Source organism: Pseudomonas sp. P39-UII1 (genome assembly GCF_039672635.1).
In the GTDB taxonomy this organism is placed as follows: Bacteria; Pseudomonadota; Gammaproteobacteria; order Pseudomonadales; family Pseudomonadaceae; genus Aquipseudomonas.
The window spans coordinates 1-42,651 of sequence record NZ_JBDFPP010000033.1; the positions used below are offsets into that span (position 1 = coordinate 1).

38 protein-coding genes and 1 pseudogene are annotated in these 42,651 nt (G+C 62.2%); 23 read left to right on the top strand and 16 right to left on the bottom strand.

Annotation, left to right across the window (positions count from 1 at the left end):
* Positions 1-349 precede the first annotated feature (349 nt).
* A complete protein-coding gene (locus ABEH27_RS24190; protein WP_346615987.1) occupies positions 350-1,270 on the bottom strand; it encodes a LysR substrate-binding domain-containing protein in 921 nt (306 codons plus the stop codon).
* A 187-nt stretch (positions 1,271-1,457) separates the two neighbouring features.
* On the opposite strand from ABEH27_RS24190, the gene ABEH27_RS24195 reads away from it, so the two are divergent.
* The 6 genes from ABEH27_RS24195 (at position 1,458) to ABEH27_RS24220 (ending at position 6,697) form a co-directional block, all read left to right on the top strand.
* A complete protein-coding gene (locus ABEH27_RS24195; protein WP_346615988.1) occupies positions 1,458-2,207 on the top strand; it encodes an SDR family NAD(P)-dependent oxidoreductase in 750 nt (249 codons plus the stop codon).
* Positions 2,208-2,282: 75 nt separating this feature from the next.
* Positions 2,283-3,581, top strand: coding sequence for an MFS transporter (locus tag ABEH27_RS24200; RefSeq protein ID WP_346615989.1), 1,299 nt, complete (start codon positions 2,283-2,285; stop codon positions 3,579-3,581).
* A gap of 46 nt (positions 3,582-3,627) precedes the next feature.
* Positions 3,628-4,476, top strand: coding sequence for a transketolase (locus tag ABEH27_RS24205; RefSeq protein ID WP_346615990.1), 849 nt, complete (start codon positions 3,628-3,630; stop codon positions 4,474-4,476).
* Positions 4,473-5,471 carry a transketolase family protein gene (locus ABEH27_RS24210; protein ID WP_346615991.1) on the top strand — a complete coding sequence of 333 codons (999 nt, stop codon included), beginning with the start codon at positions 4,473-4,475 and terminating at the stop codon, positions 5,469-5,471. Before ABEH27_RS24205 ends, ABEH27_RS24210 begins: the two co-directional genes overlap by 4 nt.
* Before the next feature lie 193 nt (positions 5,472-5,664).
* Positions 5,665-6,051, top strand: a complete 387-nt coding sequence (locus ABEH27_RS24215) for a VOC family protein (protein WP_346615992.1) — start codon at positions 5,665-5,667, stop codon at positions 6,049-6,051.
* Between the two features lie 76 nt (positions 6,052-6,127).
* Positions 6,128-6,697, top strand: a complete 570-nt coding sequence (locus ABEH27_RS24220) for a hypothetical protein (RefSeq protein WP_346615993.1) — start codon at positions 6,128-6,130, stop codon at positions 6,695-6,697.
* 130 nt (positions 6,698-6,827) lie between these two features.
* On the opposite strand, the gene ABEH27_RS24225 is transcribed toward ABEH27_RS24220, so the two are convergent.
* The 4 genes from ABEH27_RS24225 to ABEH27_RS24240 all read right to left on the bottom strand — a co-directional run bounded on the left by ABEH27_RS24225 (position 6,828) and on the right by ABEH27_RS24240 (position 12,801).
* On the bottom strand, positions 6,828-8,501 hold the full coding sequence (locus ABEH27_RS24225; protein ID WP_346615994.1) for an MFS transporter: 1,674 nt from the start codon (positions 8,499-8,501) through the stop codon (positions 6,828-6,830).
* A 242-nt stretch (positions 8,502-8,743) separates the two neighbouring features.
* Positions 8,744-9,163 (bottom strand): VOC family protein, encoded by a 420-nt coding sequence (locus tag ABEH27_RS24230; protein ID WP_346615995.1) that lies wholly within the window; start codon positions 9,161-9,163, stop codon positions 8,744-8,746.
* Positions 9,164-9,239: 76 nt separating this feature from the next.
* A complete protein-coding gene (locus ABEH27_RS24235) occupies positions 9,240-10,166 on the bottom strand; it encodes an alpha/beta fold hydrolase (RefSeq protein ID WP_346615996.1) in 927 nt (308 codons plus the stop codon).
* Positions 10,167-10,296: 130 nt separating this feature from the next.
* Entirely contained in the window at positions 10,297-12,801 is a 2,505-nt protein-coding gene (locus ABEH27_RS24240) for a UvrD-helicase domain-containing protein (protein WP_346615997.1), read from the bottom strand.
* Positions 12,802-12,987: 186 nt separating this feature from the next.
* Here ABEH27_RS24240 and ABEH27_RS24245 point away from each other — a divergent pair, with 186 nt between their 5' ends.
* Positions 12,988-13,686, top strand: a complete 699-nt coding sequence (locus ABEH27_RS24245) for a pirin family protein (protein WP_346615998.1) — start codon at positions 12,988-12,990, stop codon at positions 13,684-13,686.
* A gap of 139 nt (positions 13,687-13,825) precedes the next feature.
* Here the strand turns inward: ABEH27_RS24245 and pgm are convergent, their stop codons facing one another.
* From pgm to ABEH27_RS24285, 8 genes are all read right to left on the bottom strand, one after another.
* Positions 13,826-15,463, bottom strand: coding sequence for a phosphoglucomutase (alpha-D-glucose-1,6-bisphosphate-dependent) (gene pgm / locus ABEH27_RS24250; RefSeq protein WP_346615999.1), 1,638 nt, complete (start codon positions 15,461-15,463; stop codon positions 13,826-13,828).
* 86 nt (positions 15,464-15,549) lie between these two features.
* The gene (locus ABEH27_RS24255; RefSeq protein WP_346616000.1) at positions 15,550-17,811 is read right to left on the bottom strand and encodes an ATP-dependent DNA helicase; all 2,262 of its coding nucleotides are present in this window, start codon (positions 17,809-17,811) and stop codon (positions 15,550-15,552) included.
* The gene (locus ABEH27_RS24260; RefSeq protein ID WP_346616001.1) at positions 17,808-19,457 is read right to left on the bottom strand and encodes a VRR-NUC domain-containing protein; all 1,650 of its coding nucleotides are present in this window, start codon (positions 19,455-19,457) and stop codon (positions 17,808-17,810) included. Before ABEH27_RS24260 ends, ABEH27_RS24255 begins: the two co-directional genes overlap by 4 nt.
* Positions 19,458-19,568: 111 nt before the next feature.
* Positions 19,569-20,060, bottom strand: a complete 492-nt coding sequence (locus ABEH27_RS24265; RefSeq protein WP_346616002.1) for a GNAT family N-acetyltransferase — start codon at positions 20,058-20,060, stop codon at positions 19,569-19,571.
* Positions 20,061-20,123: 63 nt separating this feature from the next.
* Positions 20,124-21,470, bottom strand: a complete 1,347-nt coding sequence (locus ABEH27_RS24270; RefSeq protein WP_346616023.1) for a PLP-dependent aminotransferase family protein — start codon at positions 21,468-21,470, stop codon at positions 20,124-20,126.
* Positions 21,460-22,833 carry a hypothetical protein gene (locus ABEH27_RS24275; protein ID WP_346616003.1) on the bottom strand — a complete coding sequence of 458 codons (1,374 nt, stop codon included), beginning with the start codon at positions 22,831-22,833 and terminating at the stop codon, positions 21,460-21,462. The genes ABEH27_RS24270 and ABEH27_RS24275 overlap by 11 nt, the downstream gene beginning before the upstream one ends.
* Positions 22,834-22,882: 49 nt before the next feature.
* A complete protein-coding gene (locus ABEH27_RS24280) occupies positions 22,883-23,044 on the bottom strand; it encodes a hypothetical protein (protein ID WP_346616004.1) in 162 nt (53 codons plus the stop codon).
* A 279-nt stretch (positions 23,045-23,323) separates the two neighbouring features.
* A complete protein-coding gene (locus ABEH27_RS24285) occupies positions 23,324-24,346 on the bottom strand; it encodes a zinc-dependent alcohol dehydrogenase family protein (protein WP_346616005.1) in 1,023 nt (340 codons plus the stop codon).
* 206 nt (positions 24,347-24,552) lie between these two features.
* Here ABEH27_RS24285 and ABEH27_RS24290 point away from each other — a divergent pair, with 206 nt between their 5' ends.
* From ABEH27_RS24290 to ABEH27_RS24330, 9 genes and pseudogenes are all read left to right on the top strand, one after another.
* On the top strand, positions 24,553-25,467 hold the full coding sequence (locus ABEH27_RS24290) for a LysR family transcriptional regulator (RefSeq protein ID WP_346616006.1): 915 nt from the start codon (positions 24,553-24,555) through the stop codon (positions 25,465-25,467).
* 337 nt (positions 25,468-25,804) lie between these two features.
* The gene (gene hxsD, locus ABEH27_RS24295; protein WP_346616007.1) at positions 25,805-26,104 is read left to right on the top strand and encodes a His-Xaa-Ser system protein HxsD; all 300 of its coding nucleotides are present in this window, start codon (positions 25,805-25,807) and stop codon (positions 26,102-26,104) included.
* Positions 26,101-27,588 carry a His-Xaa-Ser system radical SAM maturase HxsB gene (hxsB, locus tag ABEH27_RS24300; protein WP_346616008.1) on the top strand — a complete coding sequence of 496 codons (1,488 nt, stop codon included), beginning with the start codon at positions 26,101-26,103 and terminating at the stop codon, positions 27,586-27,588. The genes hxsD and hxsB overlap by 4 nt, the downstream gene beginning before the upstream one ends.
* Positions 27,588-28,823 (top strand): His-Xaa-Ser system radical SAM maturase HxsC, encoded by a 1,236-nt coding sequence (gene hxsC, locus ABEH27_RS24305; RefSeq protein ID WP_346616009.1) that lies wholly within the window; start codon positions 27,588-27,590, stop codon positions 28,821-28,823. Before hxsB ends, hxsC begins: the two co-directional genes overlap by 1 nt.
* On the top strand, positions 28,820-29,428 hold the full coding sequence (gene hxsA, locus ABEH27_RS24310; RefSeq protein WP_346616010.1) for a His-Xaa-Ser repeat protein HxsA: 609 nt from the start codon (positions 28,820-28,822) through the stop codon (positions 29,426-29,428). Before hxsC ends, hxsA begins: the two co-directional genes overlap by 4 nt.
* Before the next feature lie 237 nt (positions 29,429-29,665).
* A complete protein-coding gene (locus ABEH27_RS24315) occupies positions 29,666-29,983 on the top strand; it encodes a type II toxin-antitoxin system PrlF family antitoxin (RefSeq protein WP_346616011.1) in 318 nt (105 codons plus the stop codon).
* Positions 29,983-30,321: pseudogene (locus ABEH27_RS24320) on the top strand (type II toxin-antitoxin system YhaV family toxin); the annotation flags it as partial. The gene ABEH27_RS24315 and the pseudogene ABEH27_RS24320, both read left to right, overlap by 1 nt.
* Positions 30,322-30,411: 90 nt before the next feature.
* Entirely contained in the window at positions 30,412-30,972 is a 561-nt protein-coding gene (locus ABEH27_RS24325) for a hypothetical protein (RefSeq protein WP_346616012.1), read from the top strand.
* A 126-nt stretch (positions 30,973-31,098) separates the two neighbouring features.
* Positions 31,099-32,886 (top strand): thiamine pyrophosphate-requiring protein, encoded by a 1,788-nt coding sequence (locus ABEH27_RS24330; RefSeq protein WP_346616013.1) that lies wholly within the window; start codon positions 31,099-31,101, stop codon positions 32,884-32,886.
* 34 nt (positions 32,887-32,920) lie between these two features.
* Here ABEH27_RS24330 and ABEH27_RS24335 read toward each other — a convergent pair whose 3' ends face one another.
* Complete coding sequence (locus tag ABEH27_RS24335; RefSeq protein ID WP_346616014.1) at positions 32,921-33,658, bottom strand: DUF72 domain-containing protein; 738 nt, start codon at positions 33,656-33,658, stop codon at positions 32,921-32,923.
* A 560-nt stretch (positions 33,659-34,218) separates the two neighbouring features.
* Here ABEH27_RS24335 and ABEH27_RS24340 point away from each other — a divergent pair.
* Both ABEH27_RS24340 and ABEH27_RS24345 read left to right on the top strand, forming a co-directional pair.
* Entirely contained in the window at positions 34,219-35,034 is an 816-nt protein-coding gene (locus ABEH27_RS24340) for an alpha/beta hydrolase (protein ID WP_346616015.1), read from the top strand.
* Positions 35,024-36,205 (top strand): ATP-binding protein, encoded by a 1,182-nt coding sequence (locus ABEH27_RS24345; protein WP_346616016.1) that lies wholly within the window; start codon positions 35,024-35,026, stop codon positions 36,203-36,205. The genes ABEH27_RS24340 and ABEH27_RS24345 overlap by 11 nt, the downstream gene beginning before the upstream one ends.
* Positions 36,206-36,251: 46 nt before the next feature.
* Here the strand turns inward: ABEH27_RS24345 and ABEH27_RS24350 are convergent, their stop codons facing one another.
* Positions 36,252-36,464 (bottom strand): hypothetical protein, encoded by a 213-nt coding sequence (locus ABEH27_RS24350; protein ID WP_346616024.1) that lies wholly within the window; start codon positions 36,462-36,464, stop codon positions 36,252-36,254.
* A gap of 171 nt (positions 36,465-36,635) precedes the next feature.
* On the opposite strand from ABEH27_RS24350, the gene ABEH27_RS24355 reads away from it, so the two are divergent.
* From ABEH27_RS24355 to ABEH27_RS24365, 3 genes are all read left to right on the top strand, one after another.
* Positions 36,636-37,838 carry a zinc-dependent alcohol dehydrogenase gene (locus ABEH27_RS24355; RefSeq protein WP_346616017.1) on the top strand — a complete coding sequence of 401 codons (1,203 nt, stop codon included), beginning with the start codon at positions 36,636-36,638 and terminating at the stop codon, positions 37,836-37,838.
* 47 nt (positions 37,839-37,885) lie between these two features.
* Positions 37,886-39,214, top strand: a complete 1,329-nt coding sequence (locus tag ABEH27_RS24360; protein ID WP_346616018.1) for an SDR family oxidoreductase — start codon at positions 37,886-37,888, stop codon at positions 39,212-39,214.
* A gap of 83 nt (positions 39,215-39,297) precedes the next feature.
* A complete protein-coding gene (locus ABEH27_RS24365; RefSeq protein ID WP_346616019.1) occupies positions 39,298-39,837 on the top strand; it encodes a type 1 glutamine amidotransferase domain-containing protein in 540 nt (179 codons plus the stop codon).
* Positions 39,838-39,894: 57 nt separating this feature from the next.
* Here ABEH27_RS24365 and ABEH27_RS24370 read toward each other — a convergent pair whose 3' ends face one another.
* The gene (locus tag ABEH27_RS24370; RefSeq protein ID WP_346616020.1) at positions 39,895-40,419 is read right to left on the bottom strand and encodes a hypothetical protein; all 525 of its coding nucleotides are present in this window, start codon (positions 40,417-40,419) and stop codon (positions 39,895-39,897) included.
* A gap of 196 nt (positions 40,420-40,615) precedes the next feature.
* On the opposite strand from ABEH27_RS24370, the gene ABEH27_RS24375 reads away from it, so the two are divergent.
* Positions 40,616-41,473, top strand: coding sequence for an SDR family oxidoreductase (locus ABEH27_RS24375; RefSeq protein WP_346616021.1), 858 nt, complete (start codon positions 40,616-40,618; stop codon positions 41,471-41,473).
* Positions 41,474-41,766: 293 nt separating this feature from the next.
* Positions 41,767-42,231: a hemerythrin domain-containing protein gene (locus tag ABEH27_RS24380; RefSeq protein ID WP_346616022.1), complete on the top strand. Its 465-nt coding sequence runs from the start codon at positions 41,767-41,769 to the stop codon at positions 42,229-42,231.
* Positions 42,232-42,651: the final 420 nt, after the last annotated feature.

The window sequence follows — 42,651 nt, forward strand, 5'->3', positions numbered from 1 at the left end:
CGATGCGCAAGCTGCTGCACCTGGTTTACGGGGTGGTGAAGTCGGGGATACCGTTTGATCCCAAAATCGCTCTTGCAGGGTGAGGGTCAAGACGGTATCTACATTTGTTGCAACGTGCCATGGCCTGATAAGCCATAGTTGTCAGCCTTAGTGGCTCGACGAGGTTTTTCGGCTGGCACTGCTGCCGCCTCACCTGTCTTTAGTCATGCGCCAAGGCGGACAACCATGGCCTGACTGGAATGGCACGTTGCAACAAATGTGGGAGCGGGCTTGTCCCGCGAAGCGCCGCGCGGGCGGCGCTCGATCTCAAGGGCCCTAAAAAATCATCGGCGAACTCCGCACCGCCACCTCAATAGCTGAAATCATGCCCCAACTGCCCCTGCATCCACGCCAGAAACCGCCGCACCCGCGGCAACTCCGCGTGCCCTCGCGGAAACACCAGGTGGTGCGCGCTCACCGGGCTGGCCTGCTCGGCGCCAAACACCGCCACCAACTGCCCACGCGCCACATAGTCCTGTGACAGCAACGAGCTTTCCAGGGCAAAGCCATACCCATGGCTCGCCGCCTCCAGGCTCATGTACGAGCGGTCGAAACTCAAGGCGAATGGCGCCTGCGGCAGCGATACACCCTGCTGGGCAAACCACTGCGGCCATTGCACCAGTGCCGACTCGGACAGAATCAGGTTTTGCCCCAGCAGGTCGGCGGGCTGCTGGATCGGCTGGCGCTCCAACAGGGCCGGTGAGGCCAATACCGTGGTGCGTTCGTGGCGGATGGTGCGCACTTCCAGGCTCGGCCAGTTGGGGTAACCGTGGCGGATGTCCACGTCGATCTGGTGGCGGCCGAAATGCAGCGCCTCGTAGGAACAGGACAGGTTGATCTGAATGTCCGGGTGGCTGGCGCGGAACTGCTCCAGCCGCGGCAGCAGCCAGAGCAGGCCAAAGCTCGGCGCCGAATGCAGGCGCAGGCAATCGAAGCCCACGGCACTGCCGGCGCGTTCCGTGGCCGTGGCCAGGCTCTGCAAAATGCCGGACACCTCACGCAAGTACTGGTCGCCCGCAGCCGTCAGGGTCACGCCCTTGGCTGTACGCAGAAAAAGCGGGCGGCCAATCAACGCCTCCAGGTTGGCAATCTGGTGACTGACCGCCGAAGGCGTCAGGTTCAGTTGTTCGGCGGCGCGAGCGACGTTGCCAAACCGCGCCGCCTGCTCGAAGGCCTGAATTGCTTTCAGCGGTGGGAGCTGAAGGGGCTTCTTGCCCGTGTCGTGATTCATCGAATTCCTTGGGTGAACTGGCTGAGGCGTTGCCAGCCTACGTGGCCGACAACCGCCCCGTGCTGAATTTTTTTCAGCATAGGCTGAACCGCACTGCGTTGCCCAGTGCCGGCGCGGGTACCAAGCTGTGCTCATCGGTTCTGCCTGGAACCGCTGCTCACAACAACAATCATCCGGAGCACTGCCCATGCTACTCGAAGGCAAGATTGCAATCGTCACCGGCGCCGCCTCTGCGCGCGGTATCGGCCGCGCCACTGCCCAGGCCTTTGCCGCCCAAGGCGCCAAGGTGGCCATCCTCGACCTCGACCTGAATGCCGCGCGGGATGCCGCCGCACTGCTCGGCGAGGGCCACCTGGGCCTGGCCGCCAACGTGGCTGACGAAGCGCAGGTGCGCGACGCGGTGGCCGAGGTGCTGGCCCACTTCGGCCGCATCGATGTGCTGGTCAACAACGCGGGCATTACCCAGCCCGTGAAAACCCTGGAAATCACCGGCAAGGACTACGACCGCATCCTCGACGTCAACCTGCGCGGCACCCTGCTGATGTCCCAGGCCGTGATCCCGACGATGCGCGCCCAGCGCTCGGGCAGCATCATCTGCATGTCGTCGGTCTCGGCGCAACGTGGCGGCGGTATCTTCGGCGGCCCGCACTACAGCGCCGCCAAAGCCGCTGTACTTGGCCTGGGCAAAGCCATGGCGCGTGAACTGGGGCCGGACAACGTGCGGGTCAACGCCATCACGCCCGGGCTGATCCACACCGACATCACCGGCGGCCTGATGCAGGACGAGCGCCGCCACGCCATCATCGAAGGCATCCCGCTGGGCCGCCTGGGCGAAGCCGGGGACGTGGCCAACGCCGCGCTGTTCCTGGCCAGCGACCTGTCCAGCTACCTGACCGGCATTACCCTGGACGTTAATGGGGGCATGCTGATCCACTAAGCGACACGGCATGATATTTCGCATCTGAGCCCCGCCACGGCGGGGCAATCGATAACAACAAGAGATCAGATCGACATGACTACACTCGTCCTCGATGCGGCGACCGCCGCGCGCAGCCATGCCTACCGCAAGACCGCCTGGCGGCTGATGCCGTTTCTCATGCTGTGCTACCTGTGTGCCTACCTCGACCGGGTCAACGTCGGTTTCGCCAAACTGCAGATGATGGACGACCTGGCGCTGTCCGAGGCGGTTTACGGCCTGGGCGCGGGCATGTTCTTCATTGGCTACTTCCTCTGCGAGGTGCCCAGCAACATCATCCTGCACAAGGTCGGCGCGCGGCGCTGGATCGCCCGCATCATGATCACCTGGGGCATCATCTCGGCGCTGTTCGCCTTCGTCGAGACAGCCTGGCAGTTCTACACCCTGCGCTTCTTCCTCGGGGTCGCCGAGGCCGGCCTGGCACCGGGCCTGCTGCTATACCTGACGTACTGGTTCCCTTCCTATCGGCGGGCCAAGATGACCGCCCTGTGGTTCATCGCCATCCCGCTCTCGGGCATGGTCGGCGGGCCGCTGTCCGGCTGGATCATGGAGCGCTTTGCCGGCGTGCATGGCTGGGCCGGCTGGCAATGGATGTTCCTGCTGGAGGCGATCCCCACGGTGCTGGTGGGCATCCTGGTGCTGAGCTACCTGAAAGATGGTGTCGAGCAGGCGCACTGGCTCAACGATGAAGAAAAGGCGCTGGTGCGCAAGGAGCTGGCCGAAGACGAGCAGCACAAGGTGCATCACGGCTCGGTGGGTGATTTCATCCGCGACCGGTGCCTGTGGTTACTGGCGGGCATCTACTTCTGTGTGGTCATGGGCCAGTACGCCATTACTTTCTGGCTCCCGTCGCTGGTGCGCAACGCGGGCGTCAGCGAGCCCTTGCACATCGGCCTGCTGACCAGCCTGCCATACCTCTGTGCAATCGGCGTCATGCTGCTGGCCGGCCGCAGCGGCGACCGCCACCGCGAACGCCGCTGGCACCTGGCGATCCCCATGCTTGCCGGGGCCCTGGGCCTGACCCTGGCCGCACTGTTCGCCAGCCACCTGAGCCTGTCGATCCTCAGTTTGTGCCTGGCCGCCGCCGGTATTCTGTCTGCCTCGTCGCTGTTCTGGATGTTGCCGACCACCCTGTTGGGCGGTGTTTCGGCAGCCGCAGGTATCGCGGCAGTCAACAGCTTCGCCAACCTGGCCGGGTTCTGCTCGCCCTTCCTGATCGGCTGGGTCACCAGCACCCTGGGCAGCAACGCCATCGGCATGTACCTGATCACCGCCGTGCTGATCTTCGGCGCCGGGCTGGTGTTCCGCATTCCGGCCAGCCTGGTCAACCGCTAACCCGTCTGCAACCAACTGTGTAATTTCCTCTGCAAGGAGTCTCCCCATGAACGCCGTACCCGCTACCCCGGGTGCGCTGCCTCTGGCTGCGCGCGCCCACAACATTCGTCGCCATGCCCTGCGCATGGGCCAGGTCCAGGGCCAGGGCTACATCGGCCAGGCGCTCGGCGCTGCCGACCTGCTGGCAGTGGCCTACTTTCATGCCCTGCGCATGGACCCGGCCGACCCCGAATGGGAGCACCGCGACCGCTTCTACCTGTCCATCGGCCATTACGCCATTGCCCTGTATGCGGCGCTGATCGAGGCCGGTGTCATCCCTGAAGACGAACTGGAAACCTACGGCAGCGACGACAGCCGCCTGCCGATGTCCGGGATGGCGGCCTACACCCCCGGCATGGAAATCACCGGCGGCTCGCTCGGCCATGGCCTTGGCATCGCCGTTGGCGCCTGCCTTGGGCTCAAGCGCAAAGGCTCGAGCAACTGGGTGTACAACCTGCTTTCCGACGGTGAACTGAACGAAGGCTCGACCTGGGAAGCGGTGATGTCCGCCAGCCACCGCAAGCTCGACAACCTGATCGCCATCGTCGACGTCAACAACCAGCAGGCCGACGGCCACTCCAGCGAGATTCTCGCCTTCGAGCCGATCGTCGAGCGCTGGCAGGCGTTCGGCTGGTATGCGCAACGGGTCGACGGCAACGACCTCGATGCCTTGGTCAAGGCCTTCGACCAAGCCCGTGCGCATAGCGCTGCGCAACCGCGGGTGATCATTTGCGACACGCGCATGGGCAAGGGGGTGCCCTTCCTCGAAAACCGCGACAAGACCCACTTCATCCGTGTCGACGAACACGAATGGGACCTCGCCCTGCAAGCACTGGACGCCGGGAGCCACGCATGAACAGCCAGACCGCACCGCAAAAACGCCTGACCACTTCGGCGATGATCGCCTCGATTGCCGCCGAGGGCCAGCCAACCCGGCCGGCGCCGTTCGGCCATGCCCTGGCAGCGCTGGCCGAGCAGCGCCAGGACATCGTCGGCTTGAGCGCCGACCTGTCCAAATACACCGACTTGCACATCTTCGCCAAGGCCCACCCAGACCGCTTCTACCAGATGGGCATGGCCGAACAATTGCTGATGAGCGCTGCCGCTGGCATGGCCCGCGAAGGCTTTACCCCCTTCGCCACCACCTACGCGGTGTTTGCTTCACGGCGGGCGTACGACTTCATCTGCATGGCCATTGCCGAAGAGAACCTCAACGTCAAGATCGTCTGCGCCCTGCCCGGCCTGACCACCGGCTACGGCCCCAGCCACCAGGCCACGGATGACCTGGCGATCATGCGCGCCATGCCCAACCTGATGATCGTCGACCCCTGCGATGCGCTGGAAATCGAGCAGGCGGTGCCGGCCATCGCTGCCCACCAAGGCCCCGTGTACATGCGCCTGCTGCGCGGTAATGTGCCGTTGGTGCTGGACCGGTACGACTACCAGTTCCAGCTGGGCAAGGCACAAGTGGTGCGCGGCGGGCGCGACGTGCTGGTGATTGCCAGTGGCCTGATGACCATGCGCGCGTTGGAGGCAGCCGAGCAGCTACACAAGGATGGCGTGGACGTGTCGGTGCTGCATGTGCCGACGATCAAGCCGCTGGATGAAGCAACGATATTGGCCGAGGCGCGCAAACCGGGGCGCCTGGTGGTGACGGCGGAAAACCACTCGGTCATTGGTGGCTTGGGTGAAGCAGTGGCCGGCGTGCTGTTGCGCAATGGCGTGACGCCGACCTTCCGCCAGATCGGGCTGCCTGATGCGTTCCTCGATGCGGGGGCGCTGCCGACCTTGCATGACCGGTACGGGATTTCCACCGAGGCTGTGGCGCAGCAGATCAAGGGCTGGCTGTGATCTGCTAGCGGCACTACCGGCCTCATCGCGGGCAAGCCCGCGCCTGCACAAAAGCACCGAATCCACGTGCGGTGCGGTAACTGCAGGCGCTGGCTTGCCGGCGATGAGGCCGGTACTGACAGCCAACCCGGCTGGAGAATCAGCCCAGACCGTCTTTACTGGAAGTTAAACAGCCGCAGGAAGGTGTGCGCCTATGAAGATCGTTGTCACCAGCATCCTCGTCGACGACCAGGCCAAGGCCTTGGCTTTCTACCATTACGTGCTCGGTTTCGAGCCCAAGGACGATATACCCCTGGGCCAGCATCGCTGGCTCACCCTGACCTCCCCCCACGAACCCAACGGCGTCCAGCTGGTGCTGGAACCCGATAGCCACCCTGCGGCCAAAACCTACAAGGCAGCGCTTCGACAGGATGGCATCCCGGCGACCTCCTTCGGCGTGCGCGACATCCAGGCCGAATACACACGCTTGTGCAAGGCCGGTGTCAAATTCACCCAGCCACCGACCGACCTGGGCCCGGTCACCGTCGCGGTGTTCGACGACACCTGTGGCAACCTGATTCAGATCGCCCAGAAGCATTGACGCCAGGCCATGGCAGGCCAACGTTGCATTCGCTACATTTGCTGCAGTTCCCGGTGCGCCACAACAAGGAAAACCAATGCGCCACGAATTCAGCGAAGTGCTCAACGACCTGGTCGATTACTTGCTGGTCGGCGACATCCAGTTGCTCGACCGCTTCAAGCATGAACATGGCCTGCCCGACGACCTGGCCAGCGAATTCACCCATAACGACAGCGGTGACCAGGCGGTGCGCGAGGGTGTCGTGCTGCCTTTGGCCGGGGTCGACAACCTGCCCTACCACATCATCTTCACCCTCGATGGCGCCACCCCGGCCCTGCTCGAACCGGGCAGCCGCCTGAAGCACCGGCGTAACGGCTATGTGCTGCAGGTCGAATACCGTGCGGTGATGGTGTACACCTGGCGCATCCTCCAGCATTTCACCAACAAGACCCTCGGCGACCTGCTGGCGCGCTATCAGGTGCCGGGGCGGCCGATCATCGAGCTGGAGAACGGCTGGTATGACGTCGAGGTGCTGGGGGGCGCGGTGGTGCGTGACGGTTTGTACGAGCCCGCGTTCGAGTTCGTCTTGACCAAGCGCTGGAGCCGGGGTGAAGCCAAGGACGTGGATATCGGCTACGCCTTCAGCTTGCGTGGGTATTTCGACTGACGGTGTTTTTCAATACCGGCCTCATCGCCGGCAAGCCGGCTCCCACAGGTACGCCACTGCTTCGAAGGCTGGTGGAGTACCTGGGGGAGCCGGCTTGCCGGCGATGAGGCCCGAAAGCCCTACACAAGGCTCAAGTAATTTCCCGGTCCTTGGTCTCCGGCAGGAAGAAGATCCCCAGCACCGCCGTCATTACCGCGATCACGATCGGGTACCACAGCCCGTAGTAGATGTCCCCGGTGGCCGCCACCATGGCAAACGCCACGGTCGGTAGAAAGCCGCCGAACCAGCCGTTGCCGATGTGGTAGGGCAGCGACATCGAGGTGTAGCGGATGCGCGCCGGGAACAGCTCCACCAGCCAGGCTGCGATCGGCCCGTAGACCATGGTCACGTAGATCACCAGGATGGTCAGCAGCAACAGCACCATCGGGTAGTGGATTTTCGCAGGGTCCGCCTTCTCGGGGTAGCCGGCCTCTTTCAAGGCCCCGGTCAAGGTTGCGGTAAAGGCGTCGCCCTGGGTCTTCAGCTCGGCTGCCGGCAGGCGGCTGCCGTCAAAGCTTGGGATCACCCGTTCGCCAATGCGGATCTGCGCCACACTGCCGGGCTCGGCCTTCACGTTCTGGTAAGGGATTGCACGCTTGGCCAGCAGGCTCTTGGCGATGTCGCAGGAGCTGGTGAATTTGGCCTTGCCCACCGGGTCGAACTGGAACGCGCACTGGTCAGGGTCGGCGACCACCACCACAGGGTTCTGCTCCTGGGCGACGAACACGTCCGGGTTGCCGTACTCGGTCAGCGCCTTGAAGATCGGGAAGTAGGTCAGCGCGGCGATGATGCAGCCTGCCATGATGATCTTCTTGCGCCCGATGCGGTCGGACAGGCTGCCGAAGAAGATGAAGAACGGCGTGCCGATCAGCAACGACCCCGCAATCAGCAAGTTGGCCGTCTGCGGGTCGATCTTCAGCGTCTGTAACAGGAAGAACAACGCATAGAACTGCCCGGTGTACCACACCACCGCCTGGCCGGCGGTGCCGCCGAGCAGCGCCATGATCACCACCTTGAGGTTCTCCCAGCGGGCAAACGACTCCGTCAGCGGCGCTTTCGACGCCTTGCCCTCGGCCTTCATCTTCAAGAACACCGGCGACTCGTTGAGCTGCAGGCGGATGTACACCGAGATCGCCAGCAGCAGGATCGACAGCAGGAACGGAATGCGCCAGCCCCAGGCTTCGAACGCCTCGGTGCCCATCGCTGTGCGGCAGGCCAGGATCACCAGCAACGACAGGAACAGCCCGAGGGTCGCAGTGGTCTGGATCCAGGCCGTGAAGAAGCCACGCCGGCCCTTGGGCGCATGCTCGGCGACATAGGTGGCCGCACCGCCATACTCGCCGCCCAATGCCAAGCCCTGCAGCAGCCGCAGGCTGATCAGGATCACCGGCGCGGCCACGCCGATCGTGGCATAACTGGGCAGCAGCCCGACTATCGCCGTCGACAGGCCCATGATCACGATAGTGATCAGGAACGTGTGCTTGCGCCCGATCATGTCGCCCAGCCGGCCGAACACGATGGCGCCGAACGGCCGCACGGCAAACCCCGCTGCAAAGGCCAGCAGGGCAAAGATGAACGAGGTGGTTTCGTTGACGCCGGCGAAGAAGTGCTTGGCGATGATCGCCGCCAGTGAGCCGTAAAGGTAGAAGTCGTACCATTCGAACACGGTACCCAGCGAGGAGGCGAAGATGACCTTGCGCTCCTCCTTGGTGATACCCCGTTGGGGCGCGCTACTGCCCGTGGATGCGCTGTCGAGAACCGCCATGGGTTGCCTCCGGATTGTGGTTATCGCAGGCCGGAGTACCTCACACCCATTTCACCGTCGCACCCAGGCCCTAGGGCTTGCTTTGGTTGCGCGAAGCACGACGAGGCGGGCCGCCTCGGATCGCAGCAAGGTATTTGAAGCATAATCGGCTTTGCCGGGATGTCCACTTGCCAGCACCTGCGAATGCCATTACCCCGGAAACTGCCGCCACCTCAGCCAACGGGCGCATCACCTGAGCCCGGTCATAAGCCCTGCGGCACTGGCCCTTTGAGTTCGACCTGGTTGCCATCCGGGTCGTAGCAATACAGCGACGGCCCCTCGCCTTCGGCGCCGTAGCGCTTTTCGGCAGGCTCCACGGCCACACCGTTTGCTTGCAGATACAGGGTCAATGCCTGCTCATCGAACGGCTCGATACGCAGGCAGAAGTGGTGCAGGTTGCGCCCCTCAGGCCCTGGCGCGGCGCCGCCTGGGCGGCCCAGCGGGCCATCGAGGGTGACCAGGTCGATCATTGCAGTACCGGTGGCCAGGTGGACCATCCCCAGGTCGTCGCGCACCCTGCTCACCGTGCAACCCAGCAAATCGCGGTAGAAGGCCACGCTGCGTTGCAGGTCGCTGACCCGCAACACCAGGTGGTCGATGTGCTTGATGGCGAACGGTCGCATGCCGGATCTCCTTGTGGCGCGGGCGGGGTATCGTGCACCACCATAGCGCATCGGCAGGCCGATCGACCATTACCGGTTATTCGTTGACCAGCCGTTGCAGCAGCCCGCCCTCATGGCGCGCCAGCACGCGCAGGATCTGATCGACCAGCGCACGGTCCGGTGCCTCCAGGTGAAAATGGTGGCCCCCTGGGTGCCAGGAGACCCGCGCATTGGCGGGCAATGACGCCTCGCGCCGTTCAAACGCGCCTGCGGTGAATGCGCCCTGCCGGCCTAACATCAGGTACAGCGGGCAGCGGATTTCCCTGAGCAAGTCACAGGCTTCCCGCTCGGTCAATGGCATGGGCTCTGGCAGCACCAGGCGCGGGTCGTGGCGCCAACAATAGCCGTCGGCCAGTTGCAGCAGGTCACGCTGAGCCAGTACACGGGCGGCCTCCTCCGACAATTCACCATCCAGGCGACGGCGCCGTTGCTGCATGGCCGTTTCGAGGTTGTCGAAGCGGCTAGCATCCGGCTCGCCAAAACGCTGCAACTGGCTGCGCTGGAGCATGCGCTTGAGCCGGTAGGCGCGGGCCAGGTGCTCTACCCGGCTGCCTTCACTGACGGTGAACGGCGCGCCCATGCCGTCGATAAAAATCATGCTGGCTATGCTGCTGGTCATGGCTGCCAGCAATGAAGCAATGCCGCTGCCCATGCCGTGGGCCAGCACATGGAATTGCGCCAGGCCGAGGCTGTCGGTGACCGCCAGCATGTCCTCGGCGTGCTCCCAGAGGTAGTAGCCACTGTCGTGGCGGCGATGGTCGGAGCGGCCGTGGCCGACCAGGTCGGGGGCGACCACGAAGCAGCCGTCGAGCAACGGTGCAAGCCGCTCGAACGACGCGGCATTGTCCAGCCAGCCGTGCAGGGCCAGCACAGGTATGCCGTCTTCCGGCCCCCAGGTGCGGACCGCTATTTCGATACCGTTGAGGTCAAGCAAATGATCCTTGGGGCTGCACGGTGAGCGCATCGTGATTCTCCTTGGCCCATGGCGTGCTTCACCCTCTCGCAGATGCGCCGTGGCTGCTGGCCCGCTACCGACCCAGACGTGCGCGAGACCGACCTTTACCCAGGCAGGCTGAGCGAAGTCGCTTTTGCCCTCACTGGCCGCGCAAGTCCTCGAAGAACACCTGCCGGCCATCCACCTGGCTGGAGGCCCGCGAAGCGCCCGGCGCCTCGCCCTGGGTGGCCTCGACATGCCAGTAACAGTGCCTGACTGCGCGCGTCACCGCGACGTAGGCCAGGCGCTGCACCTCTTCCTTCTGCGCCGTGTCGAACGGTTGCGCGTCGCCCGAGCGACCCAGCCCGGCCAGCCGATACACCTGGTTCTTGTACGGTGAACTGGTCAGGTATTGACAGTCGCCGAGCATGAACACGGCATCGGCCTGCAGCCCCTTGGCGCTGTGATACGTCAACTGGCGCAGGCGGCGCTGCTCTGCAGGCAACGCCGCTTCGGCCTGCAGCACATTCTGCAGGTGGTCGTTCATCAGGGCTTTGTCGCTGCCCCTGCGGTACAGCAGCATCACCGACTCGCCGCGTTGGTAATGCTCGATGAGCGTCTCGCCCAGGACGGCCTCGTCTCGGTCGAAGACCCTGACCGGCGCGCCAGGCAACTCGGCGGCAGGCCCACTGGCACGCGCCTTCTTTCCAGCAATGGCCGGGGTGCCCTTTACCAGGTGCTCAGCCGCATCAATCACCTGTTGTTGGCACCGGTAGTTGTCCACCAGCATCACCCGTGTGTTGGCCGGTGACGGGAACGCCTTGGTGAACTCCATGAAGTACTTGGGCGAACTGCCACGCCAGCCGTAGATCGACTGCCAGTCGTCACCCACGCACAGCAGCGAGGAATGCTGGGCGTTGCGGCCCGTGTGCATGCTCGGGCCACGGCGGCGGATCTCGGCGAGGCTGGCGCGCAGCCAACTGACGATTTGCGGGGAGACGTCCTGGAACTCATCGATCATCAGGTGTGCCAACGGCCTGAGCAACGGGTCCGGCAGCAGTTGCAGGTTTTCCGGGTTGTTTTCGCCGAACAGGGCGAACATGCGGTTGTAGCTCATCACCGGTGGCGACTGGTTCAGCAGGTGCGCCTCGAGGGCCTTCCAGTACAGTGCCAGGGCCTCGAAGAACAGCGCATCGCTGTCACCGGACGGGAAGCTCATGGCCGCCACGGCACTGTTCACCTCCAGGCCCAGGTTCTCGATAAAGCTTGCCGCACCTACGAAGGCATCAAGCAACGGCGCCGGGGCCAGTTCGCCTTTGACCTTGTACTCGAAGCCCGGCCCTGCCACCGCATCGCCCGCCAGCGAAGCGGCCAGGCGCCGGGCCATGGCGTAGTTGTCCAGCCAGATCAGCGGCTTGTCGCAGAATGCCTGCAGCAACGTGCGCTTGACCGCCCATTCCGCCCGCACTGCCAGCTTGGCGCCAGGGCGCTGGTATTGGGCGCTTTCCGACGGGTCGAAACCCAGCACCACCCAGGCATCCAGGCCCTCCAGGCGGCCATGCACATGGAACCGGCTGCCGCGGATCTCGACCGTTTCGCGGCACGGCTCGATACCGTTGATCGGCCACACGCCGGCGGCGAACCACAAGTCCTCGATCACGTCGCACAGCTCTTCGTCGCGCTGGGCGGCCAGTTGGGTCACCTGCACGCGCTTCTGCACATCGGGGTGGTCCGGGTCCAGCGGTTTGAGTTGCAGGGCATCACGGCGCAGGTGCGCGACAATCTCGGTAAAGCGTGGGCTTTCGGCGAGCAGGTCGCGATAGCACAGGTTGAGCTGCTGACGCTGGGCGTCGTTCAGGCGCAAGTCGAATGGGTTGCTCTCGGCATCCGCTTCGCGCCCCGCAGGCATTTCGTTACCCAGGGTCTCGAACGCGCGCACCTGGCCGAACCCCGGCAGGCTGCGCACCAGCGGCAGTATGCGCGAATGGAAGGTGCGCACGAGCTCGCGTGCGCGGGCGGGCGGCAGGTCGAGCTGCCACAGCCCGAACACCTCCACCAGGCGCTTGATGAAGTCCTTGCGTGACTCACGGGTGAAGGTCACCACGGTCATCGCATCCAGCTCATAGCCCAGGTAATGGCGCAGCAGCAGAATGCGCAGCACCAGCGAGGTGGATTTGCCCGCCCCGGCCCCGGCCACCACGCAGGTGGACGGTGTGTCGCTGAAAATCAGCTTCCACTGGGCCGCGCTGGGCTGGGCTTGGGCAGGCAGGCGCTGGGCGACGTCGGCCTTGAAGCGCTTTTTCAGCTCTGCGGTCAGCGGCAGGCGCCAGTCGTCGAACAGATTATCGTCCTGGCCAGGCACCGCGGCGGTGGCCGGGCGCGCATCACGAATCACCAGCACCTGGCGCCCCGCCTCGTAACCTTCGACCCGCCCCTGCTCCAGGCCATCACGCAGCCCATCTGCATGGCCACTGCGCTGGCCGGTGGCGTGGCCAAGGAACCAGGAATCGCGGTGTTGTGCCTGCAGGCGGCTGAGGCCACGGCCCAACAGCCGCGCGGCAAGGCGCCGCAGCCAGGGCAATTGGGCGGGCGGGGTCAGTTCGGCTGGGGCCTGGGGTTGCTCGTGGGCCACGGTCACTCCGTTGAAAATTGAATCAGCCTGCATGTTCGCCGCATCGGCAAAAAATCGCCAGCGAATGCTTGCAGATCAGTGGATTAGGCGATGAATCGCACAGTTTACATCGCTATATCCAATCTACTTATTCGATTGTATTCAGCCAATATTCACGCTTATTTTCGATCTTTTTTTGCAGCATGATTACGCCATTCCACTGATTAAAGGAGCCCGACCATGCTGCAACTGCGACCGTTCGAAGGCCTCGGCCACGCCAACCACGGCTGGCTCGACGCCCACCACCACTTCTCGTTTGCCGAATACCACGACCCGGCACGCATGCACTGGGGCAACCTGCGGGTATGGAACGACGACCTGATCGCGGCTGGCAGCGGCTTCCCGCCACACCCGCACCGCGACATGGAAATCATCACCTATGTGCGTGAGGGCGCCATTACCCACCAGGACAGCCTGGGCAACAAGGGCCGTACCGAGGCAGGTGATGTGCAGGTGATGAGTGCCGGCAGCGGCATCGTGCACAGCGAGTACAACCTGGAAGAGGTCGACACGCGCATTTTCCAGATCTGGATTGTGCCGGAGCGGGTTGGCGATGCACCGTCGTGGGGTACCCAGCCGTTCCCCAAAGGTGAGCGCGGCGAAGGCTTCGTGACCTTGGCCAGCGGCCGGGCGGGTGATGAGCAGAGCTTGCAGATCCGCACCGATGCGCGCCTGGTGGCGGCTACCTTGCAGGCAGGTGAGACGGCTGAATACCGCTTCGATGCCGGGCGCCGGGGGTACCTGGTGCCGGCCAAAGGGCTGGTGGAAGTCAACGGCTTGCGCGCCAAGGGCCGTGATGGCGTAGCGATCGAAGAGGAAGAAGTGCTGCGGGTAACGGCCATTGAGGACAGCGAGATCGTGCTGGTCGATGTGGCTTGAGTATGGGGGGCCGCTGTGCGGCCCATCGCCGGCAAGCCGGCTCCTACAGGTTTAGCAGTGGCCCGTAGAGCGGTGCAACACCTGTAGGAGCCGGCTTGCCGGCGATGGGCTGCAAAGCGGCCCTCTTTCATCAGGTCAATCAAGCAATTGCGGCATCCACCAACACCTGCGCTTCTGCCACCAGGCGCTGCAAATGCGCCTCGTCGATAAAGCTCTCGGCGTAGATTTTGTAGATGTCTTCGGTCCCCGAAGGCCGCGCGGCGAACCAGCCGTTGGCGGTCATCACTTTCAAGCCACCGATGGCCTGGCCATTGCCCGGTGCATGGCTGAGGATCTGCTCGATCGGCTCGCCCGCCAACTCGGTCGACTTGACCTGCTCCGGCGCCAATTTGCTCAGCAGCGCTTTCTGGCGCGGATCGGCCTTGGCTTCCACACGGGTGGCGAATGGTTTGCCCAGCGCGTCGGTGAGGTCGGCATAAGCCTGGCTCGGATTGCGACCCGTACGTGCAGTCATCTCCGCAGCCAGCAGGGCCGGAATCAGGCCGTCCTTGTCGGTCGCCCAGACCGAACCGTCCTTGCGCAGGAACGACGCACCGGCACTCTCTTCCCCCCCGAAACCCAACGAACCGTCGAACAGGCCTTGAGCGAAGTACTTGAAGCCCACCGGCACTTCATACAGTTCACGGCCCAGGCGCTTGGTAACCCGGTCGATCAGGCCGCTGGACACCACCGTCTTGCCGACGGCAGCGTCGCTACGCCACTGCGGGCGGTTGCGGTACAGGTAGTCGATGGCCACGGCCAGGTAGTTGTTCGGCTGCAGCAGGCCATCGGCGGTGACGATGCCATGCCGGTCGTGGTCCGGGTCGCAGGCGAACGCCACGTCGAAACGCTCGCGCAGGCCAATCAGGCCTTGCATGGCATAAGGCGAGGATGGGTCCATGCGGATCTGGCCGTCCCAGTCGACGGTCATGAAGCGGAAGGTCGGGTCGACCTCGGTGTTGACCACTTCCAGGTCCAGCTTGTAATGCTCGGCGATTGCCGACCAGTAGCGCACCCCTGCCCCACCCAGCGGGTCGACGCCCAGGCGCAGCTTGGCGTTGCGGATGACGTCGAAGTCGATGACGTTTTCCAGATCGGCAACGTAGTTGCTCACATAGTCATGGCGGTGGGTTGTCGGTGCCTGCAGCGCCTGGGTGTGGTCCATGCGTTTGACGCCGGCAAGCCCTGCGGCCAGTAGTTCGTTGGCCTTGGCCTCGACCCACTTGGTCACGTCGCTGTCGGCCGGGCCGCCATTGGGTGGGTTGTACTTGAAGCCACCGCTCTGCGGCGGATTGTGCGACGGGGTGATGACGATGCCGTCGGCCAGGCCCTGTGTACGGCCACGGTTATAGCAGAGGATCGCGTGGGACACCGCCGGCGTCGGGGTGTACTCGTCGTCCTTGGACAGCATCACCTGCACGCCATTGGCGGCCAGCACTTCCAGCGCGCTGGCAGCGGCCGGCGTCGACAGCGCGTGGGTGTCGGCGCCAATGAACAGCGGGCCATCGATGCCCTTTTCCTGGCGATACAGGCAGATGGCCTGGGTAATCGCCAGTACGTGGTCTTCGTTGAAGCTCAGGTCGAACGAGCTGCCCCGGTGCCCTGAAGTGCCGAAGGCCACGCGCTGGGCCGCCACGGACGCGTCGGGGCGGCCAGTGTAGTAAGCGGTGAGCAGGCGGGGAATATCGACCAGCACGCTGGCCGGAGCCGGCTTGCCTGCCAAAGGACTGAGCGTCATGCAAAAACCTCGAGTTCAACGGATGTTGGAGTTTGAACACGCAGTGTACTGGGAGTTGCAATGCCATGCGAAGGGCTTGCCTGGGATTATTCGCTGGCTGTCTGCCACCAGCTGGGGAACATTTGCTGCACCCGCGCCTCAGCGAAACGCTCATCGATCAACACCAGCACCCCACGGTCCTGATCGCCGCGGATGACGCGCCCTGCGGCCTGGATCACCTTGCGTACGCCTGGGTACAGGTAGGCATAGTCGAAACCGGCGCCGAACTGCCGCCCCAGGCGTTGCTTGAACTGTTCGTTGACCGGGTTGACCTGAGGCAGCCCAAGAGTGGCGACAAACGCACCGATCAGGCGGGTGCCGGGCAGGTCGACACCCTCGCCAAAGGCGCCGCCGAGCACAGCAAAGCCGACGCCCTGCCCATCCGGGGCAAAACGCGCAAGAAATGCCCCACGCGCGGCTTCATCCATGCCCGGCGCTTGAGCCCAGGTCGGTATCGCCGGGTGCCGCTCGGCCAATAGCGCGTGGACCTGCTGCAGGTATTCGAAACTGCTGAAGAACGCCAGGTAGTTGCCCGGCTGACGCTGGTACTGCTCGGCGATCAGCGCGACGATCGGCGCCAGCGATGCCTGGCGCTCGCGGTAACGGGTGGAGACCTGGCTGGCGATGCGCACTTCGAGCTGCTCGGCACGAAACGGCGCCGCCACTTCAAGCCAGGCGGTATCCGCCGGCATGCCCAGCAGGTCGGTGTAAAAATGCCGGGGGCTGAGGGTGGCCGAGAACAGCGTCACGCTGCGCGCCGCCTGCATGCGCGGGCCAAGCAGGCGTGCGGGGGTGACGTTACGCAAGCACAGGCTGGCCAGGCGCCGCTTGCGCGGGCCTTCGCGCAGGCTCACATCGAACAGGAAGTGCTCATCGAACAGTTCGGCAACACGGCTGAACTGCAACGCCTGGAAGAAAAACTGCAGCACCTGCGCATCCACTTCAGTGGGCCTTTCGTTCAGGCGCTCCTGAATCAGGCCGATGCACTGCTGCAGCGCACGCAAAAAGGCATCCGGTAATTGCGCAGTGGCCTGATAAGGCGCGCGTTGCTCCTTGTACAAGGCATTCCACTGGCGATTGAGCCGGTCCAGCGCGCTGACCAGGCCTTGCGGCTTGCTCTGGCGCAAGGCCATCAGTTGCCCCTGGTCAAGGCTGGCGCTGTACATGCTGCGGCCGCGCTCCACCAGGTTGTGCGCCTCGTCCACCAGCACCGCCACCCGCCACTGGTTGGCCTGGCTCAGGCTGAACAGCAAGGCGTGGGCGTCGAAGTAATAGTTGTAGTCGGCTACCAGCACGTCCACCCAGCGAGCCATCTCCTGCCCCAGGTAATACGGGCAAACCTGATGCGCCAGGGCAACGTCGCGCAGGCGGGCGCGGTCCAGCATCGGCAGCTGGGCAGCTGCCTCACGCGCGGCGGGCAAACGGTCGTAGAAGCCTTTCGCCAACGGGCAGGATTCGCCATGGCAAGCTTTGTCCGGGTGTTCACAGGCCTTGTCGCGGGCGATCAGCTCCAGGGTTCGCAACGCCGGCTGCGGCGAGGCGTCGCTGACCTGCTGCAGGGCGTCCAGCGCCAGTGCCCGCCCAGGCGTCTTGGCGGTCAGGAAGAACAGCTTGTCGAGCTGTTGCGGCACCATGGCCTTGAGCAGCGGGAACAGCGTGCCGAGGGTTTTGCCGATACCGGTACTGGCCTGGGCCATCAGGCAGCGGCCGGTGCTGACTGCCTTGTACAGGGTTTCGGCCAGTTGCCGCTGGCCCTGGCGAAACTGCGGGTAAGGAAACGCCAGCGCCTGCAGGCCCTGGTTACGCTCGGCGAGCCGCTGCTCCTGGCCATGGGCCCAGGCCAGAAAACGCTGGCACTGGGTTTCGAAGAAGGTTTGCAGCGTGTCGGCGCTGTAGTGTTCGCTGATCAGCGTCTGGCCATCGTTGTCGACATGCAGGTACACCAGCGCCACCTCGATGGCCGGCAACTGCCGCGCCTGGCACATCAGCCAGGCGTAGACCTTGGCTTGGGCCCAGTGCAACTGGCGGTGGTTGGCCGGCTGCCGGGCCAGGTCGCCACGGTAGGTCTTGATCTCTTCCAGGCGGTTGGCAACCGGGTCGTAGCCATCGGCGCGGCCACGTACCTGAAGGCCTTGGTAGCTACCTTCGAGGGCAACCTCAGCCTCATAACCAGCCGCACGCCGGGCCACTACCCGGCGATGCCCTTCGATACCCTCCTGGGCAGTGGGCGACGGGGTGAAGCGCAGGTCCAGGTCACCGACCTTGGCGCTGAACTCACACAAGGCACGCACCGCTACCCGGTAACTCACGCTGCCTCGCTCCAGCGCACATGGCACACCGCTACCGGCAGGCCGTGCTCGGCGCAGAATTCCAGCCAGCGCAATTGGTTGTCTTGCAGGCGGTCGCCCGGCCCCTTGACCTCGACCATGCGGTAAAGGCCCTGCTCCGGCCAGAACTGGATCAGGTCAGGCATGCCGGCGCGGTTGTTGCGAATGTCCTGCAGCAAGCGCAGGAAGCAGTGTTTGAGGTGCGCGGCCGGCAGGCAGGCCAATGCCTGCGTGAGCAAGGCGTCGCTGAGCATTGGCCAGAACACGAACGGCGATTGCAGGCCTTGCTTGGCCGCGTAACGGTCGAGAATGGCCTGGTGATGGGTACCGTCGTCGAGGCGCCCCAGGCAGGCGTCGAACTGAGCGGCGCGCCGTGCCTGGAAGTCACAGTCGTGCAAATCCTGGGGGGCGGCCTGGAAGGGGTTGAAAAAGGCACCGGGCACCGGGGCGAAGATCGCGTCCCAGCACAACAGGCCGAACAGGCTGTTGAACAGCGTGTTCTCGACGTAATGAACCTCACCACCCGCTTGCGCCAGGTGTTGCCGTACCGCCTCTTCGACACCCAGCGCGGCGTGCTCGCGCGGCAGCTCCAGCTCGATCACCGGCGCGGGCGCAGCGCGCCGGCGTGGCTGGGCGGGCCCGCCCAGTTTGCGCGCCAGGCGTGGCAGCACGCGTTGCAGCGCTTGCACCTCCAGGGGGTTGGCCGGTGCTTCGGCCAGTTGCACTGCCAGCGCGTGGGCCTGTTGCCAGCGCTCGCTGCGCTCCAGCACACGCACCTGGCGAATACGCGCTTGCGCGTGGCTGCTCTGGGCATACACCGCAAGGGCCAGGTCCCAGTCGCCCAGGCGTTCGCACTGCTGGCCGAGGGCAAACAGCAAGCGGCCGTGGCGCCGGGCCAGCCACGGGTTGTCACTGTGCCAGCCCGCCAATGCCTGAACAATCGACCCTGGCCCTTCCCCCTGCTCCAGGCGCTCGGCGCACTGGTGCAAGGCCAAGGCCAGGTCCACCTCGCTGCGCTGCTGCAAGGCGCGCGAGCCGGGGCTGAACGGCACCTGCTCGAAGCGCAGGAGGCCAAGGTCGGCAAGGACGAACTCCGACCAGTCCTGGTACAAATTGCCGAAGAACAGCAGGCGCATGCGGTCGCACAGAGGCTGCAGGCACCATTGCACGATGCGCACCGGGGCCTGCGCAAACCATTCGGACAATGGCCTGGGCGCCGGCGCCAACGCTTGAAGTTGCGAGAGCAGGTCGCTTTTGGCGGCGCGCGGGCGGCTCAGCAGCCCGGCGAAACCGCTGGCGAGCTCGTCCTTGCGCAGCAGGGCAAACAACTGCTCCAGGCTCAGGTGCTCGGGTTCGCGTACCCAGCCCAACGCCTCCAACGATTGCAAGGCACTGCAGGTATCGCCGATTTCGGCGTACTCGAGGCGGTCACTGCGAAACAGCTCGCCCTTGCGCATCACCATGCGCACCATCAGGGCCTGGGCCGGCGCGTCCAGCCCGGCAAATGCCTGCATGAAGGCCAGCTCGTGCGGGTCGAGCAGGTCGGCATAACGTTGTTCAACCCACAGCAGCACCTGGCGGAAGTTATGCAGGTAGTAGAGCGGGTCATCGACAGAGTGGGCGATCACAGGGCAGGGTCAGGCAACGAGGACGAGCACTGTTTATACATACAGATAACCCGCCCTGGCAAGCGCCGTGGGTCAGGTCGGCACCCTGCCGACGGATGGCACCGCGAGCACTCAGAGCGACATGATCATTTCATGCCAGGCCATGCCACCATGGTCCGATGGCGAGGGTTTCACATACTGGTAGCCCATCTTGCGATACAGCTCGACATGCTGCTCCTTGCACATCAGGTGGATGCTTTGCTTGCCGAGCGTTTTCATGTGCTGGATGAAGGCGTTCATCAGCACGGTCGCGTAGCCTTTGCCCTGGTAGGCCGGGTCCACCACCACCGACATGATCACTACATTGGCGGCAGCCGGGTCATGCCCCACCAATTCCTTGAATGCTTCATCCGACATCACCACATCGTGGGCGCAACCGCTGTTGATGAAACCCACGACCTTGCCGTCGACCTCAAGGATGAGAAAGCCCTGCGGGTATTCGGTGATACGGGTCTGGATCTTTTCGAGGGTCGCGGCTTCATCGCCCTCGTAGGCACCGATCTCGATCGCGTAACAGCGTTCGGCATCCTTTGGAACGGGGTGGCGCAAGTGCGGCTGGCTCATGGGCAGGCTCCTGAACAGGGGATAACGATGCCGCCATGATACGTGAGATGCCAGGGGGGGCGATCATGCTTCGCTTCCGACCTGCCGGCCGCAACGCAGCTCCAACGCCTGGCTCAACCTGAAAATGGCTTCACGTAGCGCTTCTGGCGGGCCAGCCGTCCAGGCCAGGGCCAGGTAGTGTTGATAACGCCCCTGCACGCTGAACTGCGACCCCGCCAGTACGTGCAAGGCCGGGCCCGACAAACCGGCCACTACCCGATCCGACGGCATGGGCTGCAGCAGTTGCAGCCACAGGACGTGCCCGCCGTCTGGCATTTCATAGGCCACCTGCCCGCCCAGGCAAGCCTCCAGGTGTTGGCAGACCTGCTCCATGCGTAAACGCAGTTCCACGCGCCGCCGGCCCAATTGTTCGTCAACCTCGCCCTTGCCGAGCATCTGCGCCAATGCCTGCTGCCGCACGGGTGGGAGCTGGAAGGCACGCAGGGCAAAGACCTCGGCCAGGGCGCAATGCCTGCTCAGCACATAAGCATAAGGCGCCTCGACGCCGACCAGTGCTTCCAACGAGCCCAGGACCAGCAAACATCGAGGGTCGACCCAGTCGCGCAAACGGCAGCCCGGGGGTGCGGCAAAACAGTGCTCGCTGTCCACGTCATTCTCCAGCAGCCACACAGGGTGACGGGCTAGCAAATGGGCAATCTCCCGCTGATCCTGCGGGGACATCAGCCGCCCCATGGGCATGCTCAGGCAGGATGGCATGATCATCATGCGCACCGACTCACGCCCGAGCAGGCACGCCAGGCGGCGCAAATCAGGGCCGCCATGGTTGTCCAGAGGCACTTCCAGTACCTGCATGCCAACACGCTGCAAAACCCTCAACACGCGCCAGCAGCAAGGGGATGCGACCAGTACCGTGCTGCCCTGCAGCGCCAAACCTGCCAGCAGTGTTTCCAGCAACGCCTGCAGATCAGGGCCCAGGTGTACATCCTCGGCGTGCCACGATTGCCGGGATGATCGGGTGTAGCGTTCTGCCAACACATGGCGCAGGCGAATCTCACCCACGCCTTGCGCCACAGGCGACGCCCTGGCCCCCTGCCGCGCCAGCCTTCGCTCGTGCGCGAACAGCAGGCGCTCCATCGTGGGGTGCGCTGGCGCGGCGGCGTGCGATGGCGGCGTGAGGGGTGCGCCGGCCTTGCCGTCGGCCTGCACGAAGTAACCGGACTTGGGCACTGACAGCACGCGCCCTTCATGCTCCAGCAAGCCATACGCAGCCTGCACGGTGGCCAATGAAACGCGCAAACGCCGTGACAAGGCGCGCAGCGAAGGCAAACGCCGCTGCCCTCCCCTTGCTGTTTCATCGATCAATGTTTCGAGGTAGCGATACACCGTCTGATAGGCGAACTCACGCCTCATCAGAATCACGCCCCGCCGCCGGTCCCGCCGCCCCCGGCGGGCGTCCCAGTAGCGCCAGGTGCACATCGCGCCGTGCCAGGCTGGCCAGCAAGCGCCGCGCGCTGCGGTGCAAGCGCCCGTCATAGACCGCCCGTAACTGGGCAAGCGACAAACCGCTGGTATTGACCAGCCAATCCTTGACCGCATCGGGGCAAGGTCTACCTTGCAAGGCGCGGTGCAGGTAGGGCAATGCCACCAGCATGTCGGCGTGGCGAGATTGCAGAAAGTGCTCAAGCCCGCGCCCGTGGTCTGCGATCGGGCTGTACAACATGCACAGCAGTTGCGTTTGTTCGACACCGTAGCCCTTGCTCAAGCTGGCCTGCAGCATTGGCTGCGGGCCGACGAGGTGCAGTGCTTGCCTGCCGCTTGCAGGCATCCGGCAGCGCGAGCGCAGGTCATGCAACTGCGCCAAGGCCAGCGGGTCGAGAAAGGCCGCCAGTGGCGTGGCCTCCTCCGCCGGTTCGTAGCGGCATTGCATCATCGCATCCAGTTCGCCTTCGCCCAGCAGCTGGGGCAGTAGATCGTCTATGGCAATCAACCGCGTGGGCAGCGCGGGCACCTGATCGCACCCCAGCGTGCCGGGTTCCAGAAGCGGCATGCCGGCCGCATCATGCAACTGGCTCATGTGTGCGGCGAGGGTCGCCATGCACAGGTGCAGGCTTGCCGCCCCTCCACCCCCTGCCAGGCGCAGCGCCCTTCTGGCCCAGGCCAGGTAACGCCGCCGCTGGGGCAGAGGGATGGGGGTGACCCACGCATCAACAATCGGCTCCCCCTCGAGCACCTGGCGCAGGGTAGCGGCAAGCTCAAGGTGCATACGGCTACCCAGCAGCGCTTCCGGGCGCCCATCCACGAGATGACCGAAGAGCAGCAAGGCATCGCGGGCCAACATCCAGGGCTTGGCCACTGCCGACGGCCGACGGCTGAAAGCCACCACCTCCCCGGCGTCGACCATCTGCAACTGCACCCTCGGATCGTCATGCATGAACAAGGCATTGAAGCTGCGTTCGTGGTGTTCCAGCAGCGCGCCGCTGGCTGCAGGCAGGCACACCACCACCACCCGCAGCTGGAAGGTGACCGGCGCACGCAGGGCGATACTCAATTGTGCGGCGCGCAAGATTGCCAGCAGGTGGGCGCTGCGCCGATCGCTGCCCTGCAGCACCAGCAACCTGAAGGTACCGATGTATTCCGGCCCACCTGCAGCCACCAGTAACCGCTGAATCAGCAACTGCAGCGAGGCACGCTGGGCCTGGGACATATGGTTCAACAAGCGTTCCAGCACCTGTTGGTGGATATAGTGCATCGCCTGGTCGTGAATATTGCTCACGTATCACCTCACAACTTCATTCATCCGCCGCACTCCGTGCACACATGCATTAAAAGCGATAAGACGAAGCACGTTTGAAGAAATTTCCTACAAACATTTCGGAAACATTGAAGTGACAAACTACTGTCGCCAAGCCATTGAGCGCGAAGATCCCTGCCGCATGTTTGCTGCCGCACCAAACCGTCGCCCACCAGGGGGTTAACACCTTCATTCCACGCTCCTTGCGCCAAGTATCATTGCGCCATTATCAAGCGCTGACAAACGATTAGAAGATACAGATGCCGGTAAAAAAACCATTCAGCCAAAGTGAAAACTACTGTGCACTTAGCACCACTTCCATTCAAACAATAAGATTTTTCAAGGCATGTAAACGCACCTGCACGACTGGCATTAGTTAGGCAAGCTCATAGGTAAATTCATGTAATACGCCCCTGATCAAAGCCATAAAAAACCCGAGCCAGGCCCGGGTTCTTTTTGCTGCAAACGTGCTTCAGTTCGGCTGCATGTCCAGTACCACCCTGCCACCACAGGGGCACTCATCCATATACCGGTGGGCTGCTACCACCTGATCGAACGGGTACACCTTGATGATCTGCGGTGTCAGCAACTGATCGGCAGTGAACTGGTTGATATCGCGCAAGGCACGCTGCAAGGCCACCTGGTCCTGGCTGATGCCCAACTCGGGCTTGCCGGTGAAGTTGCCGATGCAATGCACATAGAACTGGATGTTCTTCTGGAACGCCGCACAGGCCGGGAACGGCGTCTGGTTGCCCCCTTGCAGGCCGTACAGCACCAAGCTGCCACGCGGCGCGAGCACGTCACCGAGCAGCGACATCTGCGGGCCGCCCATGCCGTCGAGGACCATGTCCACGCCGCGGCCGTCGGTGTATTTGCCAACCTGCAGGAGCAAGTCCTGCTCTTCGGTGACGATCACCTTGTCAGCGCCCAGGCCGAGCAGGTACTCGCGCTGCTCCGGCTCTTTGGTCGCGGCAAACACCTTCAGGCCAAGGGCCTTGCCCAACTGCACGAAAGCAGGCCCGGCACAATGGCTGGCATCGGTCACCAGCGCGGTCTGCCCGGCCTTGGCCCGAGCCAGGTCGACATAGGCAAAGTAGGCGATCAGCAGCGGCGTGTAATGCACACTGGCTTCGATCGGCGAAAGAATGTCCGGGTAACGGGTGATGGCCGTGCGCGGCAGGACGATCACATCGCCATAAACCGGATGCTCGTTGGCGCTGGTGGCCGGGAAACTGGCGACACGGTCGCCCACTGCGATGTCATCGACGCCTTCGCCGACCGCCGTCACCACGCCAGCCATCTCGTGGCCGATGCCCGCCGGCAGGCGGGCCTGGGAAGGTGCCAGGTTCTGCCGCCAGAGCACGTCGTACCAACTCACGCCGATTGCCTCGACGCGAATCTGCACCTCGCCGACAGCCGGGGACGGTTCGGCCTGCTCCTCGCAGCGGAGCACATCGGCAGCGCCGAACTTATGGAACCGGATCATGCGGGACATCGCATACCTCGCCTTTGTGAATCTCGTATTACCACGGACTTTATCCGGGCTTTTGCCGTTAGACCATCAGTGGCTATTAATAGTCGACATGCCTGTCATCGATTGGGCACCTCACATTCCTGTGCATTGGCCCCCATAAATCGGTGCAGGGTAACAGCCTTTGGCCTTAAGATTCACCCCTGCCCCACTTTAGGCGAAGCGCACCGATGAATCGAAACGACCTGCGTCGTGTAGACCTCAACCTGCTGATCGTGTTCGAAACCCTCATGCATGAGCGTAGCGTGACCCGCGCCGCCGAGAAGCTGTTCCTCGGCCAGCCGGCCATCAGCGCGGCCCTGTCGCGCCTGCGCAACCTGTTCGATGACCCGCTGTTCGTGCGCACCGGCCGCAGCATGGAACCGTCGGCCCGCGCGCATGAAATCTTCGCCCTGCTGTCGCCGGCGCTGGACTCGATCTCCACCGCCGTCAGCCGCGCCGCCGAGTTCGACCCGGCCACCAGCAACGCGGTGTTCCGCATCGGCCTGTCGGACGACGCCGAATTCGCCCTGCTGCCGCAATTGCTCAAGCGCATCCGCGCCGAAGCGCCCGGCATCGTGCTGGTGGTGCGCCGGGTCAATTACCTGCTGATGCCAACGCTGTTGGCCTCAGGCGAAATTTCGGTGGGCGTGAGCTACACCAGCGAGCTGCCTGCCAACGCCAAGCGCAAGGTGCTGCGCCGCAGCAAGCCAAAACTGCTGCGCGCCGACAGCGTGCCTGGCAGCATCACCCTCGACGACTTCTGTGCCCGCCCACACGCCCTGGTGTCGTTCGCCGGCGACCTGTCGGGTTTCATCGATGAAGCGCTGGAAGAAATCGGCCGCAAGCGCCATGTGGTGCTGGCGGTCCCGCAGTTCAACGGCCTGGGCAGCCTGCTCGGCGGCACCGACATCGTCGCCACCGTGCCGGACTACACCGCCGATGTGTTGACCGCTGCGGGCGGGCTCAGGGCTGAGGACCTGCCGATGGAGGTGCGCAGTTTCGAACTGCACATGGCCTGGCGCGGTGCGCAGGACAATGACCCGGCGGAGCGGTGGTTGCGGTCGCGGATTCAGATGTTTTTTGGCGACCCTGATAGTCTTTAGGCGATGCCGGGCAGGCTGTTTATCTTATTACTACTGCCTTTCCACAAACCATGGAGCTCCATTCACTTCCAGTGGATTGCTACAGTGGGGGCACATCTGAGGGCATGCTGTGGATGGTTTGGAAAGGATGCCCCCAGCCTGAGGCCAAGCCGGCTATTGATGAGGATACGTGGATTGGGGAGATATAAATCCTTGGCCCTAACCCGTATCAATGGCCGAGCCGTAGTGAGCACACCACCCACCACGCTGGACAAATGCGTGCAAAATGATGATGGCATAATGCCTCGGCAACCGGCAAAATCCACACGCTCCCAACGGATTTGAAGGACCGGTTCCGATGACATGGCCAGTCACGCTGAAACTCGACAGCGCAGCCTACCCGCTCAGCGTGGCGCAACGCGCCGCTTATTCACTGGCCGACACTGTCGCAATCCAGATCGGTATTGAAGCCAATCAAATTAGCCTCACGGCCCACCCCGCTGAAGCAAGATTAACGCTTTCCCCGGAGCATGCTCGCTCACTTATCCTCCAGCACCTGAACGACTTCGCCCTACGCGACCATATCAACCGCGAAACAGCAGGGTTACGTGAAATCCTGGCCCGAGCCGCGCTCGCTGGATGTGGGATTTCCAAGTGACACTGATTGCAACAGACGCCAAGCACTACCGCTTGCTGCCTTTTCGATTCATGCGCATGAACACGGGACATGACCGTGACATCCTGCTCACCTCCGATACCGGTGAGTACATGCACGTGAACGACGCGCAATTACGAGCCCTCAGTTACTTCGACGTTCAAGCAAGTACGCCTTTTTACAAGGACCTGCTGGCCCGCCACTTCATCTATGAACCAGGCCGCCACGACCCATTCCCGGAAATGGCCGCGCAGTATCGCAGCCGCAAGGACTTCCTCTTCCAGGGCCCTGCACTGCACTTGTTCGTTGTTACATTGCGCTGCAACCATACCTGCCAGTACTGCCAGGTCTCGCGGGCCCCTCTGGGAGGATCCGGCCACGACCTGTCGGAAACGGATGCACAGGCGGCGGTGGATCGCTTGTTCGAATCGAACGCTCCCGCTCTGACTGTGGAGTTTCAGGGTGGCGAGCCGCTTCTGGCCTTCGGGCGCGTCCGCCAGATTGTCGAATGGGTCGTTGAACGGAACGTGGTCGAACAACGGGATATCCAGTTCGTCATCACCACCACGCTGCACCACCTGACGGAGGAAATACTCGACTTCGCAGAACAAAATCGCATCCAGTTTTCGACCTCGCTCGATGGGCCGGCGCCCTTGCACAATGCCAACCGCCCGACCCCGTTAAGAGACTCCTACGAACGCACTGTAAAAGGCATCCAGTGGGTCCGTGAGCGCCTTGGTCATGATGCAGTTTCCGCGTTGACCACGCTGACTTCAAGAAGCCTCGAACAACCTGAAGCGATCATCGATGAGTATGTTAGCCAGGGCTTCTCCAGCATTTCGCTTCGGCCTCTGAGCCCTTATGGATTTGCCACCAAGAGTGCCCATCGACTTGATTATCCTATTGAGCGATACCTGGCCTTCTACAAGAAGGCACTGGCCTATTTACTGCGTATCAACCAACAGGGCGTATACCTCTCAGAGAGTTATACAAGCCTGTTGCTGAAGAATATCCTGACACCCTTCTCCTCCGGCTATGTAGACCTGCGCTCCCCTGCTGGCGCAGGCACTGCGGCGCTGGTTTACAACTATGACGGTTACGTCTATCCCTCGGACGAAGCCCGAATGTTGCTGGAGATGGGTGAAGACGGCTTGAGGCTCGGCACCGTGCAGCAACCCTTGTCTGAATTACTCGCATCGCCCGTCATGAATGCGTTGCTCGCCAGTGGTGTAGCAGAAGCGCTGCCGGGCTGCTCCGACTGCGCACTTGTCCCGTACTGTGGTGCTGACCCCATCGAACACTATGCCCGCCAAGCTGACCCAATCGGACACCGAGTGTTCAGCAGCTTCTGCAAGAAGAACATGGGGCTGCTGAAGCATCTTTTCGGCCTGCTTTGCAATGGCGACGACAACGTGCAGAGGGTGCTGCTGTCTTGGTTGAACAGTCGCTCTTACAACGATGTCCGGTTCCCGGGTTACAGGGGCTGATGGCGATGCTGCGCAAAGATACCCACTTCGAAATCCATCACCTGAATGAGCCGAAACTGCTAAAGGTCATCACTCTGGATGAGTTCATCGAACAAGGCCTGGCTGTTTGTGCCGGCAGCGCTGAGTTCAATGACCTGCTGCTTTGGCTGCCAAACGAAGAACGGCTACAGAGCCCGCATCTGCTCTCATTACCAGTCGGTGGTTTCCTGATTCCGGAGCCATTGATCGGCGACTTCGACAGCGCGCGGCCACACCTGCACACCCCCAAAGATGCAGGTGTCGTGCAGCCCGGCGATGTCATTGCCATTACACCAGGCAACGCTTTGGTGCGAGTGCTCTATCGACGAGGCTCAGACAGCAATCTGCTGTTCATGACCGATCGTTGCAACAGCCTCTGTCTGATGTGCTCGCAGCCGCCCAAAGATATCGATGATCGTTGGCACATCGAGGAAAACCTACGGCTGATCGACCTGATGGACCCGGGCGAGGAAAATCTGGGAATCAGCGGCGGAGAACCAACGCTTTATCGCGACGGCCTGCTCGAAATCCTGGCCAAGTGCAAAGCCGTTTTGCCGCAGAAATCCATTCATGTGCTCAGCAACGGGCGTCTGTTCCAGGACCCGAGCTGGATCGCAGCGCTCTCTGCCATCGGCCACCCTCAGTTGAGCTGGGGCATCCCGCTGTATGCCGACAATGCCGAAGACCATGACCATGTGGTGCAGGCTCCAGGCGCGTTCAGCGAAACCCTGCAAGGTCTTTATAACCTGGCGCGAGCCAGCCAGATCATCGAAATTCGCGTTGTGCTCAATCGTCTGACCACACCACGCTTGCCAGAGCTCGCCCACTATGTATTCAGAAACCTGCCCTTCGTGCGGCATGTTGCGCTGATGGGTATCGAAAGTACCGGCCTGGCCAGGAAGAACTACGAAGAACTGTGGATTGACCCGCTGGACTATCAGGAGTCGTTGAGCCAGGCCGTGTATTTCCTGTTCAACCGCGGAGTGCCGGTTTCGATCTACAACTTGCCCCTGTGCCTGGTCCCCGCCCACCTCTCGCGTTTCGCCCGCCAGAGCATCTCGGACTGGAAGAACCTGTTCATCGATACCTGCCAGCAATGCGCTGCCGTCAAACATTGCTCTGGCTTCTTCAAATCCCACACCGACCGCTGGCAAAGCCGCGGGGTACAACTACTATCGACCGAGGCCTTTAGCGCCTATGCAAGGAGTGCACAGTGAAATTGCTCGACCGCTGGAAAGTCCTGATCAGTGGGATCAGCTTGCTGCCAATGGCAGGTACCACCCTGGCACAGGCGGGCCATCTGTCGCTCGCCGATGCGAACTGGCAACCCAACGACAAGCTACAGCCCCCAGTATTCGCCGATACGCTCAATGCGCCAGACACCGTCAACATCTATGCGGCACATCGCTCGCACAGTTCACACCGGTCCCACAGCTCACACAGTTCTCACTACAGCGGCTCGGGTGGCTATAGCGCACCTCGCTACTACAGCCCACCCGCTACCAGTACCCGAAGCTACAGCGCGCCGAGTGCTTCGAGCAGCACCTCAAGCAGCAACAGCCTTTATCAGTCGTCTGGCACTACTAGCGGGACAAGTTCGAGCACTTCAAAAAGACGCGCGACCAATGAGCAGAAAAGCAACCTGGTCACCCGTGTGCAGACCGCGCTGATGGTGCGCCAGTATTACCAAGGCACCATTGATGGGGTGATGGGCAAGGCGACACGTGGTGCGTTGATGGCCTTTCAGATGGACAGTGGGCTGACCGTGAATGGCCGGATGGATACGCCATCGCTGAATGCGTTGGGTATCAAGATTCCATAAGTCGCTTCAGGTTAAAGCTAGCGTCCGTTCTGCAACGAAGGAATTATTCCATGCAGCACATCATTCAAGTCGACAACACTCTCTGGGCATTGATCAGCCGCCTGCAAGGCAAGGAACTGCTAATTGCCCCAGCGACACTACTGTGCGCCGCCCATCTACGCTTAGCGAGCACAAACCCTTAGTTGACTAGGTAAGGATAATTCCTTACCATCAATCAACTCATCCGGGAGAATGCTCATGCCTGCCATCCATGAAATCGCCACCCTGACCTCAAAAGGTCAGGTAACCCTACCAAAATCCGTTCGCCAGCTACTGGGCATTGACACCGGTGGCAAGATTGCATTCGACGTACGCGGTGGTGAAATCGTGGTTAGCCGCGTAGAAACCACCCACGAAGACCCTGCCATCGGTGCGTTCCTGGGTTTGCTGGAGGCTGATATCCGAGGCGGCCGCAACCTCACCACTCTGCCGGAAGACTTGGCGCAAACCATGCTCGCCAACGCAAACCACTCCGTAAATCTGGATGAAGATATCGACGGGGAGGTTGCGCTCTGATGCTGCGTCATGGCTGGACACTGTTGTTCCATGAAGGTGTGACGTTACAGCTACGCAAATTGCAAGAAGCCGCCGCCCGGGCTGAGCAGAACGACCCGCAGGGTTTTGAAAGCAACGCCAACGTCAAGCTGTTTCGAGCACTGAGCCATTTGATCATGGAGGCTGTACCAGCCAACCCGGGCCGTGATGAGTTCCGCCAAGGCAACACGCTGGGCACCGCCTACCGACATTGGCGCCGCGCAAAAATCGGCAGGCGCTTTCGGCTGTTCTTTCGCTACGACTCAAGGTCAAAAGTCATCGTCTATGCGTGGGTCAACGAAGCAACCACCCTGCGTAGCGACTGGGACGAGCCAAAAGCATAAGCTGCGCTACTGGGGTGAGGGTCGGAAGCTATGCTAAAACCAGCCTTCCCGAAGCCTGGGTTTACCATGAGCAATTTTCCAATCGTTGCCACGATACTCTCGATGATACTGGGGCTCTCGGTCACTCGGCTTCTTCTAGGCGTTTTGACGGTATTCCGCATCCGCCGCGTGGCCAAGCCCGACTGGGTGCCGCTCGCCTGGGCGGGGATTCTGTTCACGACGCAGCTTGACTTCTGGTGGGCTGTAAACGGACTGCCAGCGATAAAAGTGACGTTCACGTTCCTCGAGTTTCTCCTGCTCGTGCTGTTGGCGCTGTCGCTTTTTGTCTCTTCGGCGCTGTTGCTCCCCAGTCGTAGTGAGGATGAGCAGAATGGCCTTCAGGTCTACTTTGAACAGGACGGCCGTTATGCGCTGTTGTTCCTTTCCGCTTATCTGTTCCTCGGGCTGGTCGTGAACGTGAGCTTTTTCAAGGCATCTCCGATCGCGCTATGGGGCGTATTGGACGTGATCATGATTGCCCTTGCGCTCTGCGCGTTTGTCGCCAAGTCCCGCGAGCGCTATGCACTTATCGCCTTGGCATACGTCCCCATTACAGCGTTTGACTTGGTTGTCTCGCTGGCCGGCTAGTCAATTCGCTCGCACCACGGTACTGCTTGGGACGGCGGCTGATGCCCCGGAGCAAGCGGATCCGTTGAAACTTTCGCAAACCACGCCAAGTCCAGACCCCTATCGACCAATGAACGGGAGCAGGCAATGACAGGCACGGTAGGCGACTTTCTGGTGGAGCGCTTGTATCAATGGGGCGTGCGGCGCATCTTCGGCTACCCCGGCGACGGCATCAACGGTGTTTTTGGCGCACTGGCCCGCGCCAACGGCAAGATCGAATTCATCCAGGCCCGCCACGAGGAAATGGCAGCATTCATGGCCTGCGCCCACGCCAAGTTCACCGGGGAACTGGGTGTGTGCATCGCCACCTCCGGGCCTGGGGCCTCGCACCTGCTTACCGGTTTGTACGATGCCCGCATGGACCACATGCCGGTGCTGGCCATCGTCGGCCAGCAAGCCCGGGCGGCGTTGGGCGGCCACTATCAGCAGGAACTGGATTTGCTGTCGATGTTCAAGGATGTGGCCGGTGCCTTCGTGCAACAGGCCTCCACCCCCTCGCAGGTCCGCCACTTGCTAGACCGGGCCGTGCGCACTGCCGTCGGTGAGCGGCGGGTGACGGCGGTGATCCTGCCCAATGACCTGCAGGACCTGCCCTACCAGGAGCCGGCCCGCGAGCACGGCACCGTGCATTCCGGCATTGGCTACAGCAAGCCCAAAGTAGTGCCTTACGAGAGCGACCTGCAACGCGCCGCCGATGTGCTCAACGCCGGGCGCAAAGTGGCCATCCTGGTGGGCGCCGGTGCCTTGCAGGCCACCGAGCAGGTCATCGACATTGCCGAAACACTGGGCGCAGGTGTAGCCAAGGCATTGCTCGGCAAGGCCGCTTTGCCCGACGACCTGCCATGGGTAACCGGCGCCATCGGCTTGCTCGGCACCGAACCGAGCTACCAGTTGATGGCGGAGTGCGACACCCTGCTGATGATCGGCTCAGGGTTCCCCTACGCTGAGTTCATGCCCAAGGAAGGCCAGGCGCGCGGCGTGCAGATCGACCTGCAGCCGGACATGCTCAGCCTGCGCTACCCGATGGAGGTAAACCTGGTAGGGGATGCCGGGGAGACCTTGCGTGCATTGCTGCCACTGCTCGAGCCCAAAACCGACCGGCGCTGGCGCAAGAAGATCGAAGGATGGCGGGCACGCTGGGACAAGACCCTGGCCAAACGCGCCATGGTCAAAGCCGACCCGATCAACCCGCAGCGCGTGGTGTACGAGCTGTCCCCTCGCCTGCCCGACAACGCCCTGGTGACCAGCGACTCCGGCTCCTGCGCCAACTGGTATGCCCGCGACCTGCACATTCGCCAGGGCATGCAGTGCTCGTTGTCCGGCGGCCTGGCCTGCATGGGCGCCGCCGTGCCGTACGCGATTGCCGCCAAGTTCGCCCATCCGCAGCGCCCGGTGATCGCACTGGTGGGCGATGGCGCGATGCAGATGCGCAACCTGGCCGAGCTGATCACCGTCGCCAAGTACTGGCAGCAATGGGAGAACCCGCAGTGGATCTGCGCAGTGTTCAACAACGAGGACCTCAACCAGGTCACCTGGGAGCAGCGTGTGATGGAGGGCGACCCCAAATTCGAGGCGTCGCAGACGATCCCTGACGTGCCCTATCATCTGTTTGCCATCTCCATCGGCCTTCAGGGCATTTACGTCGACCGTGAAGAAGACGTCGCCGCGGCCTGGGAACGAGCCCTTGGCGCCGACCGGCCGGTACTGATCGAATTCAAGACCGACCCCGACGTGCCGCCATTGCCACCTCATATCAAGCTAGAGCAGGCGAAGAAATTTGCCGGCACCCTGCTCAAGGGCGACCCGGATCAGGCGGGTGTTATCGTGCAGACCGCCAAGCAGGTACTCAGCTCGGTACTGCCTGGCAAGAGGTGACGGGCGACAGAACGAGCCGGCCATCGCTCATGGTTCAAGCGGGATAGACAGCGGCGCGCCCGTGCAACAAGGCTTCGGTAGCCAGGGCGTCGCCCAAGGCCGCACCGCTTGCGGTGTTGTCGAATATGCACCAGGAAGGTTGTTGCGCGTCCTCGCGCTGCTGCAGCTGAGCAGCCAGGCGCTGCAGGTAATCGCGTCCGTAGGCGCTGAGGTAGATCTGCGGCTCCCCGTGCAAGCGCCAGTAAACCAGCCCCGGCCAGCCACCCGGTTGAGCATCTACGCCAAACCGCGAAGGGCTGGCCGCCACTTGAGCCACTTGCAAGTCCACAAGCAACGACTGCGCGGTCGCCCAGGTAGGATGCCGTGGTTCGACTGCAAGCCACCCATCATAGTGTTTACGCAGGCGGGTGAAGAATCGATCGGCAACTTCGACGTCAAACGCCAGTGACGGGGGCAATTGCACCAACAGGCAACCGAGGCGATCCCCCAGATGCCCGCACTCATCAAGGAATTGCTCAAGCAAGGCTGTACAGCCAAGCAGGCGCTTTTCATGCGTGATGGCTTTGGGCAACTTGACGGAGAAGCGAAAATGCTCAGGGACTGACGCAGCCCATCGGGTATAGGTTTTTGGCTGGTGAGCGCGATAGAACGAAGAGTTGATTTCGACCGCGTTCAATCGGGCCGCGTAGCGCTGCAGTTGGGTGCCTTGCTGGGGAAAGTGCTCGGCATGAAGGCGTGGCACGCTCCAGCCCGCGCAACCAAGATGAATCATCCTGAGGGTTCCGTGGCAACCTCTATCTCGGACAATCCCAGCAAGTGAATGTTGTGCGTTGCCATGGGCACCTCGAGGTTTACGGGGCTACTAAACCTGACTGACGGATTGAGGCGCAGTTCCGACCATTGTCGGGACATTGGGTGGGGGCTACCGTGGGCCTGGCTTGGGTTTTGCGGTGATGCATAAACCGAGCGCCGCCCGCGCGGCGCATCGCGGGCAAGCCCGCTCCTACATTTGTTGCAACGTGCCATGGCCTGTGAGGCCATGGTTGCCAGCCTTGTTGGCATGACCCAATTTTTCGGCTGGCGCTGCCGACGCCCCATCTGTCTTCAGTCATGCGCCAAGGCGGACAACCATGGCCTGACTGGAATGGCACGTTGCAACAAATGTAGGAGCGGGCTTGCCCGCGATGCGCCGCGCGGGCGGCGCTCGATCTTACTGGCGCTGAATGTGCCGTGGCGAGCACCGGGGGCACGCCAGACCTTGCCCTTCGATCCCCTCAACGGCACTATTCTTCCCTAAAGCCAAACCCGCTCGGCTGAACGGAGAAGTGATGCATGGACATTCAACGCAGGAACAACGTCACCGTCCATGGCGCAGGCACTTCGACGCTGGTCTTTTCCCACGGCTTCGGCTGCGATCAGACCATGTGGCATTACCTGTTCCAACACTTCACCAACCGCTTCCGCGTAGTGTTGTATGACCTGGTCGGCGCAGGCAGATCTGACCTGGCTGCCTATGAAAGCGAAAAATACGGTTCACTGGCCGGTTACGCTCGCGACCTGAACGACGTCATCGATCAGTTTGCAAGCGGCCCTGTGATCGTGGTCAGCCACTCGGTGAGTGCAATGATCGGAGCACTGGCCGACCGCCTTTCGCCGAATCGCATAGCCGCCCATGTCATGGTTGGGCCGTCACCGTGCTATATCGATTCCGATGGGTATGTGGGCGGGTTCAAGCTCGAAGACATTCACTCGCTCCTTCACACGCTGGACAGCAACTACCTGGGCTGGTCGAGCGCGATGGCCCCTACCATCATGGGCTCACCTGGGCAGCCGGCCCTGGGCGATGAACTTACCAATAGCTTTTGCCGCACAGATCCGCAGATCGCCAAGCAATTTGCACGCGTGACCTTCTTGTCCGATAACCGCGAAGACATCGCCGGGCTGGCTACCCCGACGCTTATCCTGCAATCTTCCGATGACCTGATCGCGCCGGTGGGCGTGGGCCATTACATGCATGCGACTTTACCCAATAGTGTTTTCCACCTCGTAGATAACGTGGGGCATTGCCCGCACATGAGCGCTCCAGACGCGTGTGCCAAAGCAATGGACGCCTTCCTTCAGCCATGGGTAGGCGCAGATGTCGATTGATCAGCCGCTACTTCCCGCGTTCGAAGAGCTTTTCGACGGTGCCCCCTGTGGCCTGGTCGTCACCGACGAAGACGGCACCATCCTGCGCAGCAATCGTATTTTCAGCATCTGGATGGGCATCAGCCAGGAAGCGCTTGGCCAGCTTCGGTTTCAGGACCTCCTGACAATGGGCGGTAAAATCTTCCATCAGACCCACTGGGCGCCCCTCATGCGCATGCAGGGCTCCGTTGCGGAGGTGAAACTTGACCTCAAAAACGCCAGTGAACAGACAGTCACCCTGCTGCTCAATGGCGTGAGGCGCGAACATGCCGAGGGCGTTTATTACGAACTGGCGCTGTTCGGGATGACTGATCGGGACAAGTATGAGCGCGAGATTGTGGAGGCCCGCCAACGGGCCGAACAGTTGTTATGGGAGAAGACGAGCGCCGAGGCCGCTCTACAGCAGGCAAAAGTGGAACTCGATCTCGCCTATGAAAAAACCCAACAGCGGGCTTTTTTTGCGGAGCAAATGGTCGCAATCGCAAGTCATGACCTGAAGAACCCGCTGACCGCGATCAAGATGGCGACAGACCTGCTGGCACGAGGCGAACGCTCATCGCGAGATACAGAATTGCTCGGCCACATCCGTCAGTCCTCCGAGCGCGCTCAACGGATGATCGCAGACCTGCTGGACCTCGCATTGGCCAGGGTCGGTCGCGGCATCGGCATCACACGGAAGGCGGTTGACCTGCACCTGGTCATTGAGCGAAGCGTAAACGAGCTGCGTGTCGCCTTCCCCCAGGCAAGGCTGGTGCATGAACAAGTGGGCGCCGGGCTGGCAGAGGTCGACGCTGACAGGATGCATCAGCTCGTTGGGAATCTGGTAGCCAACAGTGTTGCCTACGGGGATCTTGGCCAGCCCATAACGGTCACTTCCTTCCTAGAGGGCGAGGTGGCCTTGCTAACGGTGCATAACGAGGGTCCAGCCATACCCGAATCTTCGCTGGGTAACCTGTTTGAGCCGATGACACGAGTGAGCGAGTTGGACACCGACCTGAGAAGCGTAGGGCTCGGCCTTTTCATCGTTCGGGAAATCGCCAAGGCCCATGGCGGCGATGTGGTCGTCAGTTCCACGCACGAAAGGGGAACGTCATTCTGTGTGAGTTTGAGCCGTACCAGCATTGAGCGTTGATAGACGGTTTACCCACGTAAGCTCATCGAAGCGTCGCCTGGCGATCTCATGAATTCCCGGCACCATCACTATTGCGACTCATGCATTCACACTCAGCTTCGGCGCGCGTAGGCAGCCGAAGAATCAGGCGTGTTTTCTCCTGCGTATCGTAAAGATCGAACCCCTCTTCCACTGCACACGCAAAGCCTGAGCGCCTGGGAAGATAGTCTTTTGCAGCCGGGACAGCAGGAACCACCACAAAGCGCTTCAGCATGGCCACCCCCATGAGACAGTTCTTTAGCATTAGTCCTGTAGGAATGGCCCGAGTAATTCGAAGTTCATTTTCGTTGTAATTACCATCGGGCTTCTCGTCTGAACTTTGCCGTCCCTCATGGATTCCCCTGCATACCTATAATGCAAGTGCAAACACACGGCTGCAGGAGCTGATTCGATGAGAGCATTGACCTACCACGGCGCAAACGATGTCCGGGTCGATACCGTCCCAGACCCCATCATCCAAGCGCCGGACGACATCATTCTGAGGGTGACCGCAACCGCCATTTGCGGCTCTGATCTGCACCTTTACCGGGGCAAGATTCCGCAGACCGAAGCGGGGGATATTTTTGGCCATGAGTTCATGGGCATCGTCGAGGAAACGGGCAGTGACGTCACCGGTTTGCAGATCGGCGACCGTGTGGTGATCCCTTTCGTCATTGCCTGCGGCAGTTGCTTCTTCTGCCAGCACGACCTGTTTGCCGCCTGCGAAACCACCAACACCGGTCGCGGCTCGCTGATCAACAAGAAAGGCATTCCGCCAGGCGCTGCGTTGTTCGGGTATAGCCACTTGTATGGCGGCATCCCGGGTGGGCAAGCCGATTACGTGCGGGTACCCAAAGCCAATGTCGGCCCGTTCAAGGTGCCCACCGCGCTGGCCGATGACAAGGTGCTGTTTCTCTCCGACATCCTGCCGACCGCCTGGCAGGCAGTCCTCAACGCCGAAATCGGCCCGGGTTCATCAGTGGCCATTTATGGCGCCGGGCCAGTGGGCCTGCTGAGTGCCGCGTGCGCGCAAATGCTTGGGGCCGAAACCATCTTCATGGTCGATGACAAGGACTACCGCCTGGCCTATGCCCAGGACGCCTACGGGGTGATCCCGATCAACTTCGAGCAGGATGACGACCCTGCCGACAGCATCATCCGCCACACGCCAGGCAGGCGCGGCGTCGATGCGGTCATCGATGCCGTGGGGTTCGAGGCCAAGGGCAGCACTGCCGAAACGGTCTTGACGGCGCTGAAGATCGAGGGCAGCAGTGGCAAGGCCTTGCGCCAGAGCATTGCGGCTGTGCGCCGAGGCGGGGTTGTCAGTGTTCCGGGAGTGTACGCCGGCTTCGTCCACGCCTTCATGTTCGGCGACGCGTTCGACAAAGGCCTCACCTTCAAAATGGGCCAGACCCATGTGCAGAAATACCTGCCAGAGCTGCTCGAGCATATCGAGGCCGGCCGGCTGCAACCCGAAATGATCGTTACCCACCGCCTTGCCCTGGAAGAAGCGGCCATGGGCTACAAGATGTTCGACCAGAAACAGGACAACTGCCGCAAGGTCATCCTGGTTCCCGGCGCTGCGTCCGGAACCCTGGGCTCCAATCACGGGTAAGCACAGGGGGCTAGCGCTTCCCGGTATGCAGCCAAAGGAGGTTGACCATGATCGATCAAGCGACAGGCATGAAACCAGGTGAACGATACCGCGTGGATAACATCGAACGCGCCCATCAATTTCCCGGTTTCTTCCTGGACGGCAAGTATTACCTCGGGCCCGAACTGCTGACCGCTGTCGGCTGGCTGGAGGGCACCACATTCATCTATGACAGCCTGGATGCGCAAGGTGAGCCGGTGTTCCCCGATCGGGTGGCAGGCACCCTCGAGGGGCTGAGGTTGATGCTGGTGGATGGCACCGCCCTCGAGCTTTCGAGGCTGGACCCCAGCACCCTCCTCGCGCCTGCGGCGGACGCTGTGGAGCAAGCGCCACAGCCGGCCGAGCCGCCACGCCCAGCACCGATCAAGGGCCCACTGCGGGGCAAAGTGGTGGTCATCACCGGCGCTTCAAGTGGCATAGGCCGCGCCGCCGCACATGCCTTTGCCTGTAAAGGTGCGCGCCTGGTGCTGGCTGCACGCGATGAAGAAGCGTTGTTCGACGTGCTGGATGAGTGCACCGATTGCGGCACGGACGCCGTGGCAATCACCACCGACGTCAGCCGCAGCGACCAGGTACAAGCGCTGGCCGCGCAGGCTGCCGAATTTGGCCATGGCCGAATCGATATCTGGGTCAACAACGCCGGCGTCGGCGCGGTCGGCAATTTCGAAGACACGCCACTGGAGGCCCATGAGCAAGTCATTCAAACCGATCTGGTCGGTTACCTGCGTGGCGCCCATGTGGCCCTGCCCTACTTCAAGGCGCAGCGCAGCGGCACGCTGATCAACACGCTGTCACTGGGCAGCTGGGTTGCCCAGCCCTATGCCGCGGCGTACTCGGCAAGCAAGTTCGGCCTGCGAGGCCTGACCGACGCGTTGCGCGGGGAGCTCACGGAGTTCCCCGACATCCATGTCTGCGACATCTACCCAGCGGTCATGGATACGCCGGGCTTCAGGGATGGCGGCAACTACACCGGCCACGCGCTCACCCCGCCCGGGCCGATCTACGATCCGGAGTTGGTGGCCAAGGCCATGGTGGCGTGCGCCATTTCCCCGCGTGCGCACACCACGGTCGGCGCAACCGCGCGCCTCGCCCACCTGGCCAGCTTCCTGGTGCCAGCACTCCCGCAGATATCGGGATGGCTGACACGCTGGGGCTTGCACCGCAGTCCTGTTGCAGGGATTTCTTCGGGCAACCTGTTCGAACCACCCAGTGGCCGGCGCAGCGTGGACGGCGGCTGGCGAGAGCGCAAAGGCCACACACCGTTGCTGGTGGGCGCGGCAGTCCTCGGCATCATTGCCGGGCTGGTCCTCACCCGCTCGCAGCGCAGGCGCCGCTGATATCAACCGCTGAGCACCGCGCAGGAACTTTGCCTGCCGGTGCCGGGCCCTATCTGATGCCCTACAGTACGAGGAGATAACTGATGAGTGCACAACTTGACGGCAAGCGCGTGGCCTTTCTGGTCACCGATGGCTTCGAGCAGGTGGAACTGACCGGCCCGCGTGAAGCGCTGGAGAACAGCGGTGCGGTAGTCGATATCCTGGGTGAGAAGGAGGGTAAGGTACGCGGCTGGAACCATGACAAGCCCGCCGACGAGTTCAACGTGGATGCAACGTTCGACAGTGCCGACCTCGACCTTTACGACGCCTTGGTACTGCCTGGCGGCGTGCAGAACTCCGATACGATCCGGATCATCCCTGGCGCGCAAAAGCTGGTGAAAAGCCATGCTGCGGCCGGCAAGCCGTTGGCCGTCATCTGCCACGGTGCCTGGCTGCTGGTGTCAAGCGGTCTGGTCAAGGGCAAGCGGATGACCAGCTACAAGACGTTGCAGGACGACATTCGCAATGCAGGTGGCCAGTGGGTGGATGAGCAGGTGGTGGTAGACGGTAACCTGATCACCAGTCGCCAACCAGACGATATTCCGGCCTTCAATGAGCAATTGATCAAGGCGCTGGCAGGCTGAGCTCAGCGATCTGCGCCGCGCCCTCCGTTGTGCTTCAGCGCGGCTGGAGGGCGCGGGTCACGCCAGCTGGATGTAAACCGAATAGGTGCCCAGCAAGACCCAGAAGCCGAGAAAAATCCACGGTGTGCGCAGGGAAAACAGCAGCGATTTGCGGTGCCCAGCCTGAGAGGTTTCCGCCTCGCAGAACAACGGCGATTCGTCATACGCCAAGCCCATCATCGGCTCACTGCGCAGCAAGTGGCTTTGCTTGAGCTGCCAGTGCTCGATGATTCGAAAGGCCGCGCGGATGCCTGGCCAGGCGTTCAGCGAACTGAGCACACCGAGCAGTGCGAGAAACGCCGGCACTATCAACGTGAACATCTCGCCCCAGCCGTCGTTCAGGTTGCTCATCGACGACACGAACGCGATGACCAGGAATGACTGAGCCGCCAGGTAAGCATCGGTGCGGTTGGCCAGGATGGTAGTTTCGTACTGGATTTCGCGTCGATAGAAATCCAGCCGCTCCTTCGGGGTACCGAACATCCTTGCATTCTGCTGATCGATCTCATGTTCGGGGGTGGTAGGGGTGATGATTCTAGGCACTTCTATGCTCCAGTTTGAGGGTCGAGCCTTGCACGCAAAGCACGAGACGAGTGAGCGGTAGAGCTATCCCACGCTTGAGAATTCAATGGAAATCCAAGACTGACCGCCCGTCGCGCGAACCCTGAACTCATCCCAACACCGGCCTGTTGCACCGTTCGAACGGTAATGAGCGTTCTCAACTGCAGGAGCTGCCCCCATGAGCGACTACCCCACTCCCCCCTTCCCCTCTCAACCGCAAAGCGTTCCAGGCTCGCAACGCAAGATGGAGCCGTATCCAGACTGCGGTGAGCAGACCTACAGCGGCAAGAATCGGCTCGAAGGCAAAATCGCCCTGATCACCGGCGCCGACAGCGGCATCGGGCGCGCGGTGGCCATTGCCTACGCCCGCGAGGGCGCCGACGTTGCGATTTCCTACCTGAATGAGCACGAAGATGCGCAGGAAACGGCGCGTTGGGTGGAAGCTGCGGGCCGGCAGTGCCTGCTGCTACCGGGTGACCTGGCGCAAAAGCAGCACTGCTACGACATCGTCGACAAGACGGTGGCGCAGTTCGGTCGCATCGATATTCTGGTCAACAACGCCGCGTTCCAGATGGCTCATGAGGGCCTGGACGAGATTGACGATGATGAATGGGTGAAGACCTTCGATACCAACATCACCGCCATTTTCCGGATTTGCCAGCGCGCGTTGCCGTCGATGCCCAAAGGCGGGTCGATCATCAACACCAGCTCGGTCAACTCCGACGACCCATCACCCAGCCTGTTGGCGTATGCCGCCACCAAAGGCGCCATTGCCAATTTCACCGCCGGCCTCGCCCAGCTGCTGGGCAAGCAAGGCATCAGGGTGAACAGCGTGGCCCCCGGCCCGATCTGGACACCGCTGATACCTGCCACCATGCCCGATGATGCGGTCAGGAACTTCGGTTCGAGCTACCCGATGGGGCGGCCAGGGCAACCGGTGGAGGTCGCTCCGATTTATGTCTTGTTGGGTTCTGATGAGGCCAGCTACATCTCGGGGTCACGCTACGGCGTCACGGGTGGTAAACCCATTCTTTGAGGGCGGTTCTTGGCCGGCGAACGCTGGCCGTAGACCAATCATCACGATCGTTGAACCCTGACGTTGGCGCCCACTCAACCTCATAAGCTTTGTACGAAACCCTGTAGGAGCTGGCTTGCCTGCGATCGGCTGCGAAGCAGTCGCAAAACCGGTGTCTGCGCACTGCCAGACAGGACGCGGATACAGGATTTACGACTGCTTCGCAGCCGATCGCAGGCAAGCCAGCTCCTACACGCAGTCTTTCGTACAGCGCCTGGGAAGCCAGACTTTATCCACCGTGAAGAGGTGTCTCCATGAACGCTATCGATCTGCTGATTCAAGACCATAAGCTGGTCAAGAAACTGCTGGAAGAACTCTCCTCGACCACCGAACGTGCGGTAAAAAAACGCGCTGAACTGCTGCACCGCATCGAGCAGGAACTGCAGGTCCATACGGCCCTGGAGGAGGACATTCTCTACCCGGCGATCAAGCAAGCCGGAGGTAAAGAGGAAGCCAAGATGTATTACGAGGCCAAGGAAGAACACCGGACGGTCGACTCGCTGGTGCTCCCTGACCTGCTGCATACCGAAACCGGCACCCTCGAATTCGCCGGTAGAGTGAAAGTCATGAAGGAGCTGCTTGAGCATCACATCGAGGAAGAGGAAGGCGAGCTCTTCCCTACTGCGAAGAAGCTACTCGGTAAAGATCAGTTGGAAGAGCTGGGCGTTGCCATGGAGGCCCAGAAAAAACTGCTCAAGGGCGAGCGGCGGGCAGCTTGAATCAAAGGCGCTGGGCTTGCCTCGGCATCTTCAGCGCCCTTGAGATCGAGCGCCGCCCGCGCGGCGCATCGCGAAGTGCTTGCCTTGGGATCTTCAGCGCCTTTGAGACCGAGCGCCGCCCGCGCGGCGCTTCGCGGGGCAAGCCCGCTCCCACATTTGTTGCAACGTGCCATGGCCTGATGGGCCATAGTTGTTAGCCTTGGTGGCTCGACGAGATTTTTCGGCTGGCGCTGCTGCCGCCTCACCTGTCCTCAGTCATGCGCAAAGGCGAACAACCATGGCCTGACTGGAATGGCACGTTGCAACAAATGTGGGAGATTCTATGGCAGCAGACAACTTCTCTGAGGAAGTAGCCACACGGCATTTTTCAATGCCTCCAGGCATGGGGCATCGCACCTGAAAAGTCCTTCGAGTGTTTGG

Coding starts and splice junctions, on each gene's coding strand:
- ABEH27_RS24190 (WP_346615987.1), bottom strand. CDS start 1,270: ATGAATCACGACACGGGCAAGAAGCCCCTTCAGCTCCCACCGCTGAAA.
- ABEH27_RS24195 (WP_346615988.1), top strand. CDS start 1,458: ATGCTACTCGAAGGCAAGATTGCAATCGTCACCGGCGCCGCCTCTGCG.
- ABEH27_RS24200 (WP_346615989.1), top strand. CDS start 2,283: ATGACTACACTCGTCCTCGATGCGGCGACCGCCGCGCGCAGCCATGCC.
- ABEH27_RS24205 (WP_346615990.1), top strand. CDS start 3,628: ATGAACGCCGTACCCGCTACCCCGGGTGCGCTGCCTCTGGCTGCGCGC.
- ABEH27_RS24210 (WP_346615991.1), top strand. CDS start 4,473: ATGAACAGCCAGACCGCACCGCAAAAACGCCTGACCACTTCGGCGATG.
- ABEH27_RS24215 (WP_346615992.1), top strand. CDS start 5,665: ATGAAGATCGTTGTCACCAGCATCCTCGTCGACGACCAGGCCAAGGCC.
- ABEH27_RS24220 (WP_346615993.1), top strand. CDS start 6,128: ATGCGCCACGAATTCAGCGAAGTGCTCAACGACCTGGTCGATTACTTG.
- ABEH27_RS24225 (WP_346615994.1), bottom strand. CDS start 8,501: ATGGCGGTTCTCGACAGCGCATCCACGGGCAGTAGCGCGCCCCAACGG.
- ABEH27_RS24230 (WP_346615995.1), bottom strand. CDS start 9,163: ATGCGACCGTTCGCCATCAAGCACATCGACCACCTGGTGTTGCGGGTC.
- ABEH27_RS24235 (WP_346615996.1), bottom strand. CDS start 10,166: ATGCGCTCACCGTGCAGCCCCAAGGATCATTTGCTTGACCTCAACGGT.
- ABEH27_RS24240 (WP_346615997.1), bottom strand. CDS start 12,801: ATGCAGGCTGATTCAATTTTCAACGGAGTGACCGTGGCCCACGAGCAA.
- ABEH27_RS24245 (WP_346615998.1), top strand. CDS start 12,988: ATGCTGCAACTGCGACCGTTCGAAGGCCTCGGCCACGCCAACCACGGC.
- pgm (WP_346615999.1), bottom strand. CDS start 15,463: ATGACGCTCAGTCCTTTGGCAGGCAAGCCGGCTCCGGCCAGCGTGCTG.
- ABEH27_RS24265 (WP_346616002.1), bottom strand. CDS start 20,060: ATGAGCCAGCCGCACTTGCGCCACCCCGTTCCAAAGGATGCCGAACGC.
- ABEH27_RS24270 (WP_346616023.1), bottom strand. CDS start 21,470: ATGAGGCGTGAGTTCGCCTATCAGACGGTGTATCGCTACCTCGAAACA.
- ABEH27_RS24280 (WP_346616004.1), bottom strand. CDS start 23,044: ATGAAGGTGTTAACCCCCTGGTGGGCGACGGTTTGGTGCGGCAGCAAA.
- ABEH27_RS24285 (WP_346616005.1), bottom strand. CDS start 24,346: ATGTCCCGCATGATCCGGTTCCATAAGTTCGGCGCTGCCGATGTGCTC.
- ABEH27_RS24290 (WP_346616006.1), top strand. CDS start 24,553: ATGAATCGAAACGACCTGCGTCGTGTAGACCTCAACCTGCTGATCGTG.
- hxsD (WP_346616007.1), top strand. CDS start 25,805: ATGACATGGCCAGTCACGCTGAAACTCGACAGCGCAGCCTACCCGCTC.
- hxsC (WP_346616009.1), top strand. CDS start 27,588: ATGGCGATGCTGCGCAAAGATACCCACTTCGAAATCCATCACCTGAAT.
- ABEH27_RS24315 (WP_346616011.1), top strand. CDS start 29,666: ATGCCTGCCATCCATGAAATCGCCACCCTGACCTCAAAAGGTCAGGTA.
- ABEH27_RS24325 (WP_346616012.1), top strand. CDS start 30,412: ATGAGCAATTTTCCAATCGTTGCCACGATACTCTCGATGATACTGGGG.
- ABEH27_RS24330 (WP_346616013.1), top strand. CDS start 31,099: ATGACAGGCACGGTAGGCGACTTTCTGGTGGAGCGCTTGTATCAATGG.
- ABEH27_RS24335 (WP_346616014.1), bottom strand. CDS start 33,658: ATGATTCATCTTGGTTGCGCGGGCTGGAGCGTGCCACGCCTTCATGCC.
- ABEH27_RS24340 (WP_346616015.1), top strand. CDS start 34,219: ATGGACATTCAACGCAGGAACAACGTCACCGTCCATGGCGCAGGCACT.
- ABEH27_RS24345 (WP_346616016.1), top strand. CDS start 35,024: ATGTCGATTGATCAGCCGCTACTTCCCGCGTTCGAAGAGCTTTTCGAC.
- ABEH27_RS24355 (WP_346616017.1), top strand. CDS start 36,636: ATGAGAGCATTGACCTACCACGGCGCAAACGATGTCCGGGTCGATACC.
- ABEH27_RS24360 (WP_346616018.1), top strand. CDS start 37,886: ATGATCGATCAAGCGACAGGCATGAAACCAGGTGAACGATACCGCGTG.
- ABEH27_RS24365 (WP_346616019.1), top strand. CDS start 39,298: ATGAGTGCACAACTTGACGGCAAGCGCGTGGCCTTTCTGGTCACCGAT.
- ABEH27_RS24375 (WP_346616021.1), top strand. CDS start 40,616: ATGAGCGACTACCCCACTCCCCCCTTCCCCTCTCAACCGCAAAGCGTT.
- ABEH27_RS24380 (WP_346616022.1), top strand. CDS start 41,767: ATGAACGCTATCGATCTGCTGATTCAAGACCATAAGCTGGTCAAGAAA.